At 66.7% G+C, this 57188-nt stretch carries 48 protein-coding genes and 1 tRNA gene (1 of these 49 running past the window's edge); 23 read left to right on the top strand and 26 right to left on the bottom strand.

Annotated elements, in window-relative coordinates:
* The 4 genes in view from AB4Z16_RS22605 to AB4Z16_RS22590 are tightly spaced (at most 22 nt apart) and all read left to right on the top strand, a layout consistent with a single transcriptional unit that may run on beyond the window.
* Positions 1-673 carry the 3' portion of a chemotaxis protein CheW gene (locus AB4Z16_RS22605; protein WP_441513572.1) on the top strand. 29 nt of this gene lie to the left of the window's left edge, so 673 of the gene's 702 nt are visible here — the last part of the coding sequence; the start codon falls outside the window, past its left edge; the stop codon is at positions 671-673.
* Entirely contained in the window at positions 670-2934 is a 2265-nt protein-coding gene (locus tag AB4Z16_RS22600) for a hybrid sensor histidine kinase/response regulator (RefSeq protein ID WP_441513571.1), read from the top strand. The genes AB4Z16_RS22605 and AB4Z16_RS22600 overlap by 4 nt, the downstream gene beginning before the upstream one ends.
* Before the next feature lie 22 nt (positions 2935-2956).
* A complete protein-coding gene (cheB, locus tag AB4Z16_RS22595; RefSeq protein WP_441513570.1) occupies positions 2957-3979 on the top strand; it encodes a chemotaxis response regulator protein-glutamate methylesterase in 1023 nt (340 codons plus the stop codon).
* 10 nt (positions 3980-3989) lie between these two features.
* The gene (locus AB4Z16_RS22590; protein WP_441513569.1) at positions 3990-5018 is read left to right on the top strand and encodes a GGDEF domain-containing response regulator; all 1029 of its coding nucleotides are present in this window, start codon (positions 3990-3992) and stop codon (positions 5016-5018) included.
* A 39-nt stretch (positions 5019-5057) separates the two neighbouring features.
* Here the strand turns inward: AB4Z16_RS22590 and AB4Z16_RS22585 are convergent, their stop codons facing one another.
* A complete protein-coding gene (locus tag AB4Z16_RS22585; RefSeq protein ID WP_441513568.1) occupies positions 5058-5762 on the bottom strand; it encodes an SDR family oxidoreductase in 705 nt (234 codons plus the stop codon).
* Between the two features lie 128 nt (positions 5763-5890).
* On the opposite strand from AB4Z16_RS22585, the gene AB4Z16_RS22580 reads away from it, so the two are divergent.
* Together AB4Z16_RS22580 and AB4Z16_RS22575 are read left to right on the top strand one after the other, a co-directional pair.
* Entirely contained in the window at positions 5891-6784 is an 894-nt protein-coding gene (locus tag AB4Z16_RS22580) for a LysR substrate-binding domain-containing protein (protein ID WP_441513567.1), read from the top strand.
* Between the two features lie 100 nt (positions 6785-6884).
* Positions 6885-8048 carry an amidohydrolase gene (locus AB4Z16_RS22575; RefSeq protein ID WP_441513566.1) on the top strand — a complete coding sequence of 388 codons (1164 nt, stop codon included), beginning with the start codon at positions 6885-6887 and terminating at the stop codon, positions 8046-8048.
* Positions 8049-8055: 7 nt separating this feature from the next.
* Here AB4Z16_RS22575 and AB4Z16_RS22570 read toward each other — a convergent pair whose 3' ends face one another.
* A complete protein-coding gene (locus AB4Z16_RS22570; protein ID WP_441513565.1) occupies positions 8056-8694 on the bottom strand; it encodes a Vgb family protein in 639 nt (212 codons plus the stop codon).
* A gap of 34 nt (positions 8695-8728) precedes the next feature.
* Entirely contained in the window at positions 8729-9949 is a 1221-nt protein-coding gene (locus tag AB4Z16_RS22565; RefSeq protein WP_441513564.1) for a helix-turn-helix domain-containing protein, read from the bottom strand.
* A gap of 109 nt (positions 9950-10058) precedes the next feature.
* Here AB4Z16_RS22565 and AB4Z16_RS22560 point away from each other — a divergent pair, with 109 nt between their 5' ends.
* Positions 10059-10829: a DUF899 domain-containing protein gene (locus tag AB4Z16_RS22560; RefSeq protein WP_441513563.1), complete on the top strand. Its 771-nt coding sequence runs from the start codon at positions 10059-10061 to the stop codon at positions 10827-10829.
* 21 nt (positions 10830-10850) lie between these two features.
* Here the strand turns inward: AB4Z16_RS22560 and AB4Z16_RS22555 are convergent, their stop codons facing one another.
* The 10 genes from AB4Z16_RS22555 to AB4Z16_RS22510 form a co-directional block, all read right to left on the bottom strand.
* Positions 10851-13412 carry a DNA translocase FtsK gene (locus tag AB4Z16_RS22555; RefSeq protein ID WP_441513706.1) on the bottom strand — a complete coding sequence of 854 codons (2562 nt, stop codon included), beginning with the start codon at positions 13410-13412 and terminating at the stop codon, positions 10851-10853.
* Positions 13413-13514: 102 nt separating this feature from the next.
* The gene (gene ccoS / locus AB4Z16_RS22550; protein WP_149130936.1) at positions 13515-13664 is read right to left on the bottom strand and encodes a cbb3-type cytochrome oxidase assembly protein CcoS; all 150 of its coding nucleotides are present in this window, start codon (positions 13662-13664) and stop codon (positions 13515-13517) included.
* On the bottom strand, positions 13661-15859 hold the full coding sequence (locus AB4Z16_RS22545) for a heavy metal translocating P-type ATPase (RefSeq protein WP_441513562.1): 2199 nt from the start codon (positions 15857-15859) through the stop codon (positions 13661-13663). The genes ccoS and AB4Z16_RS22545 overlap by 4 nt, the downstream gene beginning before the upstream one ends.
* 1 nt (position 15860) lies before the next feature.
* Positions 15861-16382: a FixH family protein gene (locus tag AB4Z16_RS22540; RefSeq protein ID WP_441513561.1), complete on the bottom strand. Its 522-nt coding sequence runs from the start codon at positions 16380-16382 to the stop codon at positions 15861-15863.
* Positions 16383-16402: 20 nt separating this feature from the next.
* Complete coding sequence (gene ccoG / locus AB4Z16_RS22535) at positions 16403-17857, bottom strand: cytochrome c oxidase accessory protein CcoG (protein ID WP_441513560.1); 1455 nt, start codon at positions 17855-17857, stop codon at positions 16403-16405.
* Between the two features lies 1 nt (position 17858).
* The gene (gene ccoP / locus AB4Z16_RS22530; RefSeq protein WP_441513559.1) at positions 17859-18746 is read right to left on the bottom strand and encodes a cytochrome-c oxidase, cbb3-type subunit III; all 888 of its coding nucleotides are present in this window, start codon (positions 18744-18746) and stop codon (positions 17859-17861) included.
* A 2-nt stretch (positions 18747-18748) separates the two neighbouring features.
* Positions 18749-18904, bottom strand: coding sequence for a cbb3-type cytochrome c oxidase subunit 3 (locus AB4Z16_RS22525; protein WP_441513558.1), 156 nt, complete (start codon positions 18902-18904; stop codon positions 18749-18751).
* Between the two features lie 11 nt (positions 18905-18915).
* The gene (gene ccoO / locus AB4Z16_RS22520; RefSeq protein ID WP_441513557.1) at positions 18916-19680 is read right to left on the bottom strand and encodes a cytochrome-c oxidase, cbb3-type subunit II; all 765 of its coding nucleotides are present in this window, start codon (positions 19678-19680) and stop codon (positions 18916-18918) included.
* A gap of 12 nt (positions 19681-19692) precedes the next feature.
* On the bottom strand, positions 19693-21306 hold the full coding sequence (gene ccoN, locus AB4Z16_RS22515) for a cytochrome-c oxidase, cbb3-type subunit I (protein WP_441513705.1): 1614 nt from the start codon (positions 21304-21306) through the stop codon (positions 19693-19695).
* A gap of 183 nt (positions 21307-21489) precedes the next feature.
* Complete coding sequence (locus tag AB4Z16_RS22510; protein ID WP_441513556.1) at positions 21490-22146, bottom strand: helix-turn-helix domain-containing protein; 657 nt, start codon at positions 22144-22146, stop codon at positions 21490-21492.
* Between the two features lie 217 nt (positions 22147-22363).
* On the opposite strand from AB4Z16_RS22510, the gene AB4Z16_RS22505 reads away from it, so the two are divergent.
* Positions 22364-22837: a hypothetical protein gene (locus AB4Z16_RS22505; protein WP_441513555.1), complete on the top strand. Its 474-nt coding sequence runs from the start codon at positions 22364-22366 to the stop codon at positions 22835-22837.
* A 50-nt stretch (positions 22838-22887) separates the two neighbouring features.
* Here the strand turns inward: AB4Z16_RS22505 and pcaF are convergent, their stop codons facing one another.
* From pcaF to AB4Z16_RS22475, 6 genes are all read right to left on the bottom strand, one after another.
* A complete protein-coding gene (pcaF, locus tag AB4Z16_RS22500) occupies positions 22888-24096 on the bottom strand; it encodes a 3-oxoadipyl-CoA thiolase (RefSeq protein ID WP_441513554.1) in 1209 nt (402 codons plus the stop codon).
* A 122-nt stretch (positions 24097-24218) separates the two neighbouring features.
* Positions 24219-25136, bottom strand: a complete 918-nt coding sequence (locus AB4Z16_RS22495; RefSeq protein ID WP_441513553.1) for a dihydrodipicolinate synthase family protein — start codon at positions 25134-25136, stop codon at positions 24219-24221.
* Between the two features lie 52 nt (positions 25137-25188).
* A complete protein-coding gene (locus AB4Z16_RS22490) occupies positions 25189-26700 on the bottom strand; it encodes a tripartite tricarboxylate transporter permease (protein ID WP_441513552.1) in 1512 nt (503 codons plus the stop codon).
* A 19-nt stretch (positions 26701-26719) separates the two neighbouring features.
* Positions 26720-27208 carry a tripartite tricarboxylate transporter TctB family protein gene (locus AB4Z16_RS22485; protein ID WP_441513551.1) on the bottom strand — a complete coding sequence of 163 codons (489 nt, stop codon included), beginning with the start codon at positions 27206-27208 and terminating at the stop codon, positions 26720-26722.
* A 129-nt stretch (positions 27209-27337) separates the two neighbouring features.
* Complete coding sequence (locus tag AB4Z16_RS22480) at positions 27338-28333, bottom strand: Bug family tripartite tricarboxylate transporter substrate binding protein (protein WP_441513550.1); 996 nt, start codon at positions 28331-28333, stop codon at positions 27338-27340.
* A 75-nt stretch (positions 28334-28408) separates the two neighbouring features.
* Positions 28409-29443, bottom strand: coding sequence for a 4-hydroxythreonine-4-phosphate dehydrogenase PdxA (locus tag AB4Z16_RS22475; RefSeq protein ID WP_441513549.1), 1035 nt, complete (start codon positions 29441-29443; stop codon positions 28409-28411).
* A 154-nt stretch (positions 29444-29597) separates the two neighbouring features.
* On the opposite strand from AB4Z16_RS22475, the gene AB4Z16_RS22470 reads away from it, so the two are divergent.
* From AB4Z16_RS22470 to AB4Z16_RS22420, 11 genes are all read left to right on the top strand, one after another.
* A complete protein-coding gene (locus AB4Z16_RS22470) occupies positions 29598-30989 on the top strand; it encodes a flagellar biosynthesis protein FlgA (protein ID WP_441513548.1) in 1392 nt (463 codons plus the stop codon).
* Between the two features lie 52 nt (positions 30990-31041).
* Entirely contained in the window at positions 31042-31707 is a 666-nt protein-coding gene (locus AB4Z16_RS22465; protein WP_441513547.1) for a GntR family transcriptional regulator, read from the top strand.
* 243 nt (positions 31708-31950) lie between these two features.
* Positions 31951-33543: an ABC transporter substrate-binding protein gene (locus tag AB4Z16_RS22460; RefSeq protein ID WP_441513546.1), complete on the top strand. Its 1593-nt coding sequence runs from the start codon at positions 31951-31953 to the stop codon at positions 33541-33543.
* Between the two features lie 148 nt (positions 33544-33691).
* Positions 33692-35308, top strand: a complete 1617-nt coding sequence (locus AB4Z16_RS22455) for an ABC transporter substrate-binding protein (RefSeq protein WP_441513545.1) — start codon at positions 33692-33694, stop codon at positions 35306-35308.
* 286 nt (positions 35309-35594) lie between these two features.
* Positions 35595-36605 carry an ABC transporter permease subunit gene (locus AB4Z16_RS22450; protein ID WP_441513544.1) on the top strand — a complete coding sequence of 337 codons (1011 nt, stop codon included), beginning with the start codon at positions 35595-35597 and terminating at the stop codon, positions 36603-36605.
* 40 nt (positions 36606-36645) lie between these two features.
* Positions 36646-37557 (top strand): ABC transporter permease subunit, encoded by a 912-nt coding sequence (locus AB4Z16_RS22445; protein ID WP_441513543.1) that lies wholly within the window; start codon positions 36646-36648, stop codon positions 37555-37557.
* 3 nt (positions 37558-37560) lie between these two features.
* Positions 37561-38583, top strand: coding sequence for an ABC transporter ATP-binding protein (locus AB4Z16_RS22440; RefSeq protein ID WP_441513542.1), 1023 nt, complete (start codon positions 37561-37563; stop codon positions 38581-38583).
* Positions 38580-39560, top strand: a complete 981-nt coding sequence (locus AB4Z16_RS22435) for a peptide ABC transporter ATP-binding protein (RefSeq protein ID WP_441513541.1) — start codon at positions 38580-38582, stop codon at positions 39558-39560. The genes AB4Z16_RS22440 and AB4Z16_RS22435 overlap by 4 nt, the downstream gene beginning before the upstream one ends.
* A gap of 199 nt (positions 39561-39759) precedes the next feature.
* On the top strand, positions 39760-40989 hold the full coding sequence (gene pepT / locus AB4Z16_RS22430; RefSeq protein WP_441513540.1) for a peptidase T: 1230 nt from the start codon (positions 39760-39762) through the stop codon (positions 40987-40989).
* A gap of 136 nt (positions 40990-41125) precedes the next feature.
* The gene (locus AB4Z16_RS22425) at positions 41126-42121 is read left to right on the top strand and encodes a sterol desaturase family protein (protein ID WP_441513539.1); all 996 of its coding nucleotides are present in this window, start codon (positions 41126-41128) and stop codon (positions 42119-42121) included.
* On the top strand, positions 42118-43281 hold the full coding sequence (locus AB4Z16_RS22420) for a GNAT family N-acetyltransferase (RefSeq protein WP_441513538.1): 1164 nt from the start codon (positions 42118-42120) through the stop codon (positions 43279-43281). Before AB4Z16_RS22425 ends, AB4Z16_RS22420 begins: the two co-directional genes overlap by 4 nt.
* Here AB4Z16_RS22420 and AB4Z16_RS22415 read toward each other — a convergent pair.
* Positions 43205-44701 carry a glucosamine inositolphosphorylceramide transferase family protein gene (locus AB4Z16_RS22415; RefSeq protein WP_441513537.1) on the bottom strand — a complete coding sequence of 499 codons (1497 nt, stop codon included), beginning with the start codon at positions 44699-44701 and terminating at the stop codon, positions 43205-43207. The two genes, AB4Z16_RS22420 and AB4Z16_RS22415, sit on opposite strands and share 77 nt — an antisense overlap.
* 285 nt (positions 44702-44986) lie before the next feature.
* Here AB4Z16_RS22415 and AB4Z16_RS22410 point away from each other — a divergent pair, with 285 nt between their 5' ends.
* Both AB4Z16_RS22410 and AB4Z16_RS22405 read left to right on the top strand, forming a co-directional pair.
* Positions 44987-47083, top strand: coding sequence for a GumC family protein (locus AB4Z16_RS22410; protein ID WP_441513536.1), 2097 nt, complete (start codon positions 44987-44989; stop codon positions 47081-47083).
* Entirely contained in the window at positions 47083-48426 is a 1344-nt protein-coding gene (locus AB4Z16_RS22405) for a VpsF family polysaccharide biosynthesis protein (RefSeq protein WP_441513535.1), read from the top strand. Before AB4Z16_RS22410 ends, AB4Z16_RS22405 begins: the two co-directional genes overlap by 1 nt.
* Here the strand turns inward: AB4Z16_RS22405 and AB4Z16_RS22400 are convergent.
* Positions 48368-49609: a glycoside hydrolase family 5 protein gene (locus AB4Z16_RS22400; RefSeq protein ID WP_441513534.1), complete on the bottom strand. Its 1242-nt coding sequence runs from the start codon at positions 49607-49609 to the stop codon at positions 48368-48370. The genes AB4Z16_RS22405 and AB4Z16_RS22400 overlap by 59 nt on opposite strands.
* The gene (locus AB4Z16_RS22395; RefSeq protein ID WP_441513533.1) at positions 49606-50778 is read right to left on the bottom strand and encodes a DUF1972 domain-containing protein; all 1173 of its coding nucleotides are present in this window, start codon (positions 50776-50778) and stop codon (positions 49606-49608) included. Before AB4Z16_RS22395 ends, AB4Z16_RS22400 begins: the two co-directional genes overlap by 4 nt.
* 390 nt (positions 50779-51168) lie before the next feature.
* On the opposite strand from AB4Z16_RS22395, the gene AB4Z16_RS22390 reads away from it, so the two are divergent.
* Together AB4Z16_RS22390 and AB4Z16_RS22385 are read left to right on the top strand one after the other, a co-directional pair.
* Positions 51169-52086, top strand: coding sequence for a glycosyltransferase family 4 protein (locus tag AB4Z16_RS22390; RefSeq protein ID WP_441513532.1), 918 nt, complete (start codon positions 51169-51171; stop codon positions 52084-52086).
* The gene (locus tag AB4Z16_RS22385) at positions 52083-53348 is read left to right on the top strand and encodes a hypothetical protein (protein WP_441513531.1); all 1266 of its coding nucleotides are present in this window, start codon (positions 52083-52085) and stop codon (positions 53346-53348) included. Before AB4Z16_RS22390 ends, AB4Z16_RS22385 begins: the two co-directional genes overlap by 4 nt.
* Positions 53349-53361: 13 nt before the next feature.
* On the opposite strand, the gene AB4Z16_RS22380 is transcribed toward AB4Z16_RS22385, so the two are convergent.
* The 4 genes from AB4Z16_RS22380 to AB4Z16_RS22365 all read right to left on the bottom strand — a co-directional run bounded on the left by AB4Z16_RS22380 (position 53362) and on the right by AB4Z16_RS22365 (position 57166).
* Positions 53362-54222 (bottom strand): HTD2 family dehydratase, encoded by an 861-nt coding sequence (locus tag AB4Z16_RS22380; protein ID WP_441513530.1) that lies wholly within the window; start codon positions 54220-54222, stop codon positions 53362-53364.
* Positions 54222-55379, bottom strand: a complete 1158-nt coding sequence (locus AB4Z16_RS22375) for an acyl-CoA dehydrogenase family protein (RefSeq protein ID WP_441513529.1) — start codon at positions 55377-55379, stop codon at positions 54222-54224. The genes AB4Z16_RS22380 and AB4Z16_RS22375 overlap by 1 nt, the downstream gene beginning before the upstream one ends.
* A 144-nt stretch (positions 55380-55523) precedes the next feature.
* The gene (locus AB4Z16_RS22370) at positions 55524-56816 is read right to left on the bottom strand and encodes an alpha/beta hydrolase (protein ID WP_441513528.1); all 1293 of its coding nucleotides are present in this window, start codon (positions 56814-56816) and stop codon (positions 55524-55526) included.
* A 273-nt stretch (positions 56817-57089) separates the two neighbouring features.
* Positions 57090-57166: transfer RNA gene (locus AB4Z16_RS22365), tRNA-Met, on the bottom strand.
* Between the last annotated feature and the right edge of the window lie 22 nt (positions 57167-57188).

Genomic DNA, 57188 nt, shown 5'->3' with positions numbered 1-57188 from the left:
GCCCGCGAGCGGCATCAACGAATGCTGGCGAAAGATCGGCGTCCGGGGCGACCAGTCCTGCCCCGAGCTCGAGGCGCATCTGCATTGCCGCAACTGCCCGACCCATGCGCAGATCGCCCGCCAGCTGCTCGATCGGGCGGTGCCGCAGGGCTACCGCGAGGAATGGACCCGCTTCTTCGCTCAGCCGGCGGGCGACGGCGCGAAACGGGACGCGCTCGAGACCGTCCTGATCTTCAGGATCGGAGCGGAATGGCTCGCCCTGCCAGCCACCGCCTGCCAGGAGATCGCCGAACCGCGCGCAATCCATTCGCTGCCCCACCGCCGCAGCAGCGCCGTTCGCGGCATCGTCAACGTCCGTGGCGAGTTGCTCGTCTGCGTCGCCCTGTCCGAACTGCTTGGGATCGATGCCGACGCGGTGCCCCGGACAAGCGAGCGGATCACGGCCTTCCGCCGTCTCGTGGTGGTCGGCGCCGAAGGCAGGCGCTCGGCCTTCGAAGTCGACGAGGTCCACGGGCTCTACAGCTTCGACCGGAATGACCTTGGCATGGCCCCCGCCACGATCGGCAAGGCCGCCGCGAGCGCCGTCGCTGGCGTCATCGCCTGGAATGGGCGGGCAGTGGGCTGTCTCCACGACGGAAGGCTGGCCGGGCTGATCGACCGGAGCATCGCATGAGCGGCGAGGATTTCAGCGAGTTCTCCCTGCTCGAGCTGTTCCGCGCCGAACTCTCCACGCAGTCTCAGGCGCTGACGACCGGGCTTCTGGCACTGGAGCGCGATCCGGTGGCGGCCACGCATCTGGAAGCCTGCATGCGGGCCGCGCATTCCCTCAAGGGCGCAGCGCGGATCATCGACCTGACTCCAGCTGTACGGATCGCCCATGAGATGGAGGAGTGCCTGGTCGCAGCGCAGCACGGAAAGCTGCGGCTTAACCACGGCCACATAGATACCCTGCTCAAGGGCATCGATCTTCTGGCAACCCTGTCCTCCGACGAGGGCCCCGATGCAGCCGAGGCGGAGCGGCGGATCGGCAGCTTCATAGCGGCGCTACAGCAGGCTTCCGCCGGCGGCGTACCGGATGGCCCCGAGAGCGCCGGACCGGCGCCCGAACAGAATACCGCCCCGCTCACCGAAAGCAGCACGCTGTCGACGTCTGCCGAGACCGGCTCGCCCCCCCTGTCCGACGACGGGCAGGGCGGCCGCATGGTCCGGGTCACGGCGGAGAGCCTCAATCGCCTGCTCGGCCTCGCCGGCGAGTCGTTGATGGCATCCCGGCGCCTGCGACCTTTCAACGACGGGCTATTACGGCTGCGGCGAGCGCAGGCCGAGCTCGCCCGGAGCGTCGACGCCCTCCAGACCGCGCTGCCGGCCGCGACGACCGATCCGCACGCGCTGCAGGCGCTGGAGGCCGTGCAGATCAGGCTGCAGGAAAGCCAGGCGATCCTGAGCGAGCGACTCGACGAGTTCGACGTGGTCGACCGGCAGGCCACCGATCTTGCCAGCCGGCTCTACGACGAGACGCTGGCAAGCCGCATGCGGCCCTTCGACGACGGCGTCCGGCACTTCTCCCGCACGGTCCGGGACATCGGGCGGGCGCTCGGCAAGACGGTTCGCCTCGACATCGTCGGCGGCACGACGAGCATCGATCGCGATATCCTGGAGCAGCTCGACGCCCCGCTCGGCCATCTCTTGCGCAACGCGGTCGATCACGGGCTCGAAACGCCCGAGGAACGGCGCGCAGCCGGCAAGCCGGCCGAAGGCGTCATCCGCCTCGAAGCACGGCATCATGCCGGCCTCCTGCAGATCATCGTCTCGGATGACGGCCGCGGCATCGATCTCGACGCTTTACGGCAAGCGACGCTCGAACGTGGCTTCAGCACGACTGAGACCGTCCACGATCTGAGCGAGGCGGAGCTGCTGGAGTTTCTCTTCCTGCCCGGCTTCTCGATGAAGCCGACGATCAGCGACATCTCCGGGCGTGGCGTCGGCCTCGACGCAGTCCAGGCAATGGTGCGCCAGACGCGTGGACAGGTCGAGATCACCTCCCGGCTCGGCCATGGCACCCGCTTTCAGCTACAGCTGCCGCTGACGCTGTCCGTCATCCGGGCCTTGCTCGTCGAGATCGCCGGGGAGCCGTACGCCCTCCCCCTTGCCGCGATCACGCGGGCGCTGCGACTGCCGCTGGAACGGATCGCCTCGCTCGAAGGCAGGCCGCATTTCCAATTCGACGGCCGACAGGTCGGGCTCGTCACCGCGCATGAGGTTCTCGGTCACGGCGAGCCCAGCGCGGCCGGGGCCGAACTTGCGGCCGTGGTCGTCGGCCAGGGCAACGACATCTATGCCATGGTTGTCGATCGTTTCCTCGGCGAGCACGAACTCGTGGTGCGTCCACTCGATCCACGGCTGGCCAAGGTCAAGGACGTCAGCGCCGCCGCCCTCATGGAGGACGGTTCCCCCGTGCTGATTCTCGATGTCGAGGATCTGATCCGCTCGATGGAGAAGCTGGTTTCGAGCGGTCGCCTGAAGCCGCTGGAGCACCGGGCGGAACGCACCGCGCAGAGGCAGCGCAAGCGCATCCTGGTCGTCGACGATTCGCTCACCGTGCGCGAGCTGGAACGGAAGCTGCTCGCCCATCGCGGCTTCGAGGTCGAGGTCGCAGTCGACGGGATGGATGGGTGGAATGCCGTCCGGTCAGGCGCGTTCGACCTCGTCGTGACCGATATCGATATGCCCCGCATGGACGGAATCGAGCTCGTGACCCTGCTCAAGAAAGACAACGGCCTGCGGAACATCCCGGTGATGATCGTTTCCTACAAGGACCGCGAGGAGGATCGGCGCCGAGGCCTCGACGCTGGCGCCGATTACTATTTGACCAAGAGCAGCTTCCACGACGAGACTTTGCTCCACGCCGTCGAAGATCTCATCGGCGAGCCATGAGCGCCCGCATGAAGGACCTCCCATGAGAGTCGGCCTGGTCAACGATCTGCCCATGGCCGTCGAAGTCCTGCGACGGATCGTGACGTCGACCGCGGAGCACAAGGTCGCCTGGATCGCCATGGACGGGTCGGAAGCCGTGGCGGCCGCCCGGCGCGACCTTCCCGATCTCATCCTGATGGACCTGAACATGCCGGTCATGGACGGCGTCGAGGCCACCCGGCAAATCATGGCCGAGACCCCCTGCCCGATCCTGCTCGTCACGGCCAGCGTGGATGCCAATGTCTCGGGCGTCTACGAGGCGATGGGCTATGGCGCGCTCGACGCCGTCGACATCCCTGTCATCGGCGCGAATGGCGTCGCTTCGACCCAAGGCGGCGCGCTGCTGGCGCGCATGTCGGCGGTCGGCCGCCTCGCCAGCGACCTGCCGCGAACGCTGCGCAAATCGCGCCCGCCGGCGCCCCGCAGCGCTTCGACGCAGCAGCTCGTCGCCATCGGAGCCTCCGCCGGGGGCCCCGCGGCCGTCGCTACCCTGCTCGCCGGGCTGCCGCAGGGCTTCTCCGCAGCGATCGTTCTCGTCCAGCACCTAGACGCGCAGTTCGTGCCGGGCTTCGCGAGCTGGCTCGAACAGCAAAGCGGGATCGCGGTGCGCGCTGCCCTGCAAGGAGACCGCCCCGTACCGGGCAGCGTGCTGATCGCCGCCAGCGCGGACCATCTCGTCTTCACCTCGGCCGATCAGCTCGGCTACCGGGCGGAACCGCGCGACTATGCCTATCGCCCCTCGGTCGATGCCTTCTTCGAGAGTATCGCACAGCAATGGCGCGGAAGCGCGGTCGGCGTGCTGCTCACCGGCATGGGGCGGGATGGCGCCCGTGGATTGAAGCTGCTGCGCGACAAGCACCATTTGACAATCGCCCAGGATCAGGCGACCAGCGCCGTCTACGGCATGCCCAAGGCAGCTGCGGCCATCGGCGCCGCCACCGAAATTCTGCCCCTGACCGCAATCGCGCCGCGCCTCGCCGAGGTCTGCGGCCAGCCGGCGCTCTAGAAGGCTTACCATGGCAGGCGAACCCACCACCTCCTCCCCCGATGCCCCGCTCCCCGTCGACAATTATCTGGCGATGGTGCTGCTCGTGGACGATCAGGTCATGGTCTGCGAGGCGGTCCGGCGGGCGTTGACGCATCAGGGCGACGTGGACTTCCACTATTGCACGGACCCGCTGGACGCGATCGAAGTAGCCCAGCGCGTCAAACCGACCGTTATCCTGCAGGATCTGGTGATGCCCGGTGTGGATGGGCTCGATCTGGTGCGGCGCTATCGCAAGCACCCTGCGCTCCACAGCGTGCCCGTCATCGTGCTGTCGACCAAGGAAGACCCGGCGATCAAGAGCGAGGCCTTCCAGGCCGGCGCCAACGACTATCTGGTGAAGCTCCCGGACAAGATCGAGCTGATCGCGCGCATCCGCTACCACACCCGGGCCTATATCGATCACCTCCAGCGCGACGAGGCATACCGGGCGCTGCGCGAGAGCCAGCGCGAACTCATGCGCGCCAATCTCGAGCTTGAGCGCCTGACACGGATCGACGGGCTGACCGGACTCGGCAACCGCCGATACTTCGACGAGTATCTCGCAGCCGAGTGGAAACGGGGCGTGCGGACCGGCACCCCACTCTCCGTGCTGATGATCGATGTCGACCATTTCAAGCGTTACAACGACGCCTATGGCCATCTCGCCGGCGACGACGTGCTGAAGCAGGTGGCCGGCGTGATCCAGAACGGTGCGTGTCGCTCGACCGACCTCGCCGCCCGGTTCGGCGGCGAGGAATTCGTCGTGATCCTGACCGATGTGCCGCCCGAGGGCGCGGCCCATGTCGCGGAGGCCATGGTCCAGGGCGTGCGCGACCTGAACATTCCCCATGGCTCCGGGCGCGTGACGATCAGCGTCGGCGTGGCGACAGCGTGGCCGAGCGCCGAGACCGGCCCTGGCGGCCTCGTCAATGCGGCCGATCTCGCACTGTTCCGGGCGAAGAACGGCGGGCGCGACCGCGCAGTATTCTCAGAGGCGGCGCCGGCGGCGGGAGGCTAGCCGGCGCAGCCCTGGTACCGGGCTTGCAACCGCCTTGTCTCAGATCGACCGGGTGATGCCGCCGTCGACGCGCAGGTTCTGGCCGGTGATGTAGCCCGCATCCGGCGAGACCAGGAAGGCGATGGCGCCGGCGATCTCGACGCTCGTCCCGTAGCGTTTCATCGGCACGCTCTGGCGCCGCTCCTCCGTCGCAGGCAGGCTGTCGATCCAGCCCGGCAGAACGTTGTTCATGCGGACATTGTCGGCCGCATAGGTGTCGACGAAGATCTTGGTGAAGGATGCCAGCCCGGCCCGGAACACGGCCGAGGTCGGGAACATCGCGCTCGGCTCGAAGGCCCAGGCCGTCGAGATGTTGACGATCGCGCCAGCCTTCTGCGCCTGCATGATCGGCGCCACCAGCCGCACCGGACGGATGACATTCATCAGATAGACGTCGAGCCCGCGATGCCAGTCCTCGTCGGTGATCTCGAGGATCGGAGCACGCGGCCCATGGCCGGCACTGTTGACGAGTGCGTCGATGCGGCCCCAGCGCTCCATCGCGAGATCGACGAGGCGGCGCAGATCGTCGTTGGACTGGTTGGAGCCGGTGACGCCGATCCCCCCAAGGTCCTGCGCCAGCGCTTCGCCCTTGCCGGACGAAGACAGGATGGCGACCCGGAAGCCGTCCGCCGCCAGGCGCTTCGCCGCGGCGGCGCCCATGCCGCTGCCGCCTGCGGTGACGAGAGCCACTTTTTCTGTCGCCATGCTTGTCTCCACTGTCGCTGCGCAGCACTATCTGGCAGCGCATTCCACGAGCCGGCGAATTTCCTACCACTCCGCTCCGTGCCTGACGAACCAGTTTCACTCGCATCGGCCTGTAGAAAAACTATCGCATGACCGGCCGCATCCATCGCCTGCCCTCGCTCAACGGACTGCGCGTCTTCGAGGTCGCGTCGCGCCATCTCAATTTTCGCCTCGCTGCCGAGGAATTGGGTGTGACCCAGGGCGCCGTCGCCCAGCAGATCCGCCAACTCGAAACGGAGCTCGGCCTCAAGCTCTTCGAACGGCTGCCGCGGACGCTGGCGCCCACTGAGGCCGGGCGAAGCTACGTCGCCTCCGTGCGGCGGGCCTTCGAGCTGATTTCGGACGCAACCGAGGAACTCCGGCCCGCGCCGCTGCACCTGACCATCAGCGTGACGCCGAGCTTCGCCTCGCGTTGGCTGATACCGCGCCTGCCGGATTTCACCGCCGCCCTTCCCGGCATCGACCTGCGCATCGTCGCGACCGACCGCCTCTCCGATTTCCGGACGGATGCGGTCGATCTCGCCGTCCGGCTCGGGCGGCCGCCCTTCGGAGCGGGGCTCAGCGCCGAGCTGCTCTATGAGCAGAGGATCATCGCCGTCGGCAGCCCGCTCCTGTTGGAAAAGCTCGGCGATCCCGCAGATCCCGGCACCTTCGCGCGCTATCCCTTGCTGCATGACGGCCATGATTTCTGGCCGGCGTTTCTGGGGGCCGTTTTCCCCGCCGCCGCACCGAAGTCCGCCCAGAACATCCGCTTCAACCAGACGGCGCTTGCGCTGGACGCCGCCATCGCCGGCCAGGGCCTGGCCCTGACGAGCCGCTTCCTCGTCGACGACGATATCGCGCGCGGGCGGCTCGTCCCTCTCTTTGGCGCCGAGCTGCCGATCGAGGCCGGCTTCTACATCCTGTCGCCGCGCCGGCCCCGGCATCCGGAGCCGGTCGCAGCCGTACGCGGCTGGCTGACCGAGGCCGCCGGAATGGGCTGACGGCAGCGCAAGAAACTTGCATCCCGCGAGGCGGATTGGAGCGCCTGTTTCGCGCCGCCTGCCCTAACCATGGAACCGACTGACCTGCGAGGCCGCGACCATGCCCGAACTCGATCTTGAGACGCTTCAGGCCGAGATGACGTCATGGCGGCGGCATCTGCATGCCCATCCCGAATTCGGCTTCGAGGAGGTCGGGACGGCCGCCTTCGTCGCCGCGAAGCTGCGCGAATTCGGGTTCGACGAGGTGGCCGAGGGCGTGGGCGGCACCGGCGTCGTCGGCACGCTGAAGCGCGGCACAGGAAACCGCGCCATCGCGTTGCGCGCCGACATGGACGCACTGCGCATCGCCGAACAGGGCGATCATCCCTACCGCTCGCAGACGCCCGGCGTGATGCATGCCTGCGGCCATGACGGGCACACGGCGATGCTGCTCGGCGCAGCCAAGCTGCTCGCGGCCGAGGGCGGCTTCGATGGCACAGTGCGCTTCCTGTTCCAGCCCGCAGAAGAATGGGGCAAGGGCGCGCTCGCCATGCTCGCCGATGGCCTGATGGAACGCTTTCCCTTCGACGAGATCCATGGCCTGCACAACATGCCCGGCCTCGCCGTCGGACAGTTCCAGACTCGCACCGGGTCGTTCATGTCGGCGGAGGACAATTTCGAGATCGTGCTGAAGGGCGTGGGCGGGCACGCCGCAAGGCCGCATTCCGGCAACGAGGTTCTGGTCGCGGCCTGCGCGCTCGTCACCAGCCTGCAGACCATCGTCTCGCGGCGGCTGAGCCCGGCGGACATCGCCGTGGTCTCGGTGACGGAACTCCTGACCGACGGCACCCGCAACGTCCTGCCCGGAACCGCGCGCATCCTCGGCGACGCCCGCAGCTTCCGCCCCGAGGTCAGCGCCGAGATCGAGCGGCAGATGGGGATCATCGCGCAGGGCACGGCACAGAGCTACAATCTCAGCGCCGAGCTGCATTACACCCGCGAATTCGTGCCGCTGGTGAACGATGAGACGATGGTGCAGGAGGCATTCGCCGCGGCGCGTACGGTGTTCGACGATGGCGACGTCTCCGTCGCGCGCGAGCCGATGACGGGGTCGGAGGACTTCGCCCGCTTCCTCGACCATGTGCCGGGCTGCTTCGCCTATGTCGGGAACGGCGAGGATTCCGCGCCGCTGCACAATCCCCGCTACGATTTCGACGATCGCGGGCTGATCCACGGCGCACGCTATCACGCCGCCATCGCCCGCCGCCGGCTCTCCCCCGGCTGAGGAGGTCTCAGTTCCGCTTCGGCCGGCGGACGGCCCGGACCGTGCTCTTCGAGGTGCTGCCGCAGAAGAAGAGGTCGTCGCCGTTCGACTCGATGCCCGAGACGCCCTCGCCCGCCGGCATGGCGAGGGTGTCCAGCACCTTGCCCGTGGCTGGATCGACCCGGCGCAGCTCGCTCTCCTCGCCTTCCCAGGTTCCGTGCCAGAGCTCGCCGTCGACCCAGGTGACGCCGGTGACGAAACGGTTGGATTCGATGGTGCGCAGCGTCTTGCCGGTCTCCGGATCGATCTGGTGGATCTTGCGATCCCGGTACGCGCCGACCCAGAGCGCTCCCTCGGCCCAGGCCAGCCCGGAATCGCCGCCGCCGCCGGGCGCGGGAATCGTCGACAGCACGGCGCCTGTACGAGGGTCGATCTTCTGGATGCGGTCCTCGGCGATCTGGAACAGATGGCTGCCGTCAAAGGCCGTGCCCGCATGGGCGGACACGTCGAGGGCGCGCTCCACCTTCCCGCTCGCGGGATCGAGCGCGTTCAACCGGTCGCCTGAGGCGAACCAGACCCGCTCGCCGTCGAAGCTCACGCCATGGATTTTGTCGACGCCCGGAAATGGGCCGTATTCGCGGATGATCTCTGCCTTGGATACCGTCATGGTTCTGCTCCGTAGGGATGGTGACGGTTCGACCCTAGCCACCGCGCCAGGGCGCCGTGAGTAACAAGCTCGTCGCGAAACCGGGGATGGCCGGCATCGTCCAGCGCCGCGCGCGCGCCTGCCCGTAAGACTGCACCTTGCCGGCCGAAGCCAGTTCCTCAAGCGCGCGCTGGACATTGCGCTGGCTGGCGCCCAGGGCCAGAGCGAGCGCCGAACTAGACCAGCTCTCGCCATCGGCGAGAAAGGCGAGCACCGCCGCGTGCTTCTCCTCGACAGGGCGTGCCAGCACGACCAACTCGGGTGCATGGCGCGGCGCCATCGCGAAGCCGTCCCGCGTGGCAGCCAGCCTCGCAACCGGCCGCAACGCCGCGCGCAAACGCCCGATCTCGACACGAAGGCGGGCGCGGTGCGATTCATCGGTGAATTTCGCCCCGAACGCCCGCGCAATCAGCACTTCGCGCGACGCATCGGAGGGCCACACTTCGGCAAGAGCCCGCGCCAGAGCAAAGAGCACCGGACGGGTCGCGAGGGAGACCGAAACCTGCCTGTCGCGCACGGCGAAGCGGCAAGCATCGACGATCAGGGCGGGCGAGGAGTGCAAAGCTTCGACGTCGCGAAGGCGGAGATTGCACTCTTTGCCGTTCGCGATCAGCCGCGCCGCCGGTGCCTCAAGGGCCGCGGATGCTGCCTCCACCTCGGCCAGCAGCGCCGGGATGCCGCCTCTGCCGGCCGCTTCGCGCGCGTCATCCAGAGCTTCCCGGGCTGCGCCCGCGCGCAATCTGCGCAAGGCGATGCCTGCGGTCGCGAGCCCATGCACGGCCTGGAGCGGCGAAGGCAGCGGCACGGGGTCCATCGCAGCGAGCGCCTGTTCGGCCGCGTCGAGCCGGCCGATCAGCACGAGGCGACGGATGTCGAGATAACGGGCATGCGCGGCATTGATCCGGTCGCCATGGGCCTCCAGCACCGCCGCCGCCGCCGAGAGCCTGCGGGGCGGCCAGATCAGGTCACGCGACGCCAGGGCGATCTCGGCCTCGGCGACCACACAGCGAGCCCGCGCGACGACCTCGCGCGCCCCGAAGCCGCGTGCAGCCCGGCGCAACAGGAGCTTGGCGCGCGGAAAATCGCCGAGCTGCGCCATGGCGATGCCACGCAGGGCCAACGCGGGCGGATCGTCGCGCAAGGCAACGCGGTTCAGGGCGCCCAATGGATCGCCCGAGGCGAGTGCCCGGCCGGCGGCGGTGATCAGCGAGTCCATCGGAATCCCGCCAAACTTGTCACTCCCTTCCCGCGTTCTCTCCGCAGTAGCACCAATCGGCGCGCCGCGGCGAGCGGCGCAGGACATCCGGCGACAGGAGGGAAGCACGATGACGACACATCGTATCGGAACGCGCGAGGAATGGCTGGCGGCCCGGCTCGAACTGCTCGAAGCCGAGAAGCACTACACGCGGCAGGGCGACGCACTGGCGCAGCAACGGCAAGCACTGCCCTGGGTCAGGATCGACCGCGACTACCGCTTCGACACCGAGGATGGCGAGGCATCGCTCGCCGATCTCTTCCGAGGACGCTCGCAGCTCCTCGTCTATCATTTCATGTTCGGCCCGGACTATCAGGCGGGCTGCCCGTCCTGCTCGGCCATCGCCGACGGCTTCAACGGCAGCACCGCGCATCTGGCCAACCATGATGTGATGCTGTGGGCGGTATCGCGGGCGCCGCTCGCAAAACTCCTCGCCTTTCGCGAACGGATGAGCTGGAGCTTCCCCTGGGCCTCGTCACGCGACAGCGACTTCAATTTCGACTTCAACGTCTCCTTCACGGAGGAGCAGGAGCGCACTACGGGGATCGACTACAACTTCCGGCACAAGCCGAAATTCGAATGGTGCTCCGGCGGCAATCCGGTGGAGCGCAGCTTCGCGGAGATGGCCGGCACCGATGTCCCCACCTATCACCGCGAGCGCCCTGGCATGAGCGCCTTCATCCGCGAGGTCGGCGCGATCTACCACACCTACTCCGCCTATGCGCGCGGGGTGGACGGCATCTGGGCGATGTATGCCTGGCTCGACCGCGCCCCGAAGGGCCGCAACGAGGCAGACGGTCCCTGGTGGCGTCACCACGATCGCTACGAAACAGCTTCGTAAGCGCGGATCGGCGCTGTCCGATCAATCCTCGTCGTCGCGCGGCGGCCGGGCGCCCTCCCCGAGGATTTCGCGTTTTCCGGCGTGGTTTGCGGGTCCGACGATGCCCTCGTTCTCCATGCGCTCCATGATCGAGGCGGCGCGGTTGTAGCCGATCTGGAGGCGGCGCTGGATGTAGGAGGTCGAGGCCTTCTTGTCGCGCAAGACGACGGCGACCGCCTGCTCGTAGGGGTCGTCCGAGTCGACCGAGCCCATGCCGGTCTTGTCGAAGACGGCGCCGTCCTCGTCCTCGGCGCCGTCCTCCTCCTCGGAGGTGACGGCGTCGAGATATTGCGGCCGGCCTTGCGTCTTGAGGTGAGCCACGACCTTCTCGACCTCGTTGTCGGAGACGAAGGGGCCGTGCACGCGGGTGATGCGCCCGCCACCGGCCATGTAGAGCATGTCGCCCTGGCCGAGAAGCTGCTCGGCGCCCATCTCGCCGAGGATGGTGCGGCTGTCGATCTTCGAGGTGACCTGGAAGGAGATCCGGGTCGGGAAGTTCGCCTTGATCGTGCCGGTGATGACGTCGACCGAGGGACGCTGCGTGGCCAGCACGACATGGATGCCGGCGGCGCGGGCCATCTGAGCGAGGCGCTGGATCGTGCCCTCGATCTCCTTGCCGGCGACCATCATCAAATCGGCCATCTCGTCGACGATGACGACGATATAGGGCAGAGGCTCGAGGTCCATGACCTCCTCCTCGTAGACAGCCTCGCCGGAATGCTTGTCGAAGCCGGTCTGGACCGTGCGCGTGATGATCTCGCCGGCGGCCTTGGCCTCGCCGACCCTCGCATTGAAGCCGTCGATGTTGCGCACCGCGAGCTTCGACATCTTCTTGTAGCGCTCCTCCATCTCGCGCACCGCCCATTTGAGGGCGACGACCGCCTTCTTGGGATCGGTCACGACCGGAGTGAGCAGATGCGGGATGCCGTCATAGACGGAGAGCTCCAGCATCTTGGGATCGACCATGATCAGCCGGCATTCCTCGGGCTTCAGCCGGTAGAGGATCGACAGGATCATGGTGTTGATGGCGACCGACTTGCCCGAGCCGGTGGTGCCGGCGACGAGAAGGTGCGGCATGCGCGCCAAATCCGCGATCACCGGCTCGCCGCCGATGGTCTTGCCGAGGCAGAGCGCCAGCTTGTGCTTGGTTGCCTCGAAATCCTGGCTGGCGAGGAGCTCGCGCAGGAAGACGGTCTCGCGCTTGCTGTTGGGCAATTCGATGCCGATGGCGTTCTTGCCCTGCACCACCGCGACACGGGCCGAGACCGCGCTCATCGAACGCGCGATGTCGTCAGCCAGCGAGATCACCCGCGAGCTTTTGATGCCGGGGGCGGGTTCGAGCTCATAGAGGGTCACCACCGGGCCGGGGCAGGCCTGGACGATCTCGCCCCTGATATTGAAATCTTCGAGCACGCCTTCGAGCAGGCCGGCATTCTGCTGGAGGACCTCGACCGGCATCGCCTCGGCCTGTGCCACAGGCGGCTCGGTCAAAAACTCGATCGGCGGCAGCTGGAAGCCGGCATCCTGCATCACCGGCAGCTCGACGAGGCGATGCTTGGCCTTGAAGGGGGCGGCCTTGGTCGGCTGAACCATGACGGGCTCGGGCACAACGACCGGCTCGGGCGCGGGCTCGACCACAGGGCGCGTGCTGCGTGCCAGCGGCACTCCGGGCTTCACGGCGATCACGGGGTCGACCGGGACGGGAACGTCATTCTCGACCGGCTCGATCTCGGCGGCCGGCGCACACCAGGACGGCACGGAGATCTGGAAGCTCACCTGATAGCTCTGACCCCAGTTCAGACCCGACCAGGCGGGAACGATGAGCGGAGCCGAAACGGCGAGCGGCGCGGCCTCGGGCCGCTTGGCCTCGGGCTGTGCCCGCGCGCCGCCCTGAGCCCGTGGCGGCTCTTCGGAAACGGTTTCGGCTGCAGGTGGAGTCTTGCCGGCGGACCATCTCGCAGGGGGCGTGACGGTCTCGAACGAAAACTCGGCGTCGTCGCGCTCGGCCTCGGGCACGCATTCCCAGAAGGCGTGGTCGGAAATGAAGGCGAGCGGCGTCGTGGCCTCCTCGGCCTCGGCAACCGTCTCCGGCCAGACGACCTCGCCGGTCACCTCGAAGGGCTCCTCGATGATCGGGGCCATCGCCTCGTCAGGCGCGTCCAGCGGCTCGGCAAGCGATGCATCCTCGCTCTCCGGAGTACCCCAGACCTTCTTGATGAGATGGTCCGGCGTCCGCCAGAAACGGACGCGATTCGTGCTGGCCGGCGGCTCGGCCGGCGGCGCTGGAACGGCTATCGCCCTGGATTCGGTCGAAGCGGGAACAGCCTGCTCTCGCTCGACTTGCGCCGCCTTGCGCAACTTGTCGGGCGTGCGGCTGAAACGCACGTTCTCGGGCCGGTCGTAAGGCTTCGCCTGCGGCTCCTCCACGGGGCGCCGGACAGCCCGCGGCGACACCGGAGGCTGGAAGGATTCGTCGGCTTGGTCGGCGCTATAAGCCTCGGAAACGATGACGTTCGCGCGGCGGTGACGGTCAAGTTTATGCATGGCTTGGGCGAACACGATAACTCGTTAACCAGTCACCCAGTGCTAGCCCGGCAGGGTTAAGGCCCCATGAATCCGAGCCGTTGTTAACAGGCGAGGCAGAACTCAGTCCCGCGTGTCGTCATCCTGCAGGACGCGCCAGGCCGCCCCCTCCAGATCGGCGAATTGGCCGCTGCGCATGCACCAGAAGAAGGCGCCGAGCCCGATCAGTCCGAGTCCGAGGGCGAGGGGAAACAGGATCACGATGATGTTCATGCATCTGCCTCCGAGGAAGCCCCGCGGCCGCGTGCGCGCAGGGCGTTGAGCGTCACCACCAGCGACGAGCCGGACATGGCGACGGCGGCGACGAGCGGCGTCGCCAGCCCGGCAATCGCGATCGGCACCGCCACCGCGTTGTAGAGCACGGCGAACCAAAGGTTCTGCAGCATCAGCCCGCGCGCCTTCCGCGCGATCTCGATCGCTGCGGAGACCGGGGCAAGGCTGTCGCCGAGGAAAACGACATCGGCCGCCGCCTGCGCGAGATGAGTCGCGCTCACCGGCGAGATCGAGACATGGGCACCCGCGAGCGCCGGTGCATCGTTGAGGCCATCGCCGACCATCAGCACCTTGCGGCCATTCGCCGCCATGCTGTCGAGCAGGTTGAGCTTGTCGCCCGGAAGCAGGCCGGCCTGCACATGCGCGATGGCAAGCTCGGCCGCGATCGGCGCGACGGCCTCCGGGCGGTCGCCGGATAGGATCGCGATCTCCAGCCCCGCCGCGCGCAGCGCGTCGATCGTCGCGCGCGCCTCGGGACGCAGGCTCTGGCCGAGCGCCAGAACAGTGCAGCAGGAGCCGTGGCGATAGGCGATCAGTGAGGCGCCGGGATGAAGCGCCTTCACCGACTCAGCTTCGGCTTCAGCCCCGCAGAAGGCGATGCTGCCGAGCCGCTGCTCGTCGTTGCCTTCGCCTGCCGTCAGGCCTTGACCGCGTTCCTCGCGGACATCAGACCTTGCGGACGCGCCTCCGAGCGCCCGCGCCAGAGCCTGCGCCAGCGGGTGGTTGCTCGCCGCGGCGAGCGCGCCGATCTCGACGCGGCGCTCAAGCGGCAAAGCCTCGGGATTGAGGATGTCCGGCTCGGGCAGGGTCAGCGTTCCCGTCTTGTCGAAGACGACGATATCCGCTTCCGCGAGGCGCTCCAGCGCATCGCCCTCCTTCAGCATGATCTTGCGCTTGAACATGGCGGAAGCCGCGACGACCTGCACCGCCGGGATCGCCAAGCCGAGCGCGCAGGGGCAGGTGATGATCAGCACGGTGACGGCGATCATCAGCGCCTCCGGCCAGGCCAGCCCCCAGGCCAGCCAGCCGAGGAAGGTCGCGGCCGCCAGCGTGTGGACCACCGGCGCGTAGAGCCGCGCAGCCCGGTCCGAGAGGCGGACATAGCGCGAGCGGCTGCCGACGGCCTGGCTCATCAGCCGGTCGATCTCGTCGAGCAGCGTGCCCTGCCCGGCAGCCTCGACCCGCACCGTCAGCGCGCCGGTGAGGTTGAGCGTGCCGGCATGGACGCGCTCGCCATGGCCGATCGCAACAGGGGCAGTCTCCCCGGTAACGAGGCTCTGGTCGAGCGCGGAGCGGCCGGTCTCGACGATACCGTCGACCGAGACGCGCTCGCCTGGACGCACGAGAACGCGGTCGCCCGCCGCGATCGCCGCGATCGGCGTGATCGTCCAGCTGCCGTCATCGGCCAGCCGCGTCGCGGTTTCGGCCTTGAGCGCGGCGAGATTGCCGGCGAGGTCGCGGGTGCGCCGCCGCATCAGCTGGTCGAGATAGCGCCCGATCAGCAGGAAGAAGAGCAGCATCACCACGCCGTCGAAATAGGCGTGGCGGCCATGGGTCCAGGTTTCCGCTACCGACATGGCGAGCGCCAGCACGACGCCGATGGTGATCGGCACGTCCATGTTGACCGCGCCGGCCTTCAGCGCCCTGAGTGCGCTCTCGAAGAACGGCCGGCCGGCATAGGCCGCCGTCGGCAAGGCGATGAGCGCCGAAAGCCAATGGAAGAAGTCCCGCGTCGTCGGGTCGATGTCACCGCTGTTGCCGGACCAGACCGCGACCGAGAGCAGCATGATGTTCATCGAGGCGAAGCCGGCAACGCCCAGCCGGCGCAGCAGGCCGCGCTCCTCGGTGGCGGCGCCCTCCTCCTGCCGCTCGGGCACGAAGGGATAGGCCTTGAAGCCGAGCGCCGCGAGCTTGTCGACGACAGCTTCCGGCCGCAGCAGCGCTTCGCGCCATTCGACCGAGACGCGTTTCAGGGCGAGATTGACGCGGGCGCCGAGAATGGCGGGTTCGCGGCCGAGGCCGCTCTCGATCGCCTGCATGCAGCCGGCGCAGCGGATGCCGTCGACCGCGAGCTCCATGCTGGCGACGCCGCCATCGCGATGGCGCACGAAGACGGAAAGATCCTGCGCCGCCATCTCACTTCTCCGGCAGGGTGATGCGGCTGCGCGAGACGAAGACGACCTCCTCGCCGCGACGCGCCTTCAGCTCGAGGATCCAGGCACCGGCGTCGATACGGTCGAAGCGCGCCTCGTAGTGCCCCGGCTGGCGTTCGCTCAGCGCGACGCTGTGGTCGCGCGCGGAGGTAGCGGGGTGGCGCAGCCGCGCCGTCGCCGTGAAGCCGGAGAGCAGCTGGCCGAGCCGGTCGGCCAGCGTCACGCCAAGCGCCGCGCCCTCGCCCTGCCTTGCGAGCGTGGCCGCGGCGTTCCAGCCACGCGCATCGCGCTCGTGCTGGCGCGCGATCTCCTCGTTGAAGTGCTGGCTGTCCTCATAGGCGCTGCGGGTCTCGACCCCCGGCATGGTCCGCAGCGCCACCGTCATGATCGTCGCATTGACCGAGATGATGACACCGAAGAACAGCACCAGCATCGCTGCAACCATGCGCCCGGTGAGCCGGAAAGGGCGGCGCGGGCGCGGGGCGGCGGGGGTGTCGCAGGACATCAGGAAAACTCCGCAGCAGCTCATGGTTTGCCTCCGGGCGCCATGAAGTGGTCGGTTGCGCGCACGGTTTCCCCGGCGAAGAGATCCGAGGCGGTGATGGTGATGGGCTGAGACGCATCCAGCGGCACGCCTGCCGGCACGGTGACGAGGACACGCACTTCTCGCGAGGTGTCCGGATCGACGTTCACGACCGGTCGGAGATCGGCGGTGGGTGCGACGCCGACCGCGTCGATGCGGATGCCCGGCAGGCCATCCACGGTGAGCGCGAAGGGGCGGACATCCGGGCGCTTGTTGAGCAGGCGCACCGCATAGGCGTTGCGGATCGAGCCGTCGCTCAGCGTCACGAAGAGTGGCGCGCGCTCGTGCAGCACCGAGATATCGGCGGTGCGACGCGTCGCAAGCTGCCAGATCATGGCTCCGCCGACGACGAGGATCAGCGCCGCATAGATCAACGTGCGCGTCCGCAGCGGGCTGTAGACGGCTGGCTTTCCGGCAATGCGCCGCTTGACGTTGATCTCGGTGTCATAGGCGATGAGCCGCTTGGGACGGTCGATCTTGGCCATCACCGTATCGCAGGCGTCGATGCACAGGCCGCACTGGATGCAGTCGAGCTGGGCGCCCTCGCGGATGTCGATGCCGACCGGGCAGACGGCGACGCATTGGTGGCAGTCGATGCAGTCGCCGGCCGGCGCGCCCTGCGCCTTGAGCCTCGAGGCCTGCTTGACCGAGACGCGCGGCTCGCCGCGGTCGTAGCGATAGGTGACGTTGAGCGCCTCGTCGTCGGTCAGAGCCGCCTGGATGCGCGGCCAGGGGCACATGAACTTGCAGACCTGCTCGCGCATGATGCCGGCAAGCGAATAGGTGGTGAAGGTCAGGATCGCGATCCAGACATAGGCCGAGATCGGCGCAGTGAAGGTCGCAAGCTCCCGCACCAGCGTCGGCGCATCGGCGAAGTAGAGCACCCAGGCGCCGCCGGTCCACCAGGCAATGACGAGCCAGACGGCGTGTTTGGCGCTCTTGCGCCAGAGCTTGTCGAAACTCCAGGGCGCCTCGTCGCGGCGCATGCGCTCGCGGCGGTCGCCCTCGAAGAAGCGCTCGACGGCGAGGAAAAGGTCGGTCCAGACCGTCTGCGGGCAGAGATAGCCGCACCAGACCCGGCCCGCGACGGCGTTCATCAGGAAGAGGACGAACGCCGCCATGATCAGCAGGCCGGTGAAGTAGTAGACCTCCTGCGGCCAGATTTCGATGAAGAAGAAGTAGAAGCGATTGTTGGCGATGTCTGCCAGCACCGCCTGATCAGGCAGATGCGGGCCGCGATCCCAGCGCAGGAACGGCAGCAGGTAGTAGATGCCGAGGCACAGGAACAGGATGAGCCATTTCGCGCGCCGGAACGGGCCGGAAACGCTCTGCGGATAGACCTTCCGCGACGCCGCAAAAAGCGGGGTGTCGTCGGGATCGGCCTCGGCGGTGCTCACGCTACTGCCCTCCCCCCAGCGAATGGACGTAGACGGTCAGCGCCTTCAGCGTGGGCTCGTCGAGGCGGCCGCCCCAGGCCGGCATCACGCCGCCCCGGCTGTTGGTGATGGTCTCGGTGAGCGAGGCCATGTCCATGCCGTAAAGGCTGATCGCGTCGGTCAGGTTGGGCGCGCCCAGTTCCTGGTTGCCCTTGCCGGCGGGGCCGTGACAGGCGGCGCAGTTGTCGGCGAAGAGCTTGCGCCCAAGCGCCAGGTTGGCCTTCGGCTCGGTCGACAGGCCGGCGAGCTCGCGGACATGGTTGGCGACAGCGTTGATCTCGTCGCGCTTGAGCATGCCGTCGCGGCCGAAGGCCGGCATCTGGCTCACACGCGTCTCGTCATTGCCGGCGACGCGGACGCCATGGCGCAGCGTCTGCATGATCGCGTCGAGCGAACCGCCCCAGAGCCAGTCGTCGTCGTTCAGATTGGGATAGCCCTTGCCCCCGGCGCCGCCGACGCCGTGGCAGGCGGCGCAGTTGTCGCCGAAGGCCGCCTTTCCCTGCGCCATCGCGATCTGGAACAGCGCCGCATCGGCCTTGATCTGCGCGGGCGTGGCGTCGGCCATGCCCGCGGCCTGGACAGCACGCTGAGCCTTCAGTTGGGCCATGTCCGCGCTGATATCGGCCCGGCTGGCATAGCCGATCACGCCCTTGGTGGCGTCGGTCAGCAGCGGCCAGGCCGGGTAGACGATCCAGTAGCCGAAGGCCCAGACGATGGTGGCGTAGAAGATGCCAAGCCACCAGCGGGGCAGCGGGGTGTTGAGCTCGCGGATGCCGTCCCATTCATGACCGGTCGTGGCGATGCCGGTGTGAGGGTCGATATGCGGGGCGTCGTGCTTGTTCTGGTCCATGGTCAGTCCTCGCGCAGCGGATTGAGCGCGGCTTGCTCGAAGCGGGCGCGGTTCTTCGGCCAGAAGGCGTAGAGGCAGACGCCGAGGAAGACGGCGACGAAGTAGATCAGGCCAGCGGACTGGGCGAAGCCGGCGAGCCAGTGATAGGTCGTTTGCATGGCAGCCTCGCTCAGCGGATGTTGGCCTTGTCGTCGTAGAGCTTGAAGTCGACGAGCGTGCCGAGCGCCTGGAGATAGGYGATCAGGGCGTCGGCTTCGGTGATGCGCTGGGGGTTGCCGTCGAAATCACGCGACTGCACCCGCGGATAGCGCTTCTCCAGATCGGACTGGCCGGGATGGTCCGGCGTCGCCTGCGCCTTCAGGTCGCTCTGCGCCTGCGCGATCATCTCGTCGGTGTAGGGCACGCCGCCGGCGCGGTTGGCGCGCAGCTCGTCGGCGATGTCGTTGTAGTTCAGCTCGGCCTTCGCCAGGAAGGGATAGCCCGGCATGATCGACTGCGGGACGACCGCGCGCGGCTCGGCGAGATGCGCCCGCTGCCACTCGTCGGAGTACTTGCCGCCGACGCGGGCGAGGTCAGGCCCCGTCCGCTTCGAGCCCCACTGGAAGGGCTTGTCGTACATGCTCTCGGCCGCGAGCGAGTAATGCCCGTAGCGCTCGACCTCGTCGCGCAGCGGCCGGATCATCTGGCTGTGGCAGTTGTAGCAGCCCTCGCGGACATAGATGGATCGGCCGGCCAGTTCGAGCGGGGTGTAGGGGCGCATGCCCTGCACGGTCTCGATCGTGTTCTTCAGGTAGAAGAGCGGGGCGATCTCAACCAGGCCGCCGACCGAGATCACCAGCAGCACGCCGATGACCAGGATGATCGAGTTGGTCTCGAATATCTTGTGCTTGGCCCAGAGCGACCGGCGCGCGGGCTTGTGTTCGATGCTCGTCATTCCGGATGCTCCTCAGACGGCCATGGCCAGCGGCGCCGGCGCCTCGTCGGAGAGCGGCATCTCGGCCGCGCTCTCGGAGCGCACGGTCATCCAGAGGTTGAAGGACATGATCAGCGCGCCGATCAGGAACAGGGCGCCGCCCAATGCGCGGATCACATAGAAGGGGTGCATCGCGGCGACGGTCTCGATGAAGGAGTATTCGAGGAAGCCGAGCGAAGTGTAGGCGCGCCACATCAGGCCCTGGAGGATGCCGGAAACCCACATCGCCGAGATGTAGAAGACGATGCCGAGCGTCGAGATCCAGAAGTGCCAGCTCACCAGCTTGAGCGAGTAGAGCCCCTTGCGGTTCCACAGCCAGGGCACGAGGCAGTAGATCGCGCCGAAGGAAATGTAGGCGACCCAGCCGAGCGCGCCGGAATGGACGTGGCCGATGGTCCAGTCGGTGTAGTGCGACAGGCCGTTCACCGCCTTGATCGACATCAGCGGGCCTTCGAAGGTCGACATGCCGTAGAAGGCGAGCGAGACCACCATCATCCGCAGCACGGGGTCGGTGCGCAGCCGGTCCCAAGCGCCCGACAGGGTCATGATGCCGTTGATCATGCCGCCCCAGGAGGGCATCCACAGCATGATCGAGAAGGTCATGCCCAGGGTCTGCGCCCAGTCCGGCAGCGCGGTGTAGTGGAGGTGGTGCGGGCCGGCCCAGATGTAGATGAAGATCAGGGCCCAGAAGTGGATGATCGAGAGCCGGTAGCTGTAGATCGGCCGCTCCGCGCGCTTGGGCACGAAGTAGTACATGATCGCGAGGAAGCCGGCGGTAAGGAAGAAGCCGACCGCGTTATGGCCGTACCACCACTGGAACATCGCATCCTGCACGCCCGACCACAGGCCGTAGGATTTCGGCGACAGGATCGAGACCGGCATGGCGACGTTGTTGCCGATATGCAGGACCGCGATGGTCAGGATGAAGCCGAGATAGAACCAGTTCGCCACATAGATATGCGGCTCCTTGCGCTTCATCACCGTGCCGAGGAAGACCAAGAGGTAGACGACCCAGACGATGGTCAGCCAGAGGTCGGCATACCATTCGGGCTCGGCGTATTCCTTGCCCTGGGTGATCCCCAGCAGATAGCCCGTGCCGGCGATGACGATGAAGAGGTTGTAGCCGAGGACGACGAACCAGGGCGAAAGCGTGCCGGCCAGCCGCGCGCGGCAGGTGCGCTGCACGACGTAGAACGAGGTGCCGATCAGCACGTTGCCGCCGAAGGCGAAGATCACGGCCGAGGTGTGCAGCGGCCGCATCCGGCCGAAATTGATCCAGGGCAGATCGAAATTGAGATCGGGGAAGGCCAGCTGCGAGGCGATGAGCAGCCCGACCGTGAAGCCGGCGATGCCCCAGACCATCGCGGCGATGGTCGCGAACTTGACCGGCTCCATGTTGTAGTTCGGCTTGCCGTCGAGCTCCTGCGGCTCGGCCGCAGGCGTGCCGTCGAAACAGCGGTTGGCGATCAGGATCACGCTGGCCGCAGCCGCCACGACGCCTAACATGGCATGGAAGGCGTAGCCGGAGTTTTCGGCCAGTGCCGAGATCACGATCAGCGGCAGCACGCAGGCCGCCGCGATCAGCATGCCTATCATTTCGCCGACAGTCGCCTGCCTGACTTGGCTTGCCGTTGCCGTCACATTCGACTCCCGCTTGGTCGCCGGCGCATGAGCGCGCCATGAACGGGAGGCTTAGCGGGCGGCCTGAGGCCGGGCGTTGATTCAGGTCAAGCGGAGCGGGCGGCGGATTGCGACGAGAGCGCGCAGGCCTCAGGCCGCGACTGCGTTCATCCGCTCGGGATTCATCACGCGCACACCGCCCGGCACGATCAGGATCGTCTTGTCCTTGGCGAGGCGGGTGAAGGTACGGCTGACCGTCTCTATGGTGAGGCCGAGAAAATCGGCGATGTCCTGCCGCGTCATCGGCAGCGGCACCGTGACCGAAGGCTTGCCCAGGCGCGCCCAGCGCTGCTGCATGCCGAGCAGGAAACAGATCAGCTTCTCTTCGGCGGTGCGCCGCCCGAGGAGCATCATCTGCTCGTGGGCAAGCGTCAGCTCGTGGGTGGCGAATTCGTGGAGGCGCTTCAGCAGATGCGGCTTGGCGTCGACCAGCGCGGTATAAGCGCCGCGCGAGAAGGCGCAGGCCGCGACGTCGCCGATCGCATCAGCGGAGAAGCCATAGGCATCGCGCATGGCGAGCCCGAGGAAATCCCCCGGCAGGGCGAAGCCGACGACCTGGCGACGACCGTCCGACAGCAGCTTGTAGAGGCGCACCACGCCGGCGGTGACATTGTAGACGGAGTGAGCCTCGCGCCCCTGCGTAAACAGCGTCTCGCCAGAGGCGAAATGCGTGGGGTGCGCCAGGGATTCAAGCAGCGCCAGCTCGTCGTCGGAAAGCGACGCGCAGACGCTCACCAGGCGAACCATGCAACTGCGGCAATTGCCCTCGCCACGGTTCGCAGTGCTACAGGCCGAAGGGTGACAGTTCACGATCGCATCTTCCCGCTTGTCGAAGCGACCATAGCCGAGGCGAGCAGGGTCACAAAGCACGCTCGGCACCCTAGTCGGCGAAATTGATCCAGATCAATGCGACAACATCGCCCCCGCAACCACCGTGCGCCGCAGAAAATCGGGAGAGCCGCACGTGACCGGCGATGACATCTTCGAGGTCGCGCGCATCGCGCCGGCCGGAGCCGACGCCGTCTATGGCCTCGTCGCCATGCTGCATCCGGAGGTAACGCCCAACGACTGGGCCGCCTTCGTGCGCGAGCATTCGCAGGACGGCGCAAGGCCGCGGGGCGTCTTTGCCCTGCGCGATGGCCGCGGCATGCCGCATGCCCTGTTCACCTTCCGCGTCGCACAGACCATCAGTGGCGGAACCACGCTCGAAATCTTCGAGCTGGCGATGCTGCGCTTACCGGGGACGCATCTGGTCGATGCGCTGCTGCGCTTTGCCAATCAGCTCGCTGTCGAGCTTGGCCTGCCCCGGATCTCGATCTCGCTGGAGCGCTCGGCCGCCTGGCCGCAGGACCACGACGCACTGCAGCGCTCGGGCTTCCAGGTCGATCGCGTGATGGTTCTGGGGCGGGCCCGGATGGAGCCCGCACCCTGGAATTGACCTGTCTCAATCCGGCCTGGCGCCGCTCCAGGGCGGCGCAAACCCGGCGGTCAGACCCGCTCCAGCGCGATGGCGATGCCCTGGCCGACGCCGATGCACATGGTGGCCAGCGCACGCTGCTTGCCGGTCAGCGACAATTCGAGCGCGGCGGTGCCGGCGATGCGGGCTCCGGACATGCCGAGCGGATGGCCGAGCGCGATCGCCCCGCCATTGGGGTTCACATGCGCGCCGTCCTCGGCGATGCCGAGATCGCGGAGAACCGCGATGCCCTGGGAGGCGAAGGCCTCGTTGAGCTCGACGATGTCGAAATCGGTCGGTTTCAGCCCCAGACGCTCGCAGAGCCTGCGGGTCGCCGGGATCGGCCCCAGCCCCATCACGCGCGGCGCGACGCCGCCCGCGGCGCCACCGACGACGCGCGCCAGCGGGGTCAGGCCGTATTTCGCCGCGGCCTTCTCCGAGGCGATGATCAGCGCCGCGGCGCCGTCGTTGACGCCGGAGGCATTACCGGCGGTGACGGTGCCGCCTTCCTTGCGGAAGGGCGTCGGCAGCTTGGCGAGCTTCTCCAGCGTGGTGTCACCGCGCGGATGCTCGTCGCTCTCGACGCGGATGGCATCGCCCTTCCGCTGCGGGATCACGACCGGCACGATCTCCTTGCCGAGGCGGCCATTCTGCTGGGCAGCGACCGCCTTGAGCTGCGAGCGCAGGGCGAAGGCATCCTGATCGGCGCGGCTGATGTTGCAATCGGCGGCGACGTTCTCGCCGGTCTCAGGCATTGAATCGACGCCGTATTGCTGCTTCATCAGCGGATTGACGAAGCGCCAGCCGATCGTGGTGTCGTGGATTTCGGCATGGCGCGAGAAGGCGCTGTCGGCCTTGGGCAGCACGAAGGGCGCGCGCGACATGCTCTCGACGCCGCCCGCGATCATCAGTTCGGCCTCGCCCGCCTTGATCGCGCGGGCCGCGGTGATGACGGCGTCCATCCCCGAACCGCAGAGCCGGTTCATCGTCGTGCCCGGCACCTCCTTGGGGAGGCCGGCGAGCAGCAGCGACATGCGCGCGACATTGCGGTTGTCCTCGCCCGCCTGATTGGCGCAGCCGAAGATCACATCGTCCACTGCAGCAAAATCGACGCCCGCGTAGCGCTCGACCAGGGCCTTCAGCGGCACGGCGCCGAGATCATCCGCCCGCACAGAGGACAGGGAACCGCCGAAACGGCCGATCGGCGTGCGGACATAGCCGCAGATGAAAGCGTCGCTCATCGTCGGGAACTTCCCCTCTGTCGCCGTGCTTCAGGCCCGGCCGTCAGTCGGGTGTTCTCGCTGCCCCTCCGCGCTTTGTAAAGACGAAGCGGCGCGCAGTTGCGCCCGCCGCTTCGCCGGTCTCACTTGCCCCAGCGCAGCGCCAGAGGATCCAGCTCGCGCGCGAGTTCGATCAGGCCCTCGCGAGTCTTCGGGTGCAGCGGCGTCAGCGGGTGGCGCACGGCCTCCGACTTGATCACGCCGCCTTCCTTCATCACCGCCTTGGCCGAGCGCAGGCCGCACTGGCGGTTCTCGTAGTTGATGATCGGCAGCACGCGGGCATAGAGCGCCGCCGCCTGCTTGCGGTCCCCGGCCGCATGGGCGGCGAGGATCGGCTTGATCAGGTCCGGGATCATGGCCGATGTCATGGTGCCGGTCGCGCCGGCGTCGAGATCGGCCATCAGCGTGATCGCCTCCTCGCCGTCGAAGGGGCCGACGACGGCGTCGCCGCCCGCCTCGATCAGTGCGCGCAGCTTGTTCGCCGTGCCGGGCACCTCGATCTTGAAATAGCGGACGAGCGGAACCTCCTTCGCCAGCCGGATCATGAAGGGCACTGTCATGGTGACGCCGGAGAGCGGCGCGTCCTGCAGGATGACGGGCAAGCCGCAGGCGTCAGTGACAGCCTTGAAATGCTCGATCATGCCCTGCTCGTCGGCCTTGAGCAGCGCGCCGTGATAGGGCGGCATCATCATCAGCATTTTTGCGCCGGCATCGGCCGCCGCCTTCGCGCGGGCGGCGGCGATGCGCGTCGAGAAATGCGAGGTGGTGACGATGACCGGCACGCGGCCGGCGACCTGCTCGAGCGAGAGCCGCATGACCTGATCGCGCTCCTCGTCGGTCAGCAGGAACTGCTCCGAGAAGTTGGCGAGGATGCAGATGCCGTCGACGCCCTGATCGACCATCAGGTCCATGACGCGCCTGTTGCCCTCGCTATCGAGATCGCCATTGTCGTGGAAGATGGTCGGCGCGATCGGCAGGATGCCCTTGTAGGGTTCGGTCATGGCGTCATCTCGTATGGCGGACAGGGCGGCATTCGAAGGGGCGATACGGCCGTCAGACGGTTCTGGCGGCCTTGGTGCCACGCAAGCGGCGAGCGATGCTGCCGACAACGGGCAGCACCAGAAGCGCGAGCCCGATCGACATCAGCGTCGAGACCAGCGGGTTCGACCAGAAGATCGAGAGCGAGCCCTGGCTGAAGATCATCGACTGGCGGAATGCGTCCTCGGCCTTGTCGCCGATGACCATGGCCAGCACCAGCGGCGCGATCGGATAATCGAGCTTCTTGAAGACATAGCCGACGAGCCCGAAGATCAGCGCGAGCCAGATGTCGAACTCCTTGCTCGCGGCGGTATAGGCGCCGATGAAGCAGATCACCACGATGATCGGCCCGATGATCGAGAAGGGGATGCGCAGGATCGAGGCGAAGAGCGGCACCGTCGCCAGCACGATCACCACCGCGACGACGTTGCCGAGATACATCGAGGCGATCAGGCCCCAGACGAAATCCGGCCGGTCGGTGAAGAGCGTGGGGCCGGGGTTGAGCCCCCAGATCATCAGGCCGCCCATCATCACCGCCGCCGTCGCCGAGCCGGGAATGCCGAGCGCCAGCATCGGCAGCATGGCGGCGGAGCCGGCGGCGTGGTCTGCCGTCTCCGGCGCGATCACGCCCTCGGGCTCGCCCTTGCCGAATTTCGCCGGGTTGCGCGAGGAGCGCTTGGCCATGGCGTAGCTCATGAAGGAGGCCGCGGTCGGCCCGCCCGGCGTAATGCCCATCCAGATGCCGATCAGCGAGGACCGGAGCAAGGCGAGCCAGTAGCGCGGCAGCTTCGCGGCGGTGCGCAGCACGTCGCCGATGCGGACCTTGGCGGCGACGCCGTCGAATTTGAGCCCCTCCTCCATGGTCAGCAGCAATTCGCCGATGCCGAACAGGCCGATCACCGCGATCAGGAAGCTGACGCCCGCGAGCAGAACGTCGAACTCGAAGGTGAGACGGACATTGCCGGACACGGAGTCCATGCCGATGGTCGCCAGCGCAAAGCCTATCGCCATCGACACGACCGTCTTGAAAGGCGAGGAACCGCCGAGCCCGATGAAGCTCGCGAAGGTCATGAAGTAGACGGCGAAATATTCGGGCGAGGAAAAGCGCAGCGCGAATTTCGCGACCCAGCCGGAGAGCAGCGTGATCAGGATGACGCCGGCCATGGCGCCGAAGCCGGCCGAGAGGAAGGCGAAGGAGAGCGCCTCGGTCGCCTTCCCCTGCTTGGCCATGGGGTGGCCGTCGAAGGTCGTCGCGACCGATGAGGGCTCACCGGGAATGTTGAACAGGATCGAGGTGGTCGAGCCGCCGAAGAGCGCGCCCCAATAGAGCGAGGTCAGCAGGATGATCGCCGAGACCGGCTCCATCGAAAAGGTCAGCGGCAGCAGCAGCGAGACGCCGTTGGGGGCGCCGAGCCCCGGCAGGACGCCGACGAGCACGCCGAGCAGCACGCCGGCCATCATCAGCAGGATATGATGTGTGGTGAGCGCGACCGAGAAGCCGTGCATCAGGTTGGCGACGTTGTCCATGCTGATATCCCCGCCGCTTTCAGAGGCCGATGAGCGGCTCGATCGGGCCTTTGAGCAGGCCGATCTGGAAGAATTTTTCGAGCGAGAAATAGAAGAACGCCGCCGTCGCAAAGGCCGTGACCAGGGTCGGCAGCCAGCCATAACCACCCTGGAAGCGCATCGCGAAGACGAGGTAGAGGATCGTCGCGACATACATGCCGAGCGTCGCGCTGATGACGACGAAGGCAATCAGCGGCAGGAGGAATGAAAGCACGCGCTTGCCGCGCTCGGCATCGAGGAAGGACTCGGCGAGTACCGCCTTGCCGGCGACGCGCTGGCCGACCGTCATGGCGAGCGTGCCGAGGCTCGCAAGCGCGATCAGCGCACCCGCATAGAAGGGGAAAGCGCCGGGTTGCGGGCCGGACGTATCCCAGCCGATACCGAATTCGAGCGAGCCCTTCACGATGACGAGCCCGAAGACGAGCGTCAGGATCGCGGTCCCGATCTCGGCCCAAAAGCGGGTGATCATGCGGTGGGTTCTCCCTTTCAGGGCTTGCACGTCATGGCCGGGCTTGACCCGGCCATCTCGGAAACCAGCCTTCGCGTCATGAGATTCCCGGGGCGACGCGTCGCGCCGCCCGGGAATGACGATCGCACCTTATTTCGCGACCCAGCCTTCGTTTTCGAAGACCTTCTTGTTCGCGGCCTCGTCCTTGGCGACGAAGTCGGTGAGCTCCTTGCCCTTCATGAAGCGGGCGGTCTGGGCGGTGCGCTGCACGAACTCCTGCCATTCCGGCGTCTTGGAGACCTTCTCCAGAAGGTCTGCATAATAGGCCACCGCATCGGCAGGAACCTCGGCCGGCAGCCAGACGGTGCGCGGCATCTGGAAGGTCTCGAGCGGCAGGCCCGCCTCCTTGCAGGTCGGGATATCGCCCCAGCCCTTGCCCTCGAAGACCGGATCGCTCTTGGCGAGGCGGACCGGCGAGAAGACGCAGAGAGGCTTCACCTGCCCCGCCTTCCACTGGCCGATGTTCTCGTTGGGATTGTTGACGTTGGAATCGATATGGCCGCCGGCGAGCTGCACGGCCGCCGCGCTGCCGCCCTGGAACGGGACGTAGATCCACTTCACGCCGGACGCGTCCTGGATCATCGAAGTCAGCGTCTGGTCGGTGTCCTTGGACTGGCTGCCGCCCATCTTGAAGCCCATCGGCTTGGCCTTGACCGCCTCGATATAGGATTTGGCGTCGGCATAAGGGGCGTCGCCCTTCACCCAGAGCAGGAACTCGTCGAGCGCCAGCGAGGCGACGGGTGTCAGATCCGTGAACTTGTAGCCGAGCTTGGCGACATAGGGCAGCAGATAGGCGTTGTTGGTGCCGAAGATGACGCGGTTCGGATCGCCCTTGCCGCCCTTGCCATAGACATAGCCCTCGGCGCCGGAGCCGCCGCCCTTGTTCACCACAACGATCGGCTGCTCGGTGAACTTGTGCTTGGTAATGATCGACTGGATCACGCGGGCGAAATTGTCGGTGCCCCCGCCGGCGCCCGAGGTCACGACGAACTCGATCGGCTTGGTCGGCTCCCAGGCCTGCGCCGCGCTGGCGCCGCCGAGCGCGATCGCGCCAGCGAATACAGCCGAGATGGCAATGGTCTTCATGATGATTTTTCTCCCTAGGAACTGGATTTTTGCGACGCCGCTCTTGTTGGCGGCTTCACTGAAAGCAGCGGGAATTCAGGCCGCAGCGCGCGCCCCGGCCTTTCCGTCCTGAGCCATCTTGATCGCGAGCGACAGTGCCGCGCGCGTCGCGCCGAGATTGGCGATGCCCTTGCCCGCAATCTCATAGGCCGTGCCATGAGCCGGCGTGCAGATCGGGAAGGGGAAGCCGCCGATCAGGGTGACGCCGCGGTCGAAGCCGATCAGCTTCATCGCGATCTGGCCCTGGTCATGATACATGGTCAGCACGGCATCGAAATCGCCGTTCTTGGCGCGCAGGAAGACGGTGTCGGAGGGAAACGGCCCCTCGACGGTGAAGCCCTTGGCCTTCGCCGCAGCAACCGCCGGCTCGATCGTCTCGATTTCGTCGCGGCCGAAATTGCCGCCGTCGCCGGCATGCGGATTGATGCCCGCGACCGCGATGCGCGGCGGGTTGAAGCCGGCCGCGCGCAGATTGGCGTCCGCCAGGGTCAGCGCCCGCAGGATGCGCTCCTGCGTGATGTTCTGCGCCACCTCCGAAAGCGGGATGTGCGAGGTCACGCGGGCGTTCCAGAGCTTGTCGAGGATGTTGAACTCGCTCGCCGCCCCTTCGAAGCCGATGGCGTCGCGCACGAAGCGGATCTCGTCGTCATAGCCGGGATAGGCGAAGCGCATCGCCGCCTTGTTGAACGGCGTGAAGAACACCGCATCGGCCTTGCCGGAGGCGGCGAATTGCAGCGCTCGGCGGAAATTCTCGGTCGCAGCCTTGCCGCCGGCGAGCGTCGCGGTGCCACGCTTGAGATCGGCGGGATCATGGTTGGCGAGGTCGACGAAGACAGGTTTGTCGCCGAGCGGCAACGCATCGCGATCCCCGACGACCTGAACCTGCGGGTCGGCGCCGCCATCCTTGATGCCGAGGTCGAGCAGCCGCTTGTCGCCGAAGACGACATAGCGCGCGGCAGCCCTGAGATCGGCCTCCGAGAGAATGCGGGCCGTCAGCTCCGGGCTGATGCCCGAGGGATCGCCCATCGCCACGGCGATCACCGGCAGGGCTTCGTTCATCCGCTCGCTCATGGCCGCACTCCGCTGCCTGGAATTGTTTGTCGGCCCTCTCGCTAACACAGGCACCGCCTCGTCTCAAGTATGCTGTATGCAGCATAACGGGATTGCTGTAGTCATCGCCAAAAGCGCGGACCACGCCGTCATCGGCCGCGCCGGGAGGAGCCTGATGAATTTCCACGCGCACTACGCCGGGATCACCGAGCCGGTCGAAACTTGCCTCGTCGGCAGCGGCAGCTTCGGCCGCAGCTATCTGGCGCAGTCACGCCGCACGCGGCTGGTCAATGCGCGCATCGCCGTCGACATGTCGGCGGAAGCCGCCGGGCGCGCCTTCGCCGCCGCTGGTTTCGCACCGTCCGAAATCGCCCTGTGCGAGACGGCAACGGAAGTACGCGCGGCTTGGGACAGCGGCAAATGCGTCGCGGCCGCCAGCCTCGACATCGTCCTTGGTCTGCCCTTCCAGCTGCTCGTCGAGGCGACCGGCAGCCCGGAAGGCGCGACGCAATACAGCCTCGCCGCGATCGAGGCCGGCCGCCATGTCGCACTGGTCTCGAAGGAGGCCGACAGCGTCGTCGGTCCGGGGCTGGCGCGGCTGGCGCAGCAGAAGGGCGTGGTGGTGACGCCGGTCGACGGCGACCAGCCGAGCCTGCTGATCGCGCTGGCGAGTTGGGCCGAGGTGCTTGGTCTCGACATCATCGCCGCCGGCAAGTCGAGCGAATACGATTTCGTCCTCGACGCCGCCACCGGCGATGTCGCCTGCAACGGCGTGACCCGCCATCTCCCGGCGTTGCGTGAGCACTGGCTGCCGGGCTCCCGCTCCATCGTCGCCAATGCGGCTGAACGCGCCCGCGTTCTGGGCGAGGCCTTCCCGCTGCGGGCCGTGCCGGATCTCTGCGAGATGACGCTGGTCGCCAACGCGCTCGGCTTCTCTGCCGATACCGCCGGGTTCCATGCGCCGCCGGCGCGTATCCCGGAGCTTGCCGACCTCTTCGCGGAGCGCGACGAGGGCGGCCTCATGTCGGGCACGCGGCGCATCGACGTTTTCCATCATCTGCGGTTGGCGGAAGAAGCCAGCTTCGCCGGCGGCGTCTTCATCGTCGTGCGCTGCGACAATGCCGAGACCTGGGAGATGCTCGCCGGCAAGGGCCATGTCGTCAGCCGCAGCGGCCGGACTGGCGCGCTCTACCTGCCCCGCCATCTGCTGGGCGTCGAGGTCGCCACCTCCATCCTCGATGCCGCCGGCCTCGGCCGCTCCGGCTATGGCGGGGATTACAGGCCACGGCAGGATCTCGTCGCGGTGGCGCTGCGCGACCTTGCCGCCGGCACGGTGCTGAAGATGGGCGGGCATCATCACAGCATCGACGGCATCGGTGCCGAGGTGCGGCCCGCCGCCCCGCTCGCAGCCGACCGCCCTGCCCCGTTCTACCTCGTCGCCGACCGGCCGCTCGTCCGCCCCGTCAAGGCCGGCGAGGCGATCCGCCTCGGCGATGTCGAGATCGGCGGGGATTCCGGGCTGCTGGCGATGCGACACCGCCAGGACGCACTCTTCGCCGCGGTTTGACAGCACTGACGCCGCGTGCCGTAACGGAGCAGCCGAAGACAATGGAGCAGCGATGAGCGAGACGGCGGCCGACTTCCCCCGGATCACGCGGCGGACCTTGCATGACGAGGTCCTGGAGCGGGTGCGCGACATGATCATCGAGGGGCAGCTCGCCCCCGGTCAGCGCATCAACGAGGGTCTCGTCGGCGCGCAGCTCGGCGTCTCGCGGACGCCGCTGCGCGAAGCGATCAAGACGCTCGCCAGTGAGGGGCTCGTCGAGATCCTGCCGGCCAAGGGCGCCGTCGTCCGCAAGTTCTCGGCGCGCGACCTCGCCGACATCCTCGAAGTCATCAAGAGCCTGGAGCAACTCGGCGGCCGGATCGCCTGCGCCCAGGCCAGCGACGCCACGATCGAAGCGATCCACAAGATGCACCGGGACATGCTGGCGCTCTACGCGACGCGCGACCGGCTCGACTATTTCAAGCTGAACCAGGCCATTCACAGCGCCATCGTCGCCGCTTCCGGCAACGCGGTACTGCTGGAGATGCACACCACCCTGCAGTCGCGCATCAAGCGGCTGCGCTTCGTCGGCAATGAAGGCCCGGAGAAATGGGCCGGTGCGGTGGCCGAGCATGAGGAGATGATGGCGGCCCTGCTCGAGCGCGACGCCGACGCCCTGTCGGAGGCGATCGGCCGTCATATGGATGTGACCTTGCTGCGCGTGCGCGAGGTGCTCTAGCGGCTCCAGGGGCCGGTCTCGGGCTTCTGCGAGGTGGCCTCCGAGGCGATGCGGAACTCGCCGCGCAATCGTTTACCCTCCCTTCCGCAGGCAGAAAAACGCCTGTGGAAACGACTATTCGCGCCCCCCGACTTTCAATAAGCTGTTGACAAGGCGGCTCGGGGAATTCCGCCCACGAAGCTTCCGATACAACGGGGCCATCGTCCGCACACGGCGGTGGAAGAGGCGTTCAAGGAGACATCCATGAAGAAAATTCTGTTGGCGACGCTGTCGGCCTCCGCGCTGATGGCGGCGCAGCCCCTGATGGCGAAGACGCTGGTCTATTGCTCCGAGGGCAGCCCTGAGAACTTCGCGCCGAGCGTGAACACGACCGGCACCTCCTTCGACGCGAACACCCAGATCTACGACACCATTGTCCAGTTCGAGCGCGGCGGCACCAGGGTCCAGCCGGCGCTCGCCGAGAAATGGGACATCTCGCCGGATGGACTGACCTACACCTTCCACCTGCGCAAGGGCGTGAAGTGGCATTCGAACAAGACCTTCAAGCCGACGCGCGACTTCAACGCCGACGACGTGATGTTCATGATCGAGCGGCAGTGGAAGGAGGACCACCCGTTCTTCAAGGTGACGAGCTCGAACCACTCCTACTTCAACGACATGGGCATGCCCAAGCTGCTGAAGTCGGTCGAGAAGGTCGATGACTACACGGTCAAGATCACGCTGAACCAGCCGGAGGCGCCGTTCCTCTCCGACCTCGCCATGCAATATGCCAGCGTGCAGTCGAAGGAATATGCCGATGCGATGCTGAAGGCGGGGACGCCCGAGAAGCTCGATCAGGACCCGCTCGGCACCGGCCCGTTCTATCTGGTGCAGTACCAGAAGGACGCGATCATCCGCTACAAGGCCTTCCCGGAATACTGGGCTGGCAAGGCGAAGATCGACGACCTCATCTTCGCGATCACGCCGGACGCCTCGGTGCGCTGGGCCAAGCTCCAGAAGGGCGAATGCCATGTCATGCCCTATCCGAACCCGGCCGATCTCGATGCGATCAGGAAGGACGCCAATGTCCAGATCCTCGAGCAGCCCGGCCTGAACATCGGCTATCTCGCCTACAACACGACCAAGAAGCCCTTCGACGACGTCAAGGTGCGACGCGCCGTCAACAAGGCAATCAACAAGAAGGCGATCATCGACGCGGTCTATCTCTCCAGCGGCATCGCGGCGATCAATCCGATCCCGCCGTCCATGTGGTCCTACAACGAGACCATCAAGGACGATCCCTATGATCCGGAGGCGGCCAAGAAGGAGCTCGCCGAGGCCGGCTATCCGAACGGGATGGAGATCGACCTCTGGGCCATGCCGGTGCAGCGCCCCTACAACCCGAACGCCAAGCGCATCGCCGAGCTGATGCAGGCGGATCTCGCCAAGGTCGGCGTCAAGGCCGAGATCAAGAGCTTCGAATGGGGCGAGTACCGCAAGCGCATGCAGGCGGGCGAGCACCAGACGGGCATGCTGGGCTGGACCGGCGACAACGGTGACCCGGACAACTTCCTGCACACGCTGCTCGGCTGCGATTCGGCCAAGACCAACGGCTCGAACGTCGCCAAATTCTGCTACAAGCCCTTCGAGGATCTGGTGGTGAAGGCGAAGACCGTGACCGACCAGGCCGAGCGCGAGAAGCTCTACCGGCAGGCGCAGGTGGTGTTCAAGGAGCAGTCGCCCTGGTTCACCATCGCGCATGCAGTGCAGCTGAAGCCCGTCCGCAAGGAAGTGAAGGACTTCAAGCTCTCGCCGTTCAGCCGCCACGTCTTCTACGGCGTCGACATCGCCAACTGAGTCGAGGAGCCAGCCGCGCCCCGACCCGGCGCGGCTGATGCACGCCAGATGACGCGGCCCCGGCGGGGCCGCGTTCCGGGAGGCGGAGACGATGGGGCACGACGCCCCGCGCCCGATCCCCCTCCCGCCTGTCCCGAGAGAAACGTCCATGTCCGTTCGTGCCCGCTCCTTCGCCCTGACGCTGGGGCTGAGCGCCCTTGCGCTACCCGCCGCCGCCAACGCCCAGGCGCTGGTCGTCTGCTCCGAAGCCAGTCCCGATTTCCTGAACCCGCAATTCAGCAGCCAGAACACGGCCTACGATGTGGCGGCGCAGATCTATGAGCGCCTGACGGCGACGGAACGCGGCGGCTCGCAGATCATCCCGAGCCTCGCCGAGTCCTGGACGATTTCCGAGGACGCGCTGACCTACACCTTCAAGCTGCGCAAGGGCGTGAAGTGGCACGCCAACAAGGCCTTCACGCCGACGCGCGAATTCAACGCCGACGACGTGGTCTTCTCCTTCGAGCGGATGTTCGATGCGAGCAACCCCTACAACAAGGTCGGCAGCGGCAATTACCAGTTCTTCAGCGAGATCGTGAAGCCGAGCCTGAAGTCGATCGAGAAGGTCGACGACTACACGGTCAAGCTCACGCTGACCAAACCGAACTCGCCGATGCTGTCTGCTCTCACGGTCGAGCCGATGTCGATCCTCTCGGCCGAATACGCAGCCGCAATGCTGAAGGCCGGCACGCCCGAGCAGGTCGATTTCGCGCCGATCGGCACCGGCCCCTTCTCGCTGCTCTCCTATCAGAAGGATGCGATCATCCGCTTCAAGGCGGTGCCGGATCACTGGACCAAGGCCGTCGGCAACCGCGACCGCATGGCGCTGGTCAACGACCTGATTTTCGTGATCACCCCCGATGCCGCGGTGCGCTTCGCCAAGGTGCGCTCGGGCGAATGCCAGATCGCGCGCTACCCCAATCCCGGTGACCTGCCGGCGATGAAGACCGAGCCGACGATCAACCTGTTGCAGGGCAGCATCGCCGATCAGAGCTTCCTCGCCTTCAACCAGCAGAAAAAGCCCTTCGGCGACAAGCGGGTGCGCGAGGCGCTGGCCTACGCCACCAACATCCCCGCGATCATCGACGCGGTCTATCAGGGCACTGGCAACCCCACGGCGGCGGCGGTTCCGCCCTCGCTCTGGTCGCACAACACCGACCTCAAGCCGCGTCCCTATGATCCGGAGAAGGCCAAGGCATTGCTCGCCGAGGCCGGGTATCCGAACGGCTTCGAGACGACGCTCTGGGCCATCCCCGTCGTGCGCGCCTATATGCCGAACGGCCGGCGCGCGGCCGAACTGATCCAAGCCGACTGGGCAAAGATCGGCGTCAAGGCGACGATCCAGACCTTCGAATGGGGCGAATACCTCAAGCGCGGCCGGGCCGGCGACCACGAAGTGGGCATGTTCGGCTACACCTGGGATTATCCCGATCCGAGCCAGATCCTGCTCTCGGGCTGGACCTGCGAGGGGGTGAAGACCGGGGCCAATCGCGCACGCTGGTGCAACCAGGAGGCCTCGGACGCGCTCGCCAAGGCCAACACGATCACCGACCAGGGCGAACGGACCAAGCTCTACAAGCGTTTCCAGGAGCTCTTCCACGAGGATGTGGCGGGCCTGCTCTTCGCCAATGCGCAGGCTTTCACGCCGGTGCGCAAGGAAGTGAAGGACTACAAGATCCACTTCTTCGGAGGACAGCCGTTCTACGGCGTATCGATCGCGAAATAAGACCCGAACGCCCGACGATCACCGGCGCCGGCAGAGCATTCATTGCTTTTCCGGCGCCGAAAAATTTCGTATTGTTGCGCCAAAATTCTCGAACGTTCTCAAGTATTTCGTGATCCAATACGCGAGAACCGCGATACCCCGTTGCGATCCACGGTTTTTGTCGTGGCGTTCTTGATCTTTCGCGGATTCTGGTGTTTCCGCTGCGCCGGAATTCGAACTCGACTAAAGTGACAAGACAGGCCGCCGCGCAGGACGACATGCTCCGGCCGACAAGAATGGCAGAACCATGCTGCGCTTCATCTTCACCCGGCTGAGCCTGGTCATCCCGACCTTCATCGGCATCACGCTGCTGGCCTTCTTCCTGGTGCGGCTCGTGCCGGGCGACCCGATCGAGACCATGGCTGGCGAGCGCGGCATCGACGCCGCTCGCCATGCCCAGCTGCTCACGGAATACGGCCTCGACCGGCCGCTGCTCGTCCAATACGGCAAATATATCGAGCGTGTCGTCCAGGGCGATCTCGGCAAGTCGATCGTGACGCGCGAGAACGTCCTGACCGAGTTCGGGCAGCTCTTCCCGGCGACCATCGAACTCGCGCTCTGCGCCATCCTGATCGCGCTGATCGTCGGGCTGCCGGCCGGCATCATCGCGGCGGTGAAGCGAAACTCGATCTTCGACCATGGCGTGATGGGCATCTCGCTGACCGGTTACTCCATGCCGATTTTCTGGTGGGGCCTGCTGCTCATCCTGCTGTTCTCGGTGCAGCTCGGCATCACGCCGGTCTCGGGCCGCATCGCGGTGCAGTACTTCATCGAACCCGTCACCGGCTTCCTGACCATCGACAGCCTGCTAGCCGGCGACGTCGACGCCTTCTGGTCGGCGCTGTCGCATCTCGTGCTGCCGGCGATCGTGCTCGGCACCGTGCCGCTCGCGGTCATCGCGCGCATGACGCGCTCGGCAATGCTGGAGGTGCTCGGCGAGGACTATATCCGCACAGCGCGGGCCAAGGGCATGGCGCCGATCCGGGTCGTCGCGCTGCACGCGCTGCGAAACGCGCTGATCCCGGTCGTCACCGTCATCGGCCTGCAGGTCGGCACGCTCTTCACCGGCGCGATCTTGACCGAGACGATCTTCTCCTGGCCCGGCGTCGGCAAATGGCTGATAGAGGCGATCAGCCGGCGCGACTACCCCGTGCTCCAGGGCGGCACGCTGCTGCTCGGCATGGTCGTGATGAGCGTCAACCTCTTCGTCGACCTGCTCTACGGCCTGATCAACCCGCGCATCAGGCACGCCAAATGAACCGCCCTTCGCATTTCAGCTCCCATTGGAGCCCTCGTCCATGAGCGCAGAAACCCTCGAAGCCCCGGCCGTCGCCGCACCGAGCGGCACGCCGCCCCATCCGGCGCGCGAGTTCTGGACCTATTTCAGCGCCAATCGCGGCGCAGTGGCCGGGCTCGTCGTCATCGTGCTGGTGCTGCTCTGCGCGCTGTTCGCGCCGATCATCGCACCGCATGATCCCAATCTGACCAATAATGCGGTCTTCCTGAAGCCGCCGTTCTGGCAGGAGGGCGGATCGCTCTCCTATCCGCTCGGCACCGACGCCATCGGCCGCGACATCCTCTCGCGCCTGCTCTACGGCGCGCGGCTCTCGCTGGTGATCGGCATCTTCGTCGTCGCGGTCGCCATCGTCGTCGGCATCGTGCTCGGGCTGATCGCCGGCTACTTCAAGGGCATCGCCGATATCGCGATCATGCGGCTGATGGACATCCTGATGACGATGCCGAGCCTGCTGCTCGCCATCGTCATCGTCGCGATCCTCGGCCCCGGCCTGATGAACGCGATGCTCGCCGTCGCCATCGTCGTGCTGCCGCACTATGTCCGCATCACACGCGCCGCGGTCATCACCGAAGCCAGCAAGGATTATGTCATCGCGGCCAAGGTCAGCGGCGCGCAGACGGTCCGGCTGCTGTTCTCCGAGATCCTGCCGAACTGCGCCGCGCCCCTGATCGTGCAGGCGACGCTCGGCGTCTCCACGGCGATCCTCGATGCCGCGGCACTGGGCTTCCTCGGCCTCGGCGCCCAGCCGCCAACCCCCGAATGGGGCACGATGCTCGCCGACGCGCGCGAGTTCGTGCTGCGCGCCTGGTGGGTCGTCACCTTCCCGGGCCTCGCCATCCTCATCACCGTGCTCGCCTTCAACCTCCTGGGTGACGGCCTGCGCGATGCGCTCGACCCCAAGCTGAAGCGCTGAACCATGCCCCTGCTCGAAATCGAAAACCTCAGCGTCGAATTCCCGACATCGCAGGGAACGCTGCGCGCCGTCGACCGGATCGACCTCACCCTCGACGAGGGCGAGGTTCTCGGCGTGGTCGGTGAATCCGGCTCCGGCAAATCAGTCACCATGCTCGCGCTGATGGGCCTCGTCGGCTATCCCGGACGCGTCCGCGCCGACAAGCTGCGCTTCGACGGCCGCGATCTCCTGACCATGTCCGCCCGCGAGCGCCGCCAGCTCACCGGCAAGGACGTGGCGATGATCTTCCAGGAGCCGAGCACCAGCCTCAATCCCTGCTTCACCATCGGGTTCCAGCTCGCCGAGACGCTGCGCAAGCACGAGCGTATGGACGGCAAGGCCGCCAAGCGCCGGGCGATCGAGTTGCTGGAACAGGTCGGCATCCCCGCTCCGGAAAGCCGCCTCAAGGCTTACCCCCACCAGCTCTCGGGCGGCATGAACCAACGCGTGATGATCGCGATGGCGATCGCCTGCAATCCGCGCCTGCTGATCGCCGACGAGCCGACTACGGCGCTCGACGTCACCATCCAGGCCCAGATCCTCGAATTGCTGATGTCGCTGCAACGCGAGCGCGGCATGGCGCTCGTCCTGATCACGCACAACATGGGCGTCGTGGCCGAGACGGCTCAGCGCATCATGGTGATGTATGCCGGGCAGATCATGGAGGAGCGCAAGGTCGACGCTTTGTTCGCCGACCCGCAACACCCCTATTCCGCCGCGCTGCTTGCAGCCCTGCCCGAGCGCAGCGAGAATGCAAGCCGCCTCGCCACCATCCCCGGCATGGTGCCCGGCCTCAACGACCGGCCGAAGGGCTGCCTGTTCAGCCCGCGCTGCGCCTATGCGACCGAGCATTCGCGCAATGTCCAGCCGGAGCTGCGCCCCTGGCAGGACGGGCGCGTGCGTTGCCACTACCCGCTCGGCGATCCGCAGCGCGACGCCGAACGCGCCCGCGACGAAGCCGGCCGGGCGAAGGAGGTCGTGCGATGAGCAACCCCGTCATCGAGGCGCGTGAACTCACGCAGATCTATCCGGTCAAGCAGGGGCTCTTCCGCCCGCCGGCGCAGCTTCAGGCTGTGAACAAGGTGTCCTTCTCGGTCGAGGCCGGCCGGACGCTCGCCGTCGTCGGCGAGTCCGGCTGCGGAAAGTCGACGCTCGCCCGCATGGCAACGCTGATCGAGACGCCCACCTCGGGCGCGCTGACGCTGGACGGACTCGACGCCGTCAACCCGCCGGCCGGCGAGCGCAAGCGCCTGCGCCGCACGGTGCAGTTCGTCTTCCAGAACCCCTATGGCTCGCTCAATCCGCGCAAGAAGATCGGCACGATCCTGGAGGAGCCGCTCAAGATCAACACCGACCTTTCCAAGGCCGAGCGCACCGAAAAGGCGCGCGCGATCATGGCCAAGGTCGGCCTGCGCCCCGAGCACTATGCCCGCTATCCGCACATGTTCTCGGGCGGCCAGCGCCAGCGCATCGCGATCGCCCGGGCGCTGATCCTCTCGCCCAAGGTCGTGGTGGCGGACGAGCCGGTCTCGGCGCTCGACATCTCCATTCAGGCGCAGGTGCTCAACCTGCTGGCGGATCTGCAGGAGGAGTTGAAGCTCGCCTATCTCTTCATCTCGCACGACCTCAGCGTCGTCCGTCACATCGCCCATGATGTGATGGTGATGTATCTCGGCAATGCCATCGAGCACGGTCCGAAGGAGCGCATCTACGCCCGGCCGCTGCACCCGTATACGCAGGCGCTGCTGGCTTCGACGCCGCGCGTCGATGCCGGCAAGCGCGAGCGCATCGTGCTGCGCGGCGAATTGCCCTCTCCGCTCAACCCGCCGAAGGGCTGCGTGTTCTCGACCCGCTGCCCCTATGTCACCGACCGCTGCCGGGCCGAGCGCCCCGAGAAACGCGAAATCGACGGCCGGCAGGTCGCCTGTCACTACGCCGAGGACTTCCTCGCCAAGGCGGCGTGACCACTAGATCGCAGTGCGTCCTATCGGAGGCAAAGTGGCGATCTATCGCTTTGTTTGAGCATCGGATTTCTCCGAAAAGTGGATCCCACTTTTCGGCCCGGTGCTTTGGGCTTCGGCAGGTCTTGCCGAAGCGCCGGCCGACGCGATAGCTCTCGCTGCGCGCCATCTGGTATGGCGCTGCCTGACGAGTGAGGTCGAGATGTCCATTGCGGCGAAACTGACGGAGCGCTTCCTGCGCTATGTCGCGGTCGAGAGCCAGAGCGACGCGCAGGCGACGAGCCTGCCCACGACGCCCGGACAGCAGCGCCTCGCCGCCCTTCTCGCCGAGGAACTCAAAGCCCTCGGCCTCGCCGATATCGTCATCGACGAGCACGCCACCGTCACCGCGCGCAAGCCCGGCACGCGCCCGCGCGCGCCGCGCATCGGCTTCATCGCCCATCTCGATACGGTCGATGTCGGGCTCTCGCCGGTGATCCGCCCGCAGATCCTGCGCTTCGAAGGGCAGGATCTCTGCCTCAACCGCGAGCGGGACATCTGGCTGCGCGTCGCGGAGCACCCGCAGCTCGAGCCATGGGTCGGCGCGGACGTCATCGTCGGCGACGGCACCAGCGTGCTCGGCGCCGACAACAAGGCGGCCATCGCCGCAGTCATGACACTGCTCGCCGAGCTCGGGCCCGAGGACGCCCATGGCGACATCCTCGTCGCCTTCGTGCCGGACGAGGAGATCGGCCTGCGCGGGGCCAAGGCGCTCGATCTCACGCGCTTTGCCTGCGACTTCGCCTACACGATCGATGCCTGCGAGTTGGGCGAGGTCGTCATCGAGAACTTCAACGCGGCCCAGGGTGAGATCAGCTTCACCGGCGCCAGCGCCCATCCGATGTCGGCCAAGGGCGTGCTGGTCAATCCGCTGCTGATGGCGATGGATTTCATCGCGGAATTCGACCGGACCGAGACGCCTGAGAACACCGAGGGGCGCGAGGGCTATTTCTGGTTCACCGAGATCGCCGCCGGCCAGAGCGAAGCCAGGCTGAAAGTGATGATCCGCGAGTTCGACAAGGCGCGGTTCGAACAGCGCAAGCGCCGCATCGGCGAGGTCACGGAACTGATCGCGCGGCGCTATCCGACGGGACGGGTCTCGTCTGATGTCAGCGACACCTACGGCAACATCCATGACAGCCTGGGTGACGACCGCCGCTCGGTCGATCTGCTCCTCGCGGCGCTGGACGAGCTGAAGATCGCGCCGAAACTGATCCCGATGCGCGGCGGCACGGACGGGGCGGCGCTTTCGGCACGCGGGCTGCCGACGCCGAATTTCTTCACCGGCGGCTGCAATTTTCACTCGCGCTTCGAGTTCCTGCCCGTGCCGGCTTTCGTGAAATCCTACGAAACCGCACGCATGATCTGCCGGCTTGCGGCGGAGCGTGGCTGAGGACAGCGCCTCGCCTTCAGAATCGCATCGCCCGCAACCGCGCTTAACCATAAGGCGCGAGGTTTCCTGCAGTGTGCCGAATATTAATAGCCTTGTGGCCTAAGGAGGTCACTCCCCAGCGCAGGTGCTAGACGGCATGACCGAGTTCATTGGCAAGATCCTCGACAAGATTTCGGCGACGAGCCTCTTGACGACGGGATTGCTGCTGCTGACGGCGCTGGTCAGCGCGCTGGTCGCCTATTGGCGGACGGCCGAGCAGAAGAACTTCCGGGAGTTCTTCGATTTCATCTTTCCCAACGAGATCATCACTCATCCTTCGGCGAAGGCGGATCTGCTGTTCTGGGTGACGCGCAAGGCGATCATGCCGTTCCTGATGCTGCCGGCGGGCGTCGCCTTCGTCGCGGCCGTCGGCTACGCGACCAACAAAATCCTCGCCACGATCTTCCAGATCGATCCGCCCCTCATTCCGGGGCCGGCCGGGCCGGTGACGACCGTGATCTTCACGGTCACAATGCTGCTGGCTTACGACATCTCCTATTACCTCTACCACGTTGCGCAGCACCGCTTTCCCATCCTCTGGGAGCTGCACAAGGTTCATCATTCGGCCGAGGTGATGGTGGGCATCACCAAGGACCGCGTCCATCCGCTGGACGAATTAATGAACCGGGCCTGGGACGGGGTGATCCCGGGCATCTGCTTCGGGATCTGGTCGCTGGTCTCGCTCAACCTCATCGAACTCACCGTCTTCGGCGTGAACGTCTACGTCATGCGCAACATCCTGATGATGGACTTCGTCAGGCATACGCATTTCAAGATATCGTTCGGGCCGCTGAACAACGTCGTCCTGTGCCCGCACTGGCACCAGCTGCATCACAGCGTCGATCCGCGCCATTACGACAAGAATTTCGGGCTGCTGTTCTCGTTCTGGGACCGGTTGTTCGGAACGCTGTGCGTGCCGAAGCCGGATGAGGACTTCAAGTTCGGGCTGATGGAACGTGGCGTCCGCGATTACCAGTCACTTTCGGGCCTCTACCTGCTGCCATTGAAACGGATGTGGCACCAGATCCGGCGCCGGCTCGGCCTGCGCCCCGCTCGCCGCACCGATGCCGAGGCCGACGGAGCACAGCAGTGAGCGCAGCGGCCGAGTTCACCGCCGTCGATGGCCGAAAGCTGGAGATCGTGACCTCGGAGGAGCAGCTTGCGGCGTTGGCTCCGGCCTGGGATGCGCTATGGCGGCAGGCCGAAGGCCTTGTCTTCCAGAGCCATGGCTGGATCAGCGCCTGGTGGCGGACCACGCCGGGCCGCGACCAGCGCGGGCTGCTGATCGGCCTGGTCTGGAATGGCGAAAACCTGGAGGCCGTGCTGCCTTTCGCCACGATCCGGCGCCGCGGCATCCGCATCCTCGAATGGGCGGCGAAGGAACACAGCGATTATGGCGATATCCTCGTGGCTCCCGGCTGGAGCCGCGAGGCCGCAGCCGCCTTGTGGCGGGCGATCGCCAAAGCCGGCCGCTTCGACATGGCCTATCTCAACCGGCTTGCGCCCGAGGCCCTCGCCCGCCAGATCCTGACGGGTGACAACTCAGCTCTCCGTCTGCGCCCGAACCACCGCACCGAGATCAACTATCGTGTGAGCGGCTCCTGGAATCGTGGCGCGCTCTGGTTCGACCAGCAGTCGAAAAAGACGCGGCAGAACTACCGGCGCGGGCGCAAATTCATGGAGGAATCCGGGGAAGTCCGCTTCCGGCTGATGTCTCCGGAAGAGCCACTTGAGCCCGTGCTGCTGCGCGTCGCCGCCCTCAAGCGCAAATGGCTCGAGCGCCATGGCCATGCCTCGGATCTGTTCGACGAAGGCTCTCCGGCCCTCACCGCGCTCGTCGGCGTGATGGCGAAGCTCGGCATCCTGCGTGTCTTCCTGCTCGAATGCGGCGATAGCGTCGTCGCCGTCTCGATCAATCTGGTGCAGCGCGACAGGATGATGGCCTTCGTCACCACCTATGATCCGGACCATGAGCGTGCGTCGCCGGGCATGGTGCTGATGATGGACTACATCCAGTGGTCGATCGACCAGGGCCTGTCGATGGTCGACTTTCTCTGCGGCGGCGAGGATTTCAAGCGGCGCTTCGCCACCCAGGCGGTGACGCTGGACTCGGTTTCGGGAGGGCGCACGTTGGTCGGGCGGCTCGCCGTCCTCGCCGATGGCGCCCGGCACGCCATCAGGAGCCGGCGAGCGCCGGCACCGGCCGCAGACCAGCCAGAAGCGGCCGGCGAGCCATTGCCGAGCCGTCGATGAATTCATAGCCGCCGGCCCGGTTGAGGCTGTGGATGCGGCGGCCAGGCCAGAGAGCACCTGCCTGGATGATGGTCTCGATCTCCTGATCGAAGCCCTCGGGGTCGAGCCGTGTGACGCGGGCGATGCCGAGAGCCTTGCCATAGCCGAACCGGCAGTCCTGCACCGGGCGCAGTAAAACACCATCGCGGATGGTCATCTGCCCGGCCGGCCGGGCCGAGGCGATATCGATCAGCACGGGATTGCGGGGATGCGGTTTCCAGGGACCGCGGAAATCCGCCGCCGACCAGAGATGCAGCGTGTCCGAATGGGAGCCGCCGCCGTCCCGCACCGTGGCAAACAGCCACCATAGACCGCCATGCTCGATCAGCGTCGCGTCGCTGGCGACGACGCCGTCGATCAGCGTCGCCTCCCTGACCCAGCCGCCGGGGAATGCTGTCGCGCGAAACAGATCCACCCGCGCGGCGCCGGAGCTTTCCGGGATCATCCAGACCTGCCCGTCCCGTTCGAAGACGAAGGGATAGGAGAGATGGCCGGGCTGTTCGAGCACTGGCTCGGGGCGGCCTATCGGACCATCCGGCCCGAACTCCACCGCCGAAATGATGCCCTTGCCGGTGGCGTGGGGGAAATCCTCGACGAAGAGCGTGAGACGCCCCCTATGCAGGATCGGAAACGGATCGGCATAGAAGCGGGTGCCGTCATCGGGCAGGTCGCACCAGCCCGCGTCGGGATGGCGCTTCAGATCGAAAAGATCCGGGCCGCCCAGCTTGCGCCAGCCCACCCGCCAATGGGGGGCGTGGAAGCAGCGCCGGTAAATGCGATCGACCGCATTCGAAGTCACCGCGCGGACCATGGTCCGCGCGAGGCCGGTATGGGGCGTGGGCGAAGGCTCGGCTTCGGCAGGCAGCTGCGGCACACGCATGGGGCTGCCTTCGACTGCGGCCACGATGAAGGTGATCACGCGGCTGAGGATATCGTCGAGCTTCGCCAGCAAAATGCGGCCGTGATCGCTGCCCGGCCGCGCTGCGGCGATCAGCGCGCCGTTCTCCGTCAGCTCGACCAAGGGAACGCCGCCGGCAAGAAGAGCGGAAACGAGTGGGGCTTCTCCCGCCTGCCCTTCGAAGCGGAGGACCCAGCGGCGCGTTGGTCCGGCCGGCTCATCGCTGCCGAGATCGAGAAGCAAGTCGGCTTCGTCGTGCCCTGGCGCGGCGGCCACGGCAGCCGCCTCAGCCGGCCGGGCGAGCGTGAAAAGGCCATGGGGCTGAAGGCCGTGCAGATAGCCCTCGACGCGGAAGAGACCGTCGAGCCGATGTGGGTCGGCTGCGTTCACTGCCGGCGGAACGACCAAAAGCGTCAGGCCGGGGATCGCCCGGAGACGCTCGATCAGGACCAGATGCCACCGCCGCAAGGGCGAAGCACCCATGTGCAATCTCAATCTCATATCCAAGCCCAGCCGCATTTCTTGCGGCAACTGCGCCAAAGCAGCCAGCATTCTCCAACATCCGCATTTCGATTTGGTTAGCCCCGCCCGACCCGCGTGCAAGCCCGCTCAAGCGGGCAGCCTCGACCGATCGGAGCAGTTGTTAAGGAGTTCGTGGCAGGGTCGCGCCTGGAAGCCGCGGTCGGACGACACCGCGGCATCGCGTTGCGTTGTCCGAGTAGAGGAATGACAAGTCTGGCTGCGACCGCTCATCGGCAGGAGGAAACGGTGCAGCCGCCTCCTCAGGAGACCTTTCGTCGCCGCCCGGATGGCGCCGTCGAAGTCTCCGAGCTCTGGCGCATCCTCTGGCATCGGCGCCTGATGATCCTGGCCGTCGCCGGCCTGCTGGCGGGGCTGGCCCTCGCCTACGGGCTGTTGACGCCTTCGCTCTATACCGCCTCGGCGCAGCTTCTGATCGATCCGCGCGACCGGAACGTCGTCAGCAACGACGTCAACCCCAATACGGTCTCACCGGATGGCGGCTTGGCGCAGGTCGAGAGCCAGGCCAGCGTCGTCCAGTCCACGAACGTGCTGGCTCGGGCGATCAGGACGACGAAACTCACCGAGGACACGGAATTCAACGGCGCGGGGCTTCTCAGCCGCCTTCTCGGCCGGATTGCGACAGATGCCCCTGCCCCGGACGGCACCCTCACGCCCACCGAGGCGCGGACGCTCGCCAACCTCCGGCGGAAGATTTCCGTCAGGCGCGCGGACAAGGTCCTGGTGCTGGATGTGGTCGTGACGACGCGCGACGCCGACAAGTCGGCCAAGCTCGCCAACGCGATCGCCGAGGCCTATCTCGCCGACCAGGCCGATGCCAGAAGCCGCGCTGCGACGGAGGCGTCCGAGGGGCTGACAGCCCGGCTGGCGGAACAGCGCAAGCGGGTCGAGGCGGCTGAGAACGCCGTCGAGCGCTATCGCGCCGAAAACAATCTCGTCGCGGCGTCCGGACGCCTGATCAGCGAGCAGCAGCTCAGCGAGATCAGCAATCAGCTCTCGGCAGCCCAGGCGCGCACTTCCACCCTCCGTTCGCAGGTCGAGCTGATCGCCCAGCAACGCCGGCGCGGCGCCCTGGCCGGCAGTTCCATGGAGGCACTGCAGTCTCCTGTCATCGGAAGACTGCGGGAGCAGGAGGCCGCCCTGGTTCAGCGCGAAGCCGATCTGCAGAGCCAGTTCGGCCCGCGCCACCCGTCGATCGGCGCGGTGCAAAACCAGCTCGTCCACGTTCGCCGCCTCATCGCGACCGAGATCGAGCGGGTCGAGCAGTCCGTGCGCACCGAATATGAGCGCGCGCTCGGCAATGAGAAGCTGCTCGCCAGCAAGCTCGAGACCCTGACGCGCCAGACGCAAGGGGCGGACCAGGCGTCGGTCCGGCTGCGCGAGCTCCAGCGCGATCTCGAAGCGGTCCGCGCGGTTTATGCGACGTTCCTGCTGCGCGCGCAGGAAACACGCGAGCAGGCGAATCTGGACACCACCAACGCCCGCATCATCAGCCGGGCTCAGCCGCCATTGCAGGCGAGTTGGCCGCCGACATTTCCGCTTGCAGCGGCGGCGGCCGTGCTCGGGCTGGGCCTCGGTGCCGGCCTCGCATTGCTGCGCGAGTATGCCGCGCCTCATCTGCTCTCCCGCTCGCAGGCCGAGGCTTTGATCGGCGCTCCGGTGGTCGGCGTCCTGCGCCCCCGGACGGCGCCCCCGCGCGGCTTCGGCCGATGGTTCCGGCGATCGACAGGCCGGCAAGCGGAGGCGGACGGCGCGGCGCAACTCGCGCTGCTCCTGCTGTTCAAGCCCACGGATGTGCCGATCCCGGCCGCCCGCAGCGCCCTGCTCATTTCGGCCGAGGCCGATGGCGATGAGCGGGAGCATGCGGCCGACCTGCTCGCCAGCGCTGGAGTCCAGCACGGAGAGCGCGTCCTCCTGGTCGATACGACGACCGAACCGGTCCAGGGCGGCCCGGCCGGGCTGATGGATATTCTGCGCGGCGAATGCAGCTTCGAGGACGCCATTCACTTCAGCGACGCCAAGGATGTCGCGCTGATGTCCGCCGGTCGTCCTAAAGCCGCAACGCAGAAGGCATTGGCACGCAGCTATGCGATGCGAATGCTGGGGGATGCCAGCCGTCACTTCGACATCGTGGTCATCGACGGCGGCCCGCTGGAGCGCAATGTGAAGATCGCCCCGCTGGTCGGCATGGTCGAGGAGATCGTGCTCGTCGCCCGTCTCTACACCACGCGCCAGCAAGAGATCATGCGAGCGGTCGAATCCGCGCGCGTCATGGGCCGCTCGGTGACGGCAACGATCCTGATCGACGCCGACGGGCGAGGCTGATGCCTGCCGCCGGCCTCACGGCCGAGGCCTCGGCCCGTGGGGTACCGAGCTGGGCCCAGCTGGATGGGCTGACGCGCTACGGTCTTTTCGCCACCGTCCTGGTGCTGTTCTGCGTGTCGGGCGGCATGCTCTGGCTCGTCGGCTACAATTATGACGGCCTCACCGGCGCCGCCGCCACGAAGATCCATCCGTCGACCTATATGATCGTGCTCCTGTTCGGCTGGAGCCTGATCGCCTGCGGGGATCCGGTCAGCCGCGCCATTCATCTCGTCAGCGCTCGGCCGGCGACGCTGTTCATGCTGCTGGTGACGATGGCGACGATCGTCGTCACGGTGATGCGCGACGGGCCGGGCCTTGGCGGCATGGTCGACACCTATGTCGCCGTCTGCCTGCTGGTCCTGTCGCTCGTCGATGCCGACGACGAGACCATGACGACGCTCACGACGATGCTGCATGTCGTCATGACCCTCAACGCCCTGCTCGCGCTCTTCGAGTTCGTCACGCAGTTCCGGCTCTTTCCCTACCGCTTCGACGGCGCAGTCTTCGAAACCGACACGCGCTCCAGCGCGTTTCACGGCCATCCGCTGGCGAACGCCATGATCACCGCCTGCTATCTGATGGCTCTGATCAGCGGGTCACGCTCCCTGCCGCCGGCGGTCCGTGGCGTCCTCATCGCGCTGCAGAGCGCCGCCCTTGTGGTCTTCGGCGGCCGCACCGCGCTTCTGACGTCGCTGGCGTTCGGCCTCTGCTACGGCACGGTACAGCTGTTCGCCTTGCTGCGGAGCGGGCGGATATCGCTGATCGCGGCCGCCATCGGCTGCGTGCTCGTAGCCCTCCTGCCCGTCGCCATCGGCGGGCTGGCGGCGCTTGGTTTCTTCGACGACGTGGCCACGCGCTTCGTCTCCGACGGTGGCAGTGCCAATGCCCGCAAGGAGATGTTCGAGCTGCTGCAGATGTTTTCGATCGGCGACCTCGTCATCGGGCCCGATGTGCAGCTCGTCGACACCCTGCGCCGCGTCAACGGCCTCGAGTGGGGCATCGAGAACCCGTTCGTGCGTATGATCCTCTATCAAGGGGCGATCATCACCGCGCTCGTGACGCTGGCCTTCGGCCTCTTCATGTATGAATTGGGGCGCGGACGCCCCGGCGTCTGGCTCCCGATGATCGTCTGGATCATCCTGCTGAACGGCTCGGAGAGCATCGCGACGAAGACGACGATGCCGGCGAAATTCGTCGTCGTCATTCTGTGCCTTTATCGACCGGAAAGGCGCGGTTCCGACCGGCTCAATCCGGCATTCGCAGACCGAGGGCCGCGATCATGGCCGGGTCGAGCCGGCGGCTGACATCGTCCATCATCCCCATGCTGTCGAACAGGTTCCAGAATGCCCAGGGAAACCCGAGCGCCTCGGCGCCGAGCCTGACGTCACGCACATAGCGGGCGCGATCGTCCGGAGCGGAGGCGACGGTGCCGCCCCCCGATCGCAGCGCTCCGAACTCGCCCATCAGGATCCGGCCGGGCTGCACGCCCTCGCGCTCCGCCCAGGCACGGACCCGGCGCAGATAGCCGTCGATGAACGGGCGATCCGGCTGGGCATCGAAATATTCCTTGAGGACGCGCTCGGTCTCGCGATAGGCGGCCGCTCCACTGCCCTGTGCCGGCGCACCCAGCGCGGCCATTCTGGCGCGCACCGCAGCGAGGGTGGCATCGAGGCTTCCCCGCGCGGCGGGCCAGGGCACCGCGTTGAGCGCCCGATAAACCGGTTCGCTCATCCAGCGCGCGCCCTGATGTGAGAAGAGATAGGGCTCGTAGAAGTGGAAGGTGAAGAGCAGCGGCTCATAGAGCGAGAGCTCGCGGACCCGGAGGGGGTCGAGACCTGCGATCATGCTGCCGCAAGCGCCGGTCGCCAGCAATGTCAGCCCCGGCGCGGCCAGTCGAGCCGCGGCCAGAAGCCGCTTCTGCGTCTCTCCCCATTCAGCGGAGCCGCAGGCCTGGAGCGGCTCGTTGACGGGCTCGAATCCCGTCCGCTCCGGATCGCTCCGCCCCAGTCGCGATGCCAGCTCCACCACGAGATCGCGATAGGCCGGAAACGCCGGAGCATCCAAGGTTCCGAACAATCGCGACGGCGTCCAGTAATGCGTCGCGCCGTTGGCGTGAAGATTGACGATCACGGCAAGCCCCTCACCCTGCGCCAGCGCCACCGCGGCCATCACCTGATCGAGCAATGACGCCCTGACGGCGGGAGCTGCGGCAAGGAACGGGCCGGGGTCCACGGGCAACCGGACGAAGTCGAGGCCCGCACGACGTAAGAGAGCGAGATCCGCCCGCGTCGGAACCGGCCGGTCGAGCTGGAACGGGGGCCAATCATAATCGGTTCGCGGCGCAGGATGCTCCCGCGTCAGGGAGAACCATGGCCAGAGATTGACGCCGCGCCGGATGCCGAGGGGCCGCGCCGCATGAGCGCGACCGCCGCCGATCGCCGCCGTCCCGATCGCCCCCGCCAGCAGAGAACGGCGGCTGACCGTCATCCCCTGCGGCCGCCGGCCACTTCGGCCGGAGCGACGGCAGCTTCCGGCTCGAGACCGAGCAGGGCCAGCGCCTCGCGTTCATAGTGCTCGAGGACCGCCTGCCATTCGAAGCTGGAGCGGGCGCGCACAAGCGCAGCCTGTTTCAGGCGAGCAGCCAGTTCATCATCGGCCAGCAGCCGCCCGATCGCATTGGAGCAACTCGCCTCGTCAGCAAAGAACAAGCCCGCCTCACCCGCAGTCCAGCGGTTATAGGGATTGTCATGGGCGATGACCGGGTTCCCTGCCCACAGCGCCTCGACCAGCGATGGGTTGGTCCCGCCGACGGTATGTCCGTGCAGATAACCGCGCGCGTGGAAACGCAGGGCCCTCACGGTCTCGGCGTCGTAGATCGCGCCGGGCATGATCACTTCCGGCCCAGCGGCCGCCTTGACCTGGCGATGATAGGCGTTTTCGTCCGAGAAATTGCCGAGAACGACGAGGGGCATGCCGCGCGGCCTGGACGAGAAGGCCTCGACCAGCGTGAGGATCGAATTGTCGGGCTCGATCCGCGCGATCGAGATCAGGTAGCGGCCGCTCTCCAGCCCGAATTTGGCGAGCGGCTTTGCCGGCGCCATCCGGATCGGCATGCCGCCATAAGGAATCATGACCGTGGCGCTGCGCGGACGCCGCGTCGCTAGATGGTCGGCGATGATCGGATGATCAGCCACGAGACGGTGCGAGGACCAGGCCGCGATCCACTCGTTCATCCAGAACCAACTGCGGACGGGCCATGACCATTTCGGCCGGCGCCACTCGATCCCGTCCATATTCGTCATGATCTTCCGCCCGGCGAGGCGCAGATAGGGCAGGAAGATCGCGCCGTTATATCCCAGCACGAGGCTGAGCGCCGGACGCCGCGCCGCATGCCGCACGCAATGCCAGTCGAAGTCGATGGTCGCGCGCGGCCCCGATGACGACACCTGCGTGCGAATGAGCTCGATGCCCCGCCAGGATTCGCTGTGGAACCGGCGCGTGACGGCCGGAACCTCGTCCTGGCAGTACACGCCGACCTGCCAGCCCCGCTCGACCAAAAACAAGGCGAGCTTCTCGGCGAAGGTCTCGAAGCCACCATGCGCTGCCGGAATACCCCGTGTTCCGAGGATCAGCAACGAAGGAGCGGTATTTGCCATGATTTCATCCGGAGGGGCGCAAAGCTGCGCGAAGATAGCGCGTAGCTTCAAGAATACCTTGAATTTCTGGGACTTATCCCGCTTTTATCGAAGATGGTTAGGACGCGCTTTCCGGCCATGCGGAATCGGTGGAAGCGCGATGGCGGCGTCCTCGAATGGAAACGGATTGTGACGCTGCGTATCGCCTGCATTCATCAGGGCTATGAACTCTACGGGTCGGATCGCGCTTTCGCCGAGAGCGTAGCCGCCTTGCGCCAAGCCTACCCGGCCGCCGATATCGAGGTCGTGCTCCCGCGCGAAGGTCCGATCCTCAGCCTGCTCCAGCCGATCGCCAGCCGGATCGTCATCGAACCGCTATGGGTGCTGCGCCGCAGGAATCTGCCGAGATTGATGGCCATGGCGCCGATCGAACTGCCGCGCGCCATGCTGCGCGCGGCCCGGCGAATGCGCCGTTGCGACCTCGTCTATATCAATACCTCGGTCATCGTTGACCATGTGCTTGCCGCACGATTCTTTGCCGGCAAGGCAATCCAGCATATCCACGAAATCCCGGAAGGGATGACGCGCACGCTCCTGCGCCAGTTGATCCTCTGGGGCCGGGCGCGGCTGATCTTCAACTCTCAGGCGACGCGCTCTGCCTTCCCGCTCCCGGACGGCCATGAAGCGGATGTCATTTACAATGGCGTGGCCGGGCCGGCCGACTGGGCGCCCACGGATTATGATGGCAGGCGGCGGCTGCGTGTCCTCATGCTCGGCCGCATCAACCGCATCAAGGGCCAGGAAATCCTGCTCGCGGCGGTGAGTGCCCTGCCCCGGGATCTGCGAGACCGGCTCGAGGTCCGCATCGTCGGCAGCGCTTTCGAGGATCCCGCCCTCGAACTGGCGTTGCACGAGGCGGTGACGAGCGCGGGTCTCGACCCGCAGGTGAAGGTCGAGCCTTTCCGCGACGATCCCACACCGCTCTATCGATGGGCCGACATCGTCGTGGTGCCGTCGCGCCGGCCGGAGTCGCTCGGCCGCGTCGCGATCGAAGCCATGGCGTTCGGCCGGCCGCCGCTGGCTTCGGCGATCGGAGGCCTGCAGGAGGTGGTCGTGGACGGTGTGACCGGCCGGCTGTTGCCGCCCGGCGACCCTGACGCCCTCGCAGAAGCGCTGAAGCAGGTGATCCTCGCGCCGGAGCTGCTCGCCCCCATGGCGCATGCGGGACGTGAACGCTTCTCGGCGCTGTTCAGCGATCACGCTGTCGCCCGCGCCATCGGCGCGGTTGTCGAGGACATGCTCTCCCGCGGCCGGCTGGCGCAGCAATGAACTTCGAATCCCTGCGCCGTCTGATCCTGAAGCTCGTCGTCATGGTCGGCGGCGAGGCGATGCAGAGCGCATTTCATCTGGGCCTCAACCTCGTCCTGCTGCACTCCGTATCCGCGTGGGATTACGGCGTCTTCGCGCTGGTCATGGTGGTCGGCGGCATCGGCCTCACCTATATCCGCGCACTGACGGCTCTCCCGGCGAGCATCTTCATCGCCCGCAGCCATAGCGTCGGCGCGGCCGGGGCGTATGAGATCACCTTCGGCTCGGCAGCCGCGCTGCTGTCGGCACTGCTCGGCGTCTGCGTCGCCTTCGCCCTGAGCGGCTGGCTTCCGGAAGGCGCCTTGAGCGGCGGCGCCTTCGTCGCTCTGTGGACCGCACGCGCGCATATCCGCACTGTCTTCTTCGCCCGCAATCGGCAGATGCTGGTCAGCGCCAGCGATCTGACGTTCACGATCAGCGGCTCACTCGGCGCAGCATGGGTCGTGTGGAACGACACCCATATCCTGCAGCATACATTCCTCGTCATGATGACGGCCAACGCGCTTGGCATCGCCGTGATGCTCACGCTCGGCCGGCGGCCGGTGCGGTTGAGCTTCGGCACACATGTCTGGCGGCGCTATCGCAAGCTCTGGCGGGACTTGAAATGGTCGCTGCTGAGCGTGACGATCACCAACCTCCAGGGCCAGGGGATGGCGCTGCTGGTCGCCACGATCGCGGGGCCGGCAGCCTATGCGCCGATCGCGGCCGCGCTGGTCAATTTCGTGCCGCTGCGCATCGTCTCCACCGCCTTCGCCAATATGATGCATCCGGAGATGACGGCGCTCATGGCCCATCGCGACTCCGGGAAGGTCGGGCGGTTGCTGCGCTACTGGCCGATACCGCTGGCGGTGCTGGGCGTCGTCTACGGGATCGTCATTCTGCTCGCGCTCCCGCTCATCCTGCCGGAAAGCCTCGAGGACACCCGCTTCTTCAAGATATCGGTGCTGGCATGGGTCATGAGCGGCATGCCCTTGCTCTATGTCATGCCCCGCATCTGGCTCGAGATCGCCCAGGATTTCCGCTCGATCGCGATCCTCTCCGCGATTGCCGCCGCCATCGGCATGCTGGTGGTGCTGCTCCTGCTGCTGACGGCCGCGCCCTCCTGGGTGCTTCTCGGCGGAGCGCTGTCGGAGGTCATCGTCCTCATCGGCAGCTGGGCCGTGGTCTGGCCGAGGCAGCGCGCGGCCGAGAAGGCGATGCCGTCGATCGCCAGATCCGGCTGACCGGCGGCCGCCCTTACGACCAGGAGGCTTCCGCCGTCATGCAGAGCGTCCCGTTCTGCTTGGCGGTCCAGAGCTTCAGCCCCGTCCCCTCCTCCGTCGCGTGCAAGGCGAAGGCATCATCGTCGAACAGCGGCGACAGGCCACGGAAGCTGAAGCACCGAGGCGGGGCGCCGCGCAGCTCGGCGGCGTAGTTGCAGAGCAGGGCGGCCTGCATCGGACCGTGGACGATGAGACCAGGATAGCCTTCGACCTCCGTGACATAGCGGCGATCGTAATGGATGCGATGGCCGTTGAACGTCAGCGCGGAATAGCGAAACAGCAGCGGCGCCTCGGCGCGCATCGGCCGCTGATGAGCGCCCTGCTCGGCAGGGGGCGGCTGCTTTGTCGCGCCCGCGGCGCTCTCGAGGCCGCGATAGACGATGTCCTGCCGTTCCTGCAGCACGAGCACTCCATTCGCTTCGACGCGGTGCTCTACGGTGACGAAGCAGAGCGGCCCGGTGCGCCCTTTCTTCAGCATGACATCGGCAATCCGGGAGGTTCGCCTGACGACATCACCCACTCTGAGATCGCCGGAGAAGGCGAATGCGCCGCCCGCCCACATCCGGCGAGGCAATGGCACGGGCGGCAGAAAGCCGCCCCGAGCGGGGTGCCCGTCCGGGCCGAGCGTGCCGGTCGGAGCCGCCGGCTGGGCCAGGCAGAAATGGATCAGCCTCGGAACGATTTCGCCGTGCTGCGGCGCCTCGCCGGGATAATCGAAGGTCGCGTGATACTTCCGCGCCAGATCCTCGCTGACGATGTCGACGCCGACATCCTCACGGCCGATCCAGCCGCGCAAATGATCGATGTCGAGCTCGGAGATGCCGGACGCAGCCATCAATAGGACCTCGGCATGCCCAGCACATGCTCGGCGAGGTAGGAGAGGATCAGGTTCGTGGAGATCGGCGCGACCTGATAGAGCCGTGTCTCGCGGAACTTGCGCTCGACATCGTATTCCTCGGCGAAGCCGAAACCGCCATGCGTCTGGATGCAGGCATTGGCTGCCTCGAAGGAGGCATCCGCCGCAAGCATCTTCGCCATATTGGCCTCGGCACCGGGATTGGCGCCGGCCTCGTAGAGCCGGATCGCCTCGCGCACCATCAGTTCGGCGGCGCGCATATTGGCGTAGGCCTTGGCGATCGGGAACTGGATGCCCTGGTTCTGGCCGATGGGCCGGCCGAAGACATGCCGCTCCCTGGCGTAGTTCGAGGCCTTGTCGATGAACCACTTGGCGTCGCCGACGCACTCGGCCGCGATCAGGATACGCTCGGCATTCATGCCGGAGAGGATGTAGCGGAAGCCCTTGCCCTCCTCGCCGACGAGATTCGCGGCCGGCACCTTCACATTGTCGAAGAAGACCTCGGTAGTGGCGTGGTTCATCATCGTGCGGATCGGCCGGATGGTCAGGCCGTCCTTCAGCGCCTCGCGCATGTCGAGGATGAAGACCGAGAGCCCGTCGGTGCGCTTCTGCACCTGGTCGCGCGGCGTGGTGCGGGCGAGCAGCAGCATCAGGTCGGACTGAGCGGCGCGGCTCGTCCAGATCTTCTGGCCGTTGACGATGTAGTGGTCGCCCTCGCGCCGCGCCGTGGTGCGCAGCGCAGTCGTATCGGTGCCGCTGGACGGCTCGGTGACACCGAAGGCTTGCAGGCGCAATTCGCCGGAGGCGATCTTCGGCAGGTAGCGCCGTTTCTGGTCCTCGGTGCCGTGACGCAGCACCGTGCCCATCACATACATCTGGGCGTGGCAGGCGGCGCCGTTGCAACCCTGCCGCTGGATTTCCTCCATGATCACGGCGGCGGCCGAAAGCGACAGGCCGGCGCCGCCATACTCCTCCGGGATCAGCGCCGAGAGGAAGCCGCTTTCAGTCAGCGCCGTGAGGAACGCCGCGGGATAGGCCATCTCGCGGTCGAGCTTACGCCAATACTCGCCCGGGAAGTCCGCGCAGAGCTTCGCAACCGCATCGCGAATGTCGTTGTGGTCGGAAGCATGCTGCATGGCGGCCTCGAAGCTGTCGGACGCTTGGGACCGCGTCCCGATACCCTTCGTGGTTAGCCCTCCGCCGGCCGACGAGGAAGAGCCTCCGTGAAGGGGAAGCCCCGCGTCAACGCCAAGCGATGCCGATGCGCGCGGGCTTCATTCTCAACGGCCCGACTGCCCAGTCCCCTCGAACGGGGCGGCGACCGCATCCCCGGTCGCTTGACCGGCATCGGATACGGAGCGACCGACCTGCTGGATCGTGTCGTTGAAATTCCGGCGCGTGTGGGGATCGACGACGGCGATCGGCGCCGAGATCGCGAGGCCAGCTGCCGTGCCGACAGCCGCCGCGGTGCCGGCGGTCACCTCCATCAGGCGCTCGCCCAGGCCGACCCGCGAATCCGTGATCGGCTGCCCCTCGACCAGACGCGAGCCGATCAACTGCACGACTTCCGGGCTCTCGGCGAACTTGCCATGGTTCAGGCTGTCGCCGGAGCGCAGCTTGGTGAGGTTGAGGACGGTAATGCCGTATTCGGCGATCTCGCTCCGATAGGGCTCGACATCGGGATCGATGGCGCCGAGCCGTGCCGCACTGCCCCAGACGCGGCGCGACACGGCCAATGCTCGGTCGTCCTGCGAGACGAACACGGTGAACCGGGGCCGCTTGCCATGAATATCGGCGATCTGGCTGCGGAAGACGTCGACATCGACATCCGGCGCAGCGAGCATGACATTGGCGATCTTCGGCGGGATGCTGCCGTTGCGGATCGCCATCTGCCGCAGCGCCTCCATCGTCACCCAGTTGCCCATCGAATGGGCGAGGATCGAGACTTCGCCAACCGCCGGATCGCGGGCCAGGCTTTGCAGGAGGTTCTCGAGCGCGGTGCGGGAGTAGTTGCCGCTTTCGCGGTCGTAGCCATAAGCGAAGATCGAGCCGCGCGACGGCCAGGTGAAGAGCACCGGCACGACCTTCGCATTCGAGTCGTGCACGATCTGCGCGAAGCGATAGACCGCATCCTCGAAGCGATTGTTGAAGCCGTGGATGAACACCATCACCCGGCGCTTCGGCACCTTCGTCACGGCCTTATGAAATAGCGAGATGGCCTGCGCCTGATCGAGCTTCTCGACGTTGAGGGTGACGAAGTCCGTCTCGGGATTGCCGGGCAGGCGGTTCGGCCATTGCACCTCACCGATTTTGCGATGGGATGCCGGCGGCAGCGAAACGGTAATTTCAGCGAAAGACGGCTTGCCGCGCTCGCCGGAGAACAGGATGCCGGCGTCCTCGTCGGGCGCGCGCGTCGTCGCCACCAGCATGGTGACCTTGCTCGTATCCGTAGCCGCCGAGCTCACGGGCAGGAGCACCCCCTTCACATCCCCGGCGCAGCCCGCGAGCAGCAGGGCTGCGGCTCCCGCCGAGAAAGACCGGAGCCCGGCCTTGTGAAGTAACGCAACACGCATGCCCGCCCCCGATCACCACGCCACTCTGTCCCGACATCGCGTTATCGTGCGGGAATGATGCTGAGCTGTGACAGCCAGTTCCAGACTAGGCAGCGTTCCTGCCGAACGGTCAAGCCGTTGGCCGGCCCCCTGATGTGGTCGGCGATCAAGTGTTGCTTTGAAGTGCTGGCGCGTGGGGTGTTCCGCTTTGGCGGATTGTAGGGGCGCTTTGCGCCGTTTTTTCTGGATTTTAGACGCAAAAACCCGCCGCTGTTTGCGACGGGTTTTTGTGTTTGGTTGCGGGGGCCAGATTTGAACTGACGACCTTCAGGTTATGAGCCTGACGAGCTACCGGGCTGCTCCACCCCGCGGTAAGGATATGGGACCTTTTGA

Source organism: Allobosea sp. TAF32, assembly GCF_052113585.1.
In the GTDB taxonomy this organism is placed as follows: domain Bacteria; phylum Pseudomonadota; class Alphaproteobacteria; order Rhizobiales; family Beijerinckiaceae; genus Allobosea.
The sequence above is the reverse complement of the archived record's forward strand: the minus strand, read 5'-3'. Positions and strand labels throughout refer to the sequence as shown.

Excerpts from the sequence above, each read along its gene's own strand:
- AB4Z16_RS22555 (WP_441513706.1), bottom strand. The coding sequence starts at position 13,412 with ATGCATAAACTTGACCGTCACCGCCGCGCGAACGTCATCGTTTCCGAG.
- AB4Z16_RS22440 (WP_441513542.1), top strand. The coding sequence starts at position 37,561 with ATGCCCCTGCTCGAAATCGAAAACCTCAGCGTCGAATTCCCGACATCG.
- AB4Z16_RS22485 (WP_441513551.1), bottom strand. The coding sequence starts at position 27,208 with ATGATCACCCGCTTTTGGGCCGAGATCGGGACCGCGATCCTGACGCTC.
- AB4Z16_RS22370 (WP_441513528.1), bottom strand. The coding sequence starts at position 56,816 with ATGCGTGTTGCGTTACTTCACAAGGCCGGGCTCCGGTCTTTCTCGGCG.
- ccoS (WP_149130936.1), bottom strand. The coding sequence starts at position 13,664 with ATGAACATCATCGTGATCCTGTTTCCCCTCGCCCTCGGACTCGGACTG.
- AB4Z16_RS22475 (WP_441513549.1), bottom strand. The coding sequence starts at position 29,443 with ATGAGCGAGCGGATGAACGAAGCCCTGCCGGTGATCGCCGTGGCGATG.
- AB4Z16_RS22590 (WP_441513569.1), top strand. The coding sequence starts at position 3,990 with ATGGCAGGCGAACCCACCACCTCCTCCCCCGATGCCCCGCTCCCCGTC.
- AB4Z16_RS22525 (WP_441513558.1), bottom strand. The coding sequence starts at position 18,904 with ATGCAAACGACCTATCACTGGCTCGCCGGCTTCGCCCAGTCCGCTGGC.
- AB4Z16_RS22470 (WP_441513548.1), top strand. The coding sequence starts at position 29,598 with ATGAATTTCCACGCGCACTACGCCGGGATCACCGAGCCGGTCGAAACT.
- pepT (WP_441513540.1), top strand. The coding sequence starts at position 39,760 with ATGTCCATTGCGGCGAAACTGACGGAGCGCTTCCTGCGCTATGTCGCG.
- AB4Z16_RS22435 (WP_441513541.1), top strand. The coding sequence starts at position 38,580 with ATGAGCAACCCCGTCATCGAGGCGCGTGAACTCACGCAGATCTATCCG.
- AB4Z16_RS22450 (WP_441513544.1), top strand. The coding sequence starts at position 35,595 with ATGCTGCGCTTCATCTTCACCCGGCTGAGCCTGGTCATCCCGACCTTC.
- AB4Z16_RS22480 (WP_441513550.1), bottom strand. The coding sequence starts at position 28,333 with ATGAAGACCATTGCCATCTCGGCTGTATTCGCTGGCGCGATCGCGCTC.
- AB4Z16_RS22560 (WP_441513563.1), top strand. The coding sequence starts at position 10,059 with ATGACGACACATCGTATCGGAACGCGCGAGGAATGGCTGGCGGCCCGG.
- AB4Z16_RS22415 (WP_441513537.1), bottom strand. The coding sequence starts at position 44,701 with ATGGGTGCTTCGCCCTTGCGGCGGTGGCATCTGGTCCTGATCGAGCGT.
- AB4Z16_RS22375 (WP_441513529.1), bottom strand. The coding sequence starts at position 55,379 with ATGCAGCATGCTTCCGACCACAACGACATTCGCGATGCGGTTGCGAAG.
- AB4Z16_RS22445 (WP_441513543.1), top strand. The coding sequence starts at position 36,646 with ATGAGCGCAGAAACCCTCGAAGCCCCGGCCGTCGCCGCACCGAGCGGC.
- AB4Z16_RS22455 (WP_441513545.1), top strand. The coding sequence starts at position 33,692 with ATGTCCGTTCGTGCCCGCTCCTTCGCCCTGACGCTGGGGCTGAGCGCC.
- AB4Z16_RS22380 (WP_441513530.1), bottom strand. The coding sequence starts at position 54,222 with ATGGCTGCGTCCGGCATCTCCGAGCTCGACATCGATCATTTGCGCGGC.
- AB4Z16_RS22390 (WP_441513532.1), top strand. The coding sequence starts at position 51,169 with ATGGCCATGGCGCCGATCGAACTGCCGCGCGCCATGCTGCGCGCGGCC.
- AB4Z16_RS22600 (WP_441513571.1), top strand. The coding sequence starts at position 670 with ATGAGCGGCGAGGATTTCAGCGAGTTCTCCCTGCTCGAGCTGTTCCGC.
- AB4Z16_RS22395 (WP_441513533.1), bottom strand. The coding sequence starts at position 50,778 with ATGGCAAATACCGCTCCTTCGTTGCTGATCCTCGGAACACGGGGTATT.
- pcaF (WP_441513554.1), bottom strand. The coding sequence starts at position 24,096 with ATGAGCGACGCTTTCATCTGCGGCTATGTCCGCACGCCGATCGGCCGT.
- AB4Z16_RS22460 (WP_441513546.1), top strand. The coding sequence starts at position 31,951 with ATGAAGAAAATTCTGTTGGCGACGCTGTCGGCCTCCGCGCTGATGGCG.
- ccoN (WP_441513705.1), bottom strand. The coding sequence starts at position 21,306 with ATGCTGATCGCGGCGGCCTGCGTGCTGCCGCTGATCGTGATCTCGGCA.
- AB4Z16_RS22490 (WP_441513552.1), bottom strand. The coding sequence starts at position 26,700 with ATGGACAACGTCGCCAACCTGATGCACGGCTTCTCGGTCGCGCTCACC.
- ccoP (WP_441513559.1), bottom strand. The coding sequence starts at position 18,746 with ATGGACCAGAACAAGCACGACGCCCCGCATATCGACCCTCACACCGGC.
- cheB (WP_441513570.1), top strand. The coding sequence starts at position 2,957 with ATGAGAGTCGGCCTGGTCAACGATCTGCCCATGGCCGTCGAAGTCCTG.
- AB4Z16_RS22385 (WP_441513531.1), top strand. The coding sequence starts at position 52,083 with ATGAACTTCGAATCCCTGCGCCGTCTGATCCTGAAGCTCGTCGTCATG.
- AB4Z16_RS22540 (WP_441513561.1), bottom strand. The coding sequence starts at position 16,382 with ATGTCCTGCGACACCCCCGCCGCCCCGCGCCCGCGCCGCCCTTTCCGG.
- AB4Z16_RS22400 (WP_441513534.1), bottom strand. The coding sequence starts at position 49,609 with ATGACGGTCAGCCGCCGTTCTCTGCTGGCGGGGGCGATCGGGACGGCG.
- AB4Z16_RS22580 (WP_441513567.1), top strand. The coding sequence starts at position 5,891 with ATGACCGGCCGCATCCATCGCCTGCCCTCGCTCAACGGACTGCGCGTC.
- AB4Z16_RS22495 (WP_441513553.1), bottom strand. The coding sequence starts at position 25,136 with ATGACCGAACCCTACAAGGGCATCCTGCCGATCGCGCCGACCATCTTC.
- AB4Z16_RS22570 (WP_441513565.1), bottom strand. The coding sequence starts at position 8,694 with ATGACGGTATCCAAGGCAGAGATCATCCGCGAATACGGCCCATTTCCG.
- AB4Z16_RS22465 (WP_441513547.1), top strand. The coding sequence starts at position 31,042 with ATGAGCGAGACGGCGGCCGACTTCCCCCGGATCACGCGGCGGACCTTG.
- AB4Z16_RS22585 (WP_441513568.1), bottom strand. The coding sequence starts at position 5,762 with ATGGCGACAGAAAAAGTGGCTCTCGTCACCGCAGGCGGCAGCGGCATG.
- AB4Z16_RS22545 (WP_441513562.1), bottom strand. The coding sequence starts at position 15,859 with ATGGCGGCGCAGGATCTTTCCGTCTTCGTGCGCCATCGCGATGGCGGC.
- AB4Z16_RS22510 (WP_441513556.1), bottom strand. The coding sequence starts at position 22,146 with ATGGTTCGCCTGGTGAGCGTCTGCGCGTCGCTTTCCGACGACGAGCTG.
- AB4Z16_RS22405 (WP_441513535.1), top strand. The coding sequence starts at position 47,083 with ATGCCTGCCGCCGGCCTCACGGCCGAGGCCTCGGCCCGTGGGGTACCG.
- AB4Z16_RS22575 (WP_441513566.1), top strand. The coding sequence starts at position 6,885 with ATGCCCGAACTCGATCTTGAGACGCTTCAGGCCGAGATGACGTCATGG.
- AB4Z16_RS22425 (WP_441513539.1), top strand. The coding sequence starts at position 41,126 with ATGACCGAGTTCATTGGCAAGATCCTCGACAAGATTTCGGCGACGAGC.
- AB4Z16_RS22565 (WP_441513564.1), bottom strand. The coding sequence starts at position 9,949 with ATGGACTCGCTGATCACCGCCGCCGGCCGGGCACTCGCCTCGGGCGAT.